At 64.9% G+C, this 56,954-nt stretch carries 50 protein-coding genes (2 of these 50 cut by a window edge); 17 read left to right on the forward strand and 33 right to left on the reverse strand.

Going from position 1 to position 56,954, the window contains the following annotated elements; all coding sequences use genetic code 11:
* From PQQ53_RS23745 to PQQ53_RS23755, 3 genes are all read right to left on the reverse strand, one after another.
* On the reverse strand, positions 1 to 149 hold the 5' portion of the coding sequence (locus PQQ53_RS23745) for a hypothetical protein (RefSeq protein WP_408326610.1). Its footprint begins 160 nt before the window's first position; only the first 149 of its 309 coding nucleotides appear in the window; the start codon lies at positions 147 to 149; its stop codon lies off the left edge, out of view.
* A gap of 256 nt (positions 150 to 405) precedes the next feature.
* Entirely contained in the window at positions 406 to 1,767 is a 1,362-nt protein-coding gene (locus tag PQQ53_RS23750) for a hypothetical protein (protein WP_408326613.1), read from the reverse strand.
* 134 nt (positions 1,768 to 1,901) lie between these two features.
* Positions 1,902 to 2,588 (reverse strand): MgtC/SapB family protein, encoded by a 687-nt coding sequence (locus PQQ53_RS23755; RefSeq protein ID WP_408141781.1) that lies wholly within the window; start codon positions 2,586 to 2,588, stop codon positions 1,902 to 1,904.
* A 274-nt stretch (positions 2,589 to 2,862) separates the two neighbouring features.
* Between PQQ53_RS23755 and PQQ53_RS23760 the strand changes: the two genes are divergently transcribed.
* Both PQQ53_RS23760 and PQQ53_RS23765 read left to right on the forward strand, forming a co-directional pair.
* Positions 2,863 to 3,972 carry an AGE family epimerase/isomerase gene (locus PQQ53_RS23760; RefSeq protein ID WP_408326707.1) on the forward strand — a complete coding sequence of 370 codons (1,110 nt, stop codon included), beginning with the start codon at positions 2,863 to 2,865 and terminating at the stop codon, positions 3,970 to 3,972.
* A 55-nt stretch (positions 3,973 to 4,027) separates the two neighbouring features.
* Positions 4,028 to 4,351 (forward strand): HNH endonuclease, encoded by a 324-nt coding sequence (locus PQQ53_RS23765; protein WP_408326615.1) that lies wholly within the window; start codon positions 4,028 to 4,030, stop codon positions 4,349 to 4,351.
* A 130-nt stretch (positions 4,352 to 4,481) separates the two neighbouring features.
* On the opposite strand, the gene PQQ53_RS23770 is transcribed toward PQQ53_RS23765, so the two are convergent.
* Positions 4,482 to 4,757 carry a hypothetical protein gene (locus PQQ53_RS23770; protein WP_408141783.1) on the reverse strand — a complete coding sequence of 92 codons (276 nt, stop codon included), beginning with the start codon at positions 4,755 to 4,757 and terminating at the stop codon, positions 4,482 to 4,484.
* Positions 4,758 to 4,977: 220 nt separating this feature from the next.
* Here PQQ53_RS23770 and PQQ53_RS23775 point away from each other — a divergent pair, with 220 nt between their 5' ends.
* Positions 4,978 to 5,181, forward strand: coding sequence for a cold-shock protein (locus tag PQQ53_RS23775; RefSeq protein ID WP_102632542.1), 204 nt, complete (start codon positions 4,978 to 4,980; stop codon positions 5,179 to 5,181).
* 112 nt (positions 5,182 to 5,293) lie between these two features.
* Here the strand turns inward: PQQ53_RS23775 and PQQ53_RS23780 are convergent, their stop codons facing one another.
* Complete coding sequence (locus PQQ53_RS23780) at positions 5,294 to 6,916, reverse strand: methyl-accepting chemotaxis protein (RefSeq protein ID WP_408141784.1); 1,623 nt, start codon at positions 6,914 to 6,916, stop codon at positions 5,294 to 5,296.
* 267 nt (positions 6,917 to 7,183) lie between these two features.
* On the opposite strand from PQQ53_RS23780, the gene PQQ53_RS23785 reads away from it, so the two are divergent.
* The gene (locus PQQ53_RS23785; RefSeq protein ID WP_121320099.1) at positions 7,184 to 7,618 is read left to right on the forward strand and encodes a PaaI family thioesterase; all 435 of its coding nucleotides are present in this window, start codon (positions 7,184 to 7,186) and stop codon (positions 7,616 to 7,618) included.
* Positions 7,619 to 7,836: 218 nt separating this feature from the next.
* Positions 7,837 to 9,189, forward strand: coding sequence for a pyridoxal phosphate-dependent decarboxylase family protein (locus PQQ53_RS23790; protein ID WP_408326619.1), 1,353 nt, complete (start codon positions 7,837 to 7,839; stop codon positions 9,187 to 9,189).
* Between the two features lie 96 nt (positions 9,190 to 9,285).
* On the opposite strand, the gene PQQ53_RS23795 is transcribed toward PQQ53_RS23790, so the two are convergent.
* From PQQ53_RS23795 to PQQ53_RS23835, 9 genes are all read right to left on the reverse strand, one after another.
* Complete coding sequence (locus PQQ53_RS23795; RefSeq protein ID WP_408326622.1) at positions 9,286 to 10,134, reverse strand: ureidoglycolate lyase; 849 nt, start codon at positions 10,132 to 10,134, stop codon at positions 9,286 to 9,288.
* Between the two features lie 53 nt (positions 10,135 to 10,187).
* The gene (locus PQQ53_RS23800; protein ID WP_408141787.1) at positions 10,188 to 10,931 is read right to left on the reverse strand and encodes an SDR family oxidoreductase; all 744 of its coding nucleotides are present in this window, start codon (positions 10,929 to 10,931) and stop codon (positions 10,188 to 10,190) included.
* Positions 10,932 to 11,005: 74 nt separating this feature from the next.
* Positions 11,006 to 11,836 carry an amidohydrolase family protein gene (locus tag PQQ53_RS23805; RefSeq protein ID WP_408141788.1) on the reverse strand — a complete coding sequence of 277 codons (831 nt, stop codon included), beginning with the start codon at positions 11,834 to 11,836 and terminating at the stop codon, positions 11,006 to 11,008.
* Between the two features lie 7 nt (positions 11,837 to 11,843).
* Positions 11,844 to 12,884 carry an aldo/keto reductase gene (locus PQQ53_RS23810; RefSeq protein WP_408326625.1) on the reverse strand — a complete coding sequence of 347 codons (1,041 nt, stop codon included), beginning with the start codon at positions 12,882 to 12,884 and terminating at the stop codon, positions 11,844 to 11,846.
* Positions 12,885 to 12,983: 99 nt separating this feature from the next.
* Positions 12,984 to 14,294, reverse strand: coding sequence for a UxaA family hydrolase (locus tag PQQ53_RS23815; RefSeq protein ID WP_408326628.1), 1,311 nt, complete (start codon positions 14,292 to 14,294; stop codon positions 12,984 to 12,986).
* Between the two features lie 42 nt (positions 14,295 to 14,336).
* A complete protein-coding gene (locus PQQ53_RS23820) occupies positions 14,337 to 14,663 on the reverse strand; it encodes a UxaA family hydrolase (RefSeq protein WP_408326630.1) in 327 nt (108 codons plus the stop codon).
* Between the two features lie 37 nt (positions 14,664 to 14,700).
* Positions 14,701 to 15,750 (reverse strand): ABC transporter permease, encoded by a 1,050-nt coding sequence (locus PQQ53_RS23825; protein WP_408141792.1) that lies wholly within the window; start codon positions 15,748 to 15,750, stop codon positions 14,701 to 14,703.
* A complete protein-coding gene (locus tag PQQ53_RS23830; RefSeq protein ID WP_408326633.1) occupies positions 15,740 to 17,260 on the reverse strand; it encodes a sugar ABC transporter ATP-binding protein in 1,521 nt (506 codons plus the stop codon). The genes PQQ53_RS23825 and PQQ53_RS23830 overlap by 11 nt, the downstream gene beginning before the upstream one ends.
* A 32-nt stretch (positions 17,261 to 17,292) precedes the next feature.
* Positions 17,293 to 18,345, reverse strand: a complete 1,053-nt coding sequence (locus tag PQQ53_RS23835) for a sugar ABC transporter substrate-binding protein (protein ID WP_408141794.1) — start codon at positions 18,343 to 18,345, stop codon at positions 17,293 to 17,295.
* Between the two features lie 277 nt (positions 18,346 to 18,622).
* On the opposite strand from PQQ53_RS23835, the gene PQQ53_RS23840 reads away from it, so the two are divergent.
* Positions 18,623 to 19,411, forward strand: a complete 789-nt coding sequence (locus PQQ53_RS23840; protein ID WP_408141795.1) for an IclR family transcriptional regulator — start codon at positions 18,623 to 18,625, stop codon at positions 19,409 to 19,411.
* Positions 19,412 to 19,610: 199 nt separating this feature from the next.
* Positions 19,611 to 20,156: a hypothetical protein gene (locus PQQ53_RS23845; RefSeq protein WP_408154536.1), complete on the forward strand. Its 546-nt coding sequence runs from the start codon at positions 19,611 to 19,613 to the stop codon at positions 20,154 to 20,156.
* Positions 20,157 to 20,391: 235 nt separating this feature from the next.
* Here PQQ53_RS23845 and PQQ53_RS23850 read toward each other — a convergent pair whose 3' ends face one another.
* From PQQ53_RS23850 to PQQ53_RS23880, 7 genes are all read right to left on the reverse strand, one after another.
* A complete protein-coding gene (locus PQQ53_RS23850) occupies positions 20,392 to 22,896 on the reverse strand; it encodes a bifunctional acetate--CoA ligase family protein/GNAT family N-acetyltransferase (RefSeq protein WP_408326636.1) in 2,505 nt (834 codons plus the stop codon).
* A gap of 185 nt (positions 22,897 to 23,081) precedes the next feature.
* Positions 23,082 to 24,683: a peptide chain release factor 3 gene (locus tag PQQ53_RS23855; protein WP_408141798.1), complete on the reverse strand. Its 1,602-nt coding sequence runs from the start codon at positions 24,681 to 24,683 to the stop codon at positions 23,082 to 23,084.
* A gap of 835 nt (positions 24,684 to 25,518) precedes the next feature.
* A complete protein-coding gene (locus PQQ53_RS23860; protein WP_408141799.1) occupies positions 25,519 to 25,815 on the reverse strand; it encodes an H-NS histone family protein in 297 nt (98 codons plus the stop codon).
* 158 nt (positions 25,816 to 25,973) lie between these two features.
* Positions 25,974 to 27,176, reverse strand: a complete 1,203-nt coding sequence (locus PQQ53_RS23865) for a serine hydrolase domain-containing protein (RefSeq protein WP_408154540.1) — start codon at positions 27,174 to 27,176, stop codon at positions 25,974 to 25,976.
* A 109-nt stretch (positions 27,177 to 27,285) separates the two neighbouring features.
* Entirely contained in the window at positions 27,286 to 27,489 is a 204-nt protein-coding gene (locus PQQ53_RS23870) for a hypothetical protein (protein ID WP_408141801.1), read from the reverse strand.
* A 526-nt stretch (positions 27,490 to 28,015) separates the two neighbouring features.
* Positions 28,016 to 28,276: a hypothetical protein gene (locus PQQ53_RS23875; protein ID WP_408141802.1), complete on the reverse strand. Its 261-nt coding sequence runs from the start codon at positions 28,274 to 28,276 to the stop codon at positions 28,016 to 28,018.
* 86 nt (positions 28,277 to 28,362) lie between these two features.
* On the reverse strand, positions 28,363 to 29,853 hold the full coding sequence (locus PQQ53_RS23880) for a sigma-54 interaction domain-containing protein (protein ID WP_408154542.1): 1,491 nt from the start codon (positions 29,851 to 29,853) through the stop codon (positions 28,363 to 28,365).
* Positions 29,854 to 30,166: 313 nt separating this feature from the next.
* On the opposite strand from PQQ53_RS23880, the gene PQQ53_RS23885 reads away from it, so the two are divergent.
* From PQQ53_RS23885 to PQQ53_RS23925, 9 genes are all read left to right on the forward strand, one after another.
* Complete coding sequence (locus tag PQQ53_RS23885) at positions 30,167 to 31,567, forward strand: GntP family permease (protein WP_408141804.1); 1,401 nt, start codon at positions 30,167 to 30,169, stop codon at positions 31,565 to 31,567.
* A gap of 125 nt (positions 31,568 to 31,692) precedes the next feature.
* A complete protein-coding gene (locus PQQ53_RS23890) occupies positions 31,693 to 32,094 on the forward strand; it encodes a RidA family protein (RefSeq protein WP_121320060.1) in 402 nt (133 codons plus the stop codon).
* Positions 32,095 to 32,473: 379 nt separating this feature from the next.
* On the forward strand, positions 32,474 to 34,183 hold the full coding sequence (locus PQQ53_RS23895; RefSeq protein ID WP_408326639.1) for a methyl-accepting chemotaxis protein: 1,710 nt from the start codon (positions 32,474 to 32,476) through the stop codon (positions 34,181 to 34,183).
* Positions 34,184 to 34,552: 369 nt separating this feature from the next.
* Complete coding sequence (locus PQQ53_RS23900) at positions 34,553 to 35,080, forward strand: DinB family protein (protein ID WP_408326710.1); 528 nt, start codon at positions 34,553 to 34,555, stop codon at positions 35,078 to 35,080.
* Between the two features lie 297 nt (positions 35,081 to 35,377).
* The gene (locus tag PQQ53_RS23905; RefSeq protein ID WP_121320058.1) at positions 35,378 to 35,629 is read left to right on the forward strand and encodes a hypothetical protein; all 252 of its coding nucleotides are present in this window, start codon (positions 35,378 to 35,380) and stop codon (positions 35,627 to 35,629) included.
* Between the two features lie 353 nt (positions 35,630 to 35,982).
* Positions 35,983 to 36,975 (forward strand): DedA family protein/thiosulfate sulfurtransferase GlpE, encoded by a 993-nt coding sequence (locus PQQ53_RS23910; protein WP_408141809.1) that lies wholly within the window; start codon positions 35,983 to 35,985, stop codon positions 36,973 to 36,975.
* 93 nt (positions 36,976 to 37,068) lie between these two features.
* Positions 37,069 to 38,799 (forward strand): FAD-dependent oxidoreductase, encoded by a 1,731-nt coding sequence (locus tag PQQ53_RS23915; protein ID WP_408154544.1) that lies wholly within the window; start codon positions 37,069 to 37,071, stop codon positions 38,797 to 38,799.
* 168 nt (positions 38,800 to 38,967) lie between these two features.
* Complete coding sequence (locus tag PQQ53_RS23920) at positions 38,968 to 39,243, forward strand: hypothetical protein (protein WP_408141813.1); 276 nt, start codon at positions 38,968 to 38,970, stop codon at positions 39,241 to 39,243.
* 128 nt (positions 39,244 to 39,371) lie between these two features.
* Positions 39,372 to 40,595 carry a winged helix-turn-helix domain-containing protein gene (locus PQQ53_RS23925; protein ID WP_408326642.1) on the forward strand — a complete coding sequence of 408 codons (1,224 nt, stop codon included), beginning with the start codon at positions 39,372 to 39,374 and terminating at the stop codon, positions 40,593 to 40,595.
* Positions 40,596 to 40,619: 24 nt separating this feature from the next.
* Here PQQ53_RS23925 and PQQ53_RS23930 read toward each other — a convergent pair whose 3' ends face one another.
* The 8 genes from PQQ53_RS23930 to PQQ53_RS23965 form a co-directional block, all read right to left on the reverse strand.
* On the reverse strand, positions 40,620 to 41,216 hold the full coding sequence (locus tag PQQ53_RS23930) for a LysE family translocator (RefSeq protein ID WP_408141817.1): 597 nt from the start codon (positions 41,214 to 41,216) through the stop codon (positions 40,620 to 40,622).
* 126 nt (positions 41,217 to 41,342) lie between these two features.
* Entirely contained in the window at positions 41,343 to 41,603 is a 261-nt protein-coding gene (locus tag PQQ53_RS23935) for a hypothetical protein (RefSeq protein ID WP_408141818.1), read from the reverse strand.
* A 124-nt stretch (positions 41,604 to 41,727) separates the two neighbouring features.
* Positions 41,728 to 43,887 (reverse strand): NHL repeat-containing protein, encoded by a 2,160-nt coding sequence (locus PQQ53_RS23940; RefSeq protein ID WP_408326712.1) that lies wholly within the window; start codon positions 43,885 to 43,887, stop codon positions 41,728 to 41,730.
* Between the two features lie 430 nt (positions 43,888 to 44,317).
* Positions 44,318 to 45,502, reverse strand: a complete 1,185-nt coding sequence (locus PQQ53_RS23945) for an osmoprotectant ABC transporter ATP-binding protein OsmV (protein WP_408141820.1) — start codon at positions 45,500 to 45,502, stop codon at positions 44,318 to 44,320.
* Positions 45,499 to 46,152: an ABC transporter permease gene (locus PQQ53_RS23950; protein WP_121320045.1), complete on the reverse strand. Its 654-nt coding sequence runs from the start codon at positions 46,150 to 46,152 to the stop codon at positions 45,499 to 45,501. The genes PQQ53_RS23945 and PQQ53_RS23950 overlap by 4 nt, the downstream gene beginning before the upstream one ends.
* Positions 46,153 to 46,165: 13 nt before the next feature.
* A complete protein-coding gene (locus PQQ53_RS23955; RefSeq protein ID WP_408326645.1) occupies positions 46,166 to 47,062 on the reverse strand; it encodes a glycine betaine ABC transporter substrate-binding protein in 897 nt (298 codons plus the stop codon).
* Entirely contained in the window at positions 47,059 to 47,775 is a 717-nt protein-coding gene (locus PQQ53_RS23960; protein ID WP_408326648.1) for an ABC transporter permease, read from the reverse strand. The genes PQQ53_RS23955 and PQQ53_RS23960 overlap by 4 nt, the downstream gene beginning before the upstream one ends.
* Positions 47,776 to 48,387: 612 nt before the next feature.
* Positions 48,388 to 49,290: a DMT family transporter gene (locus PQQ53_RS23965; RefSeq protein ID WP_408154548.1), complete on the reverse strand. Its 903-nt coding sequence runs from the start codon at positions 49,288 to 49,290 to the stop codon at positions 48,388 to 48,390.
* A gap of 163 nt (positions 49,291 to 49,453) precedes the next feature.
* Between PQQ53_RS23965 and PQQ53_RS23970 the strand changes: the two genes are divergently transcribed.
* Positions 49,454 to 50,371 (forward strand): helix-turn-helix domain-containing protein, encoded by a 918-nt coding sequence (locus PQQ53_RS23970; protein WP_408326651.1) that lies wholly within the window; start codon positions 49,454 to 49,456, stop codon positions 50,369 to 50,371.
* 14 nt (positions 50,372 to 50,385) lie between these two features.
* On the opposite strand, the gene PQQ53_RS23975 is transcribed toward PQQ53_RS23970, so the two are convergent.
* The 4 genes from PQQ53_RS23975 to PQQ53_RS23990 all read right to left on the reverse strand — a co-directional run.
* Positions 50,386 to 53,406, reverse strand: coding sequence for an FAD-binding and (Fe-S)-binding domain-containing protein (locus PQQ53_RS23975; protein WP_408326654.1), 3,021 nt, complete (start codon positions 53,404 to 53,406; stop codon positions 50,386 to 50,388).
* A 52-nt stretch (positions 53,407 to 53,458) separates the two neighbouring features.
* Positions 53,459 to 54,208, reverse strand: coding sequence for a 2-keto-4-pentenoate hydratase (locus PQQ53_RS23980; RefSeq protein WP_408141831.1), 750 nt, complete (start codon positions 54,206 to 54,208; stop codon positions 53,459 to 53,461).
* A gap of 39 nt (positions 54,209 to 54,247) precedes the next feature.
* On the reverse strand, positions 54,248 to 55,534 hold the full coding sequence (locus PQQ53_RS23985; protein ID WP_408326657.1) for an MFS transporter: 1,287 nt from the start codon (positions 55,532 to 55,534) through the stop codon (positions 54,248 to 54,250).
* Between the two features lie 245 nt (positions 55,535 to 55,779).
* Positions 55,780 to 56,954, reverse strand: the 3' portion of a protein-coding gene (locus tag PQQ53_RS23990) for a pyridoxal-phosphate-dependent aminotransferase family protein (RefSeq protein ID WP_408326660.1). It continues 46 nt past the right edge of the window; 1,175 of the gene's 1,221 nt are visible here — the last part of the coding sequence; the start codon falls outside the window, past its right edge; it ends in the stop codon at positions 55,780 to 55,782.

Consider the following 56,954-nt stretch of genomic DNA (forward strand, 5'->3'; position numbering starts at 1 on the left):
GTCCGCGCGGGATTGTCCTGCGGTTTGACGGACGCTCCCGTCGCCGTAAATTCGACGTTCAACGCCCAGTGGCCCTCGTGGATGCCCTGATCGCGCAACAGTGCGGCCAACAGCTCCTCGATTGAATATTTGTGCTCGCTAGTCGGCATGTTGGCTCCCGTCAGAAGATGCGCTGGCGTGCCCGGTCCGGCTTCGCAACAGCGAGGAGAGTGTAAAACGCAGAGGGGGAGCCGCGACGGGGCGGCGGGGACTGGGTGCCTTACCGCGCCTATCTGACGGGATGAGATTGGCGCGGCGGTAGATTCGAGGCGCTGGCGTGGAAACTGGCCGCCGCTGCCGCCGCTGCCGGCTATCGGCTATCGGCTATCGGCTATCGGCTTCGGCGGCAGCGGCGGTGACTGATATTCAGCCCGGGCTAACAGCCCTGGTCCTATACCCATGCAGGGTTCGCGCGGTGTGCTTGCCATGAGCCGTCGTCGCGCCGCCGGCTTGCTGAGGCGCGGCGGCTGGCGTCGCAACCGCCGCCGAAGCAGCATTGGCCGCCGCCGCGTTGGCCACCGCAATGTGCGAATCGAGCAAGCTGGCCATGGCCGCCTGCTGGTTCTGCATCATCTGTTCGATGCGGTGCTGCTGAGCGGTCGTTTCGCGCGTCAGGCGCATCAGAAGCAATGTTTGCGTGATGCCGATTGCAACCGTCGCCAGCAACGCGCCCACCACGATCGACAGCATCCATTTCATGCGGCGCGAATGATCGGTCGCGGCGCGGCGCTGATCGGCAATCACGCCGTAGAGCGCGTCGACGGTATCGGCAAAGGCGGTTGCCCGTGCGCGATCGAGTTCCGGCGCGGCGCGCAGCGCGGCTGCCGCCGCTTCCGCCCGCTGCGCCTCCCGCCACGGCGCGGCGAACGCGGCGGCGGCGTCCGCTGCGGACGCCGCCGTGTTGGCCGACGGCTTCACCTCCACATCGGGCCCGGCAGGCTCAGCCGATTCGGCGGATCTAGCAAACGCCTCGCCCACTCCCACCGTTACACCATCCCCGCCCTTGCTCACAGCGTCAACGTCAGCCACGGCCGCATCCCGCGAAGCCGTCGCTGCTTTCGCGAAAGTCGCAGCGAAGCGCTGCGGCGGCTTGCTGCCGCCCGACTTCGACGCGGCCGCCGGGTCACCCGCCGTGCGCGGTTCTTCCGCCTGGCGCAGCGCGGTCACGCTGCGCGCGACGGTCGCAGCCGCCATCGCGGACGTGAACGGCATCGCCAGATCGCGCCCCGCCACGGCCGGTTTCTCATCGGCGCTCGCTTGCGCCGCGGGTTTCGCGTCCGCCGGAGCCGTTTTTTCGCCGACGGGCAAAGCCGCCGGCGTCGACGGCTCGATTTCGAGTCCGCTCAATTGCGCGTTGACCGGCACCGGCTCGTCCGTCCTCGCGGCGCGAGGCGCGCGGCGCGCAGCCTTCGCGTCCAGCAACACGCCATCGCCGGCGTCGATCGCGCCCACCGCCGCCAGCACGACATCGGGTAGTTCGAAGCCATCCAGCGTGCCTTGCCGGATGTCGATATTCATCGCTTCCAGCGTCGCGCGGGTGGGATCGTCGGGGAACAGGTCGAGCGTGCTGTCGTCGCGGGACGCGCCGCTCAGTTGCGCGAGGCGTTGTGCCGAGCGCGCGGCGCGCGCCAGTTTGTTTTCGGTTTCGGTCGAGACGGTGGCCTGACGCCGCTTTTTCGAAGCGGCGCGCTGAGGCCGGGACTGCCTGGTTGCTACGGAATCTGCCATAGAGAAAAAGAGCGGTCGTCGCCGTAAAGCGGGCGCCGAGCACCGCTCGTCAATGCCACTGGAATTTTTCGAGCCCGCATTGTCGCATGGCCGCCCGCCCCCGCCGAAGCCATTCTCCGACGATTTTCGCCATTTCAGGATGACGCCTCGTCCTGCCGGAACTGCCTGACGCCATGCAGTTGACGCAAGCGCGCGCAGATCGCTTCATATTCCGTATTCGACACGCGATGGAGCGTGATCATCACCTCGTCGCACTCGGGCGTCTCGTCGCTTTGCTGCATCACGAATTGCTTGACGCGCGGGCTCGCCGCGCCGAGTTCGTCGTGCAGCGAGTGAAACGTCATCGCGCCGCGCTCGACGATCATCGTCAGCTGGCGCCGTTGCTTGACCGTGATGAAGCGGCGCTCGAGCGGCTTGATGCCGGCGAGGATGATCAGAATGATGATGGTCGCCGCGATCGACGCCGTGTACAGTCCGCCGCCGACCGCAAGGCCGATCGCCGCGACCGACCAGAGGCTCGCCGCCGTGGTCAGTCCGCGCACGATCTCGCCGCGCAGCAGGATCGAACCCGCGCCGAGAAAGCCGATGCCCGAGACCACCTGCGCGGCCATCCGCGACGGATCGAGCACGACGTGATCGCCGGTCAGCACCTCGGCGAAACCATACGCCGACACGATCATGATCAGCGCCGAGCCGACGCAGACCAGCATATGCGTGCGCAGGCCCGCCGCCCACGAGAGCCGCTCCCGCTCAAAGCCGATCACGCTGCCGAGCGCCGCGGCCAGCACCAGGCGGGAGATGAGTTCGAGATTCCCCAGCATTGTTTTTTCTCCTTATCAGAAATTATTCGAAGCGGTTTTCGCACCCGTGGCGGCGTGTTCAGCGCGACCCGTTTGCTTTATGCTAAGCCGCGTGCGGGTTGCGTCGATTTTGCGTCGGCGGAATGGCGCGTGATTGCCGAGGCAATGCTGCGCCGTCGGCGTGCAAACCGGGTAGCATCCGCACTCGCCGCCGACCGGAGCGGCCACCGCGCCGCCGCTCAGACCGGACCAGCTCCGTGGACGCTCCGGCATCCCCCGCTTGACCAACCTGACCATACCAAGCATGAACCCTCCCGCCGCCTCGACGATCGTCCTCGCCACCGCACTGCGCGATCACTTCACGAGCGTCGTGCTGCCCATGTGGCGCGGACCGGGATTCAACACCGCGCTCAAGCTGCCCTACGAATCCCTCAGCGCCGAGGATCACGCGCCCCTGCCCGCCGAACGCTATCGGGCGATGGCTTGCGCGCGGCAGCTGTTCGTATTCTCGCAAGCCGGCGACGCGGAGCATGCCCAGGTGCTGTTCGACTCGTTGAGGCATACCTTTCAGGACACGGTCCACGGCGGATGGTTCTACAGCGTGGACGCGCACGGCGCGCCGCTCGACACCGCCAAAGATCTGTACACGCATGCGTTCGTCGTGTTCGCGTGTGCGGAATACGGGCGGCGTTCGGGCAATCGCGACGCACTGGCGCTCGTGCACAGCACGTCGGCGCTGATCCAGTCGCAATTCGCCGCCGACGGCGATCTGTTCAACGCCACGCTGAGCGCGGACTTCGACAGCGTCACCGGTACGCCGATCCAGAATCCGCTGATGCACCTGACCGAAGCCTGGCTGGCCGCCTGCGAAGCCACGCGCGACAACGTCTTCGGCGCCGCCTTGCGCCGTCTGGCCGGCGCGGTGGCGCATCACTTCGTCCATGAGCCGACCGGCTGCGTCGCCGAATTGCCGATCGGCGCGAGCGATAACCGTCTCGAACCGGGCCACCAGTTCGAATGGTTCTGGCTGGTTCGGCAGGCGGGCGCGCAGTTCGCAGGGACCGGCCTCGACGAAGCGCTCACGCGCGCGTTCGCCTTCGCGCAGCAGCACGGCGTGGACCCGGCCACGGGCGGCGTGTGTGCATCGCTCGACGAAACCGGCGCGATCAAGGACGCCACCCAGCGAATCTGGGCGCAAACGGAATATCTGCGCGCGCTGGCTTGCCAGGATGATCCAGCTGCGCTCGCCGCGCTGCCACGGCAAATCGAACTGTTCGAGCAACGCTTTCTACATCCGCGAGGCTGGTCCGAGTGCAAGACGCCGGCCGGCGACGTGGTGCGCGCCGACATGCCGTCCACCACGCCCTATCACCTCGCCACTGCTTACGCCGGCTTGCCGGCCTGAGCGCGGCGGCCAACCGCCGCGCGGCGCGAGCCCGTCCACTACCTGTCTCGCGGCCATGGCCAGGAAACTCGCCGAACCCTGGTATCACGCGCCGCCGGCGGAGGAAATCTGCCCGCTTTGTGGCCGGCCGATCCCGCCGAGCCAGCGCGACCTGCATCATTGGGAGCCGAAAACGAAGGGCGGCAAGGAAGTGGCCGCGTTGCACCGCATCTGCCATCGGCAGCTCCACGCGCTGTTTTCGGAGACCGAACTGGCGCAGCGCTTTTCGACCGTCAATGCACTGCTTACCGACGAAGCGGTGCGCAACTTCGTGCGCTGGGTTCGTACCAAGCCAAATGATTTCTACGAGCGAAGCCGCCGCAGCGCGAGGAAAGGCTGAGGGCCTGAGCGGCAAAGAGCGCGTGAAACGGGGTGAAATGCGGATGAAGCGCGCCCCATCGCGAAGCCGGCTGAGCGCCGGCTGCGAACTCACAAACGGGGGCCGACGCTAGGGCCGACCACCCGGTCGATCAATATTCTTCGCGTTGCCAAGGTCCCCAATCGGCGCCGGAAGATTTAATACGCATATAAGTTGCGCTGTGGCCGGTGGGAATATCCGACGTGTCGCCGTGCGGCTTCTGATCGGTGATGTGAAGGGCAAAAGCCTGGCGGTCTTCGGTATCGACGGTGATTCGGCCGACCGGGTCCAAGGCGCCCTCTTGAGGAGATTTAGACTCCAATATCGCGAGATAGGGGGTCAAACGACTCCAGAACGACGTAAGTTCTTCCTGCAAATAATGTGTCAATGTTTTTCCTGGAAGAGTAATACACGCAGTTTACCCTACCGGGCGGAACACCCTTCCAAATGCTTTCCGGAGCCTCAAAAAGGCCGATGCGGGGGAATACCCGAATACGGGTTGATTGGCGTCCGTCATAAAGACGTGATACAACTCTCACTTCGCGCTCGATCTCGTGTTGAGAAAAAGCGGGTCGCGAATGCAACACACAACATTTACTGGATCAAAAATGGCAACAGGTACTGTGAAGTGGTTTAACGATGCAAAGGGCTTTGGCTTCATCACGCCGGACGACGGCGGCGAAGACCTGTTCGCACACTTTTCGGAAGTTCAAGGCAGCGGCTTCAAGTCCCTGCAGGAAAACCAGAAGGTGTCGTTCGAAGTTAAGCAAGGCCCGAAGGGCAAGCAGGCTGCAAACATCCAGCCGGCCTAAGTACCTTCAGGTACTTGAGGCACCCTTAGGCGCTTGCGTCTGATGCAAAATGGCCCGCGTTCGCGGGCCATTTTCTTTGCTGCCATGCCTTCTTTTTGAGCGCCTGCGTGGTTTAAATCGCGCGCATTCCGAATAGCCCGAATTCTGGAACCGGCCCGCGCATCCCATCGAGCTGTTGCGTGCGCAACACAGTTTCAGAAATTTCGAACACGGATACAGCCTGTTTCAATTGCTGCGTCTGTTGATGCAAGGATGCCGCCGCCGCCGCGGCCTGTTCGACGAGCGCCGCGTTCTGCTGCGTCATCTCGTCCATCTGCACCACCGCCTGATTCACCTGCTCGATGCCCGTGCTCTGTTCGAGCGACGACGCGCTGATTTCCGCCATCATCTGCGTGACGCGCGAAATCGACGCCGACACGTTGCTCATGGCCTCGCCGGCATGCTCGACCAGCGCCGAACCGCCCTGAATCTCCGCGACTGATTCGCTGATCAAAGTCTTGATCTCTTTCGCCGACTGCGCGCTGCGCTGCGCGAGACCGCGCACCTCGCCCGCCACCACCGCGAAGCCACGGCCCTGCTCGCCCGCGCGCGCCGCCTCGACGGCCGCGTTCAGCGCGAGGATATTGGTCTGGAACGCAATGCCGTCGATCACCGAAATGATCTCGGCAATCTTGTCCGAGCTTTGCGCGATGCCGCGCATCTTGTCGACCACCTCGTTGACCACTTCGCTGCCTCGCGACGTCGCTTCGAGCGCAGTCTCGGCGAGCGCATTGGCCTCGCGCGCGTGATCCGCGTTCTGGCGCACCGTGGCCGTCAGTTCCTCCATGCTCGACGCGGTCTCCTCGAGCGAAGCCGCCTGGTTTTCGGTGCGTGCCGACAGATCGGCGTTGCCGGTGGCGATTTCGTCGGCGCCGAGGTAGATCGAGTCGGCGGATTCGCGCACGGTCTGCACCGTGCGCGCCACGCTCGCCTGCATTTTTGCGAGGCCCGAGAACAGCCGGCCGATTTCGTTGGTGCCGCGCGCGGCGATCGGCTGGTCGAGGCGCCCTTGCGCGATGCGCTCGAAGTGCTGGCCCGCTTCCTCCAGCGGCGCCACCACGCCCCGGCGCAGCCCCGCATAGACCGCGAAGGTGCCCGCCACCAGCAATACCAGGATCACGATGCTGACGACGCGAAACGTCGCCATGCGGGCGTCGATCGAATCGAGCGATGCGCGGCTCGCCGCCTCGCCGAATTGCACGAAGTTGTGTGACTCGGCGAGATAGGCATCCTGGAACGACTGGGTCGGCTGATCGAGGAAGGCCTGAATGTTGTTCGAGTCGAGAAACTGCACGAGTTCGGCGAGGGCGTCGTGCAGCTTCTTGTAGCGCTCGGCGAGCGCCGTGGCGCGGGCGCTGTTTTCGTCGCTGGTCTTCTGCGCACTCATGAACGCGCCGAACGACTGGTCGGCTGCCGTGAGCTGCTCGCGCGCGTGCTGCACGATGTCGGTCGGCTCCGCGCCGCCGCGCACCATGCGCGTGCCGGCGCGCGACAGGTTGATGCGGGCGTCCATCAGGCGCTGGGTCGTCTCGTTGACCGCGTCCACCTGCTTCAATGCGATGTTCGACAGATCGCCGACGTCGTCATGAGTACGGGTGAGCGACCAGAAACCCAGCCCCACCGTGACGAGCTGGAATACGCAGAACGCGGCCAGAACACATAACAGGCCGGAGGCGACCTTGATCTTGCTGAACATCGTGAATCCTGAGGGCAAAGAATAACGGGAGCTACGTCAGGGTTAACGGCAGGGTCGCGTTCAGCTTGAGGCCAATTTCATTAAAAATCGGCTTACAACCCCTTTTCATCGGCCAACGTCATGATTGCGGCTGTTTCCCACAACAATACGCCGCACATTTTTCCGAATCACCTTGACGCGGTGCATTCACGCTTCCTAGAGTGGGTAGGGACTGCACGACGCAGGCCAGTGCAGATGCCACCACGGGCCTCGCCCGAAGGAATCACGATGACCGACCTCCTCGACCGGGCGCGCGGCGCACTGCATGCCCAGCCGTTCAGCATGTTGCTAGGCGCCGAGCTGATGCATACGGGCACCAGCGAACTCACCCTGAGTTTGCCGATCCGCGATGAGTTGCGGCAGCAGCATGGCTTCGTGCACGGCGGGGTCATCAGCTATCTCGCCGACAATGCGCTGACGTTCGCCGGCGCGCTGTCGCTCGGGCCGAAAGTCGTGACCGGCGAATACAAGATCAACTATCTGCGCCCGGTAGTGAACGGCACGTTGGTCGCGCGCGCGAAGGTCGTCTATGCGGGCCGGCATCAGGCCACCTGCCAATGCAACGTGTACGTGATGGACGGCAACCGCGAAAAGCTCGTCGCCGTCGCGCAAGGCACGGTCAACCGGATCGGTGAAAACGGCGAACACGAACCGGCGGGATAATCTGACGGGATTGTTTCGGCGCGGAACGGGTCTCGCGCGATCGCGCATCCTCGCTGATGCGGGATTCGTGCGCGCGCATCGAACCGGCCAATTCACCTATTACAAGCGCAATGACGCCGAGTTGCGAAAGCCCCGCCGCACCCTCGCCCCCATCTCTGAACGAACGCTCGATCCGCAGACTTGCGCGACACCCCTCTGTCACCCTTTTTAGGAACCCTATGGACGAATTCGCTCTCGCCGCCGACGCGGACCGGCGCGCACACGCTTATCTCGCGGGCATCGGCAAGCGCCGCGTGTTTCCGGACGCGGCCGCGCTCGCGCAGCTCGCCGCCTTCGACGAAGCGTTGCCCCTGCACGGCCACGCGCCCGCCGACGTGCTGCGCCTGCTCGACGAAAGCGGGTCGCCGGCCACGGTGGCGTCGAACGATCCGCGTTATTACGGCTTCGTGATCGGCGCGGTGCTGCCGGCGGCCGCGGCGGCCGAGCGCCTGATGGGCGCGTGGGACCAATGCGCCTCGACCTTCGACAACTCGCCGGCCGCCGCCACGATCGAGAAGATCGCGGCGCGCTGGGTGCTCGACGCGCTCGATCTGCCGCGCGAAGCGGCGATCGGCTTCGGCACCAGCGCGACGGCATGCACGCTCGTTTGCATTGCGGCCGCGCGGCGTGCGCTGCTCGCGCGCAAGGGTTGGGATTTCGATAACGATGGGCTCAACGGCGCGCCGCCGGTGCGCGTCGTCATCTCCGAGATGGCGCATATCACGGTGAAGAAGGCGTTGCGCGTGCTCGGCTTTGGCATGAAGCGCATGATCGCCGCACCGGTCGATGAGCATGGCCGCATCGATCCCGCCCGACTGCCGCCGCTCGACGATATGACGATCTTCTGCGTGCAGGCGGGCGAAGTGAACACCGGCGAATTCGACCCGTTCGCCGACCTGATACCGCGTGCCAAAGCGGCAGGCGCATGGGTCCACGTGGATGGCGCGTTCGGCTTGTGGGCGCGCGCGTCGTCACAGCGGGCGCTGACGGAGGGCATCGACGGCGCCGATAGCTGGACCACGGACGGCCACAAATGGCTCAACACGCCTTATGACGGCGCGATGGCGATCTGCCGCGATGCGCAGGCGATGTCCTCGGCGATGAACAGCGACGCGGTCTACCTGAGCGGCGCGCACGACGCGCAGAAGAATCTGACCTTGGAGTTCTCGCGCCGTCCGCGTGGCATACCCATCTGGGCGGCGCTGCGTTCGCTCGGGCGCAGCGGCGTGCAGCAGATGGTCGATCGGCATTGCGCGCAAGCGTCGCGCATCGCCGACGGCTTGCGTGCCGCGGGTTTCGACGTGCTGAATCGCGTCGTGCTGAATCAGGTGCTGGTGCGGGCAAAGACCGACGAAGAGACGGTCGCGATTCGTGAAGCGGCCCAGGCATCCGGCGAAACGTGGTTCGGCGGCACGCTCTGGCAAGGACGGCCCGCGTTTCGTATCAGCGTGTCGTCGTGGCGCACGCAAGACGAGCACATCGACCGCTTGGTCGAGTTGCTGGCGCGGCTGCTCGCGGCGCAGCGCGCCTGATCGCGGCGGCACGAACGACGCAAGCAAAAAGGCCGTTCCCGCCTCACGCGGGAACGGCCCTTCACATTGGCAACGCAGTTAAACCAGGCGCGCGAATCACTCCGCAGCGTAAGTCTTCTGCGTCTGCTCGCCGAGACCTTCGATACCCAGGCGGATCGTCTGACCCGGCTTCAGGAACACAGGATTCGGCTTCACGCCCATGCCGACGCCCGGGGGCGTGCCGGTCGAGATCACGTCGCCCGGCTGCAGGCTCATGCACTGCGACACGTACGACACCAGCTTCGCGACGCCGAACACCATCGTCTTCGTGCTGCCGTTCTGGTAACGGTGGCCGTCCACTTCGAGCCACAAGTTCAGGTTCTGCGGATCGGCGACTTCATCGCGCGTGACGACCCACGGGCCGATCGGGCCGAACGTGTCGAAGCCCTTGCCCTTGTCCCACGTGCCGCCGCGTTCGATCTGCCATTCGCGTTCCGACACGTCGTTGATCACGCAGTAGCCGGCAACATGGTCGAGCGCGTTGGCTTCGTCGACATATTTTGCCGGCTTGCCGATCACCACGCCCAGTTCGACTTCCCAGTCGGTCTTCTTCGAGCCGCGCGGAATCTCGACGTCGTCGTTCGGGCCGCAAATCGCGCTCGTCCACTTGTTGAAGATGACCGGTTCGGCCGGCACCGGCAGATTCGATTCGGCGGCGTGGTCCGCGTAATTCAGCCCGATGCAGATGAACTTGCCGATTCGCGCGACACAAGGCCCGAGGCGCGGATTGCCTTCGACCACCGGCAGCGAAGCCGGGTCGAGCGCGCGCAGCTTGGCGAGACCTTCATCGGTCAACGCGGCGCCGTCGAGATCGCCGATCACCTTGGACAGATCGCGAATCTTGCCTTGCGCATCGAGCAGGCCCGGCTTTTCCTGGCCTTTCGGCCCATAACGAAGCAGTTTCATCGTGGTACTTCCCTTTTACGTTCAGTGATATTCGGTTCGTCAATCAGTGCGCGTCAGTTCGACCAGCCGCCGTCGATCACATGCGCCTGACCCGTCGTAAATGACGACTCGTCGGACGCGAGATACAGCGCCAACGCCGCGATCTCGTCGGGCTTGCCGACGCGGCCCATCGGCTGACGCGCGACGAACGCCGCTTGCACGGCGTCCACCGTCGTCCCTTGCGCCTGAGCCTGCGCCGCGATCCGCTGTTCGAGCGACGGCGAAGACACCGTGCCCGGGCAGATCGCGTTACAGCGTACACCACGCGTGACGAAATCGGCGGCAACGGCCTTGGTCAGTCCGATCACCGCGGCCTTCGACGCGCCATAGGCAAAGCGGTTCGGCACGCCCTTCACGCTCGACGCCGCCGACGACATGTTGATGATCGAGCCGCCGCCTTTCTCCAGCATGCCCGGCAAAAATGCGCGGATCATACGGTACATCGCCTTCGCGTTCAGGTCGAACGCGAAGTCCCAATCCTCTTCGCTGCATTCGAGAATCGAGCCGGCGTGCACGAAGCCCGCGCAGTTGAACAGCACGTCGATTGGGCCGACCTCGGCGGCCAGCGCCTTGATCGCCGCGGCGTCGAGCACGTCGAGCTGACGCGCCTCGACCGGCTTGCCCGCCAGTCCGTCGATGCGGATGTCCGTGGCGATCACGCGCGCGCCTTCGCGTGCGAAGAGTTCCGCGGTGGCGAGACCAATGCCTTGTCCTGCCGCGGTGATCAGGGCCGTTTTGCCGGCCAGTCTTTGTGTCATCTACGACTCCGTGTGAATGGGCTGCTTATAGGCTGCTTGTGTCCTGCTGGTTGTCCTGTCTACGCTTCCAGAAATCAAAGCCGGTAAAACGCGGCGGCGTTCTCGCCGAACACCGCTGCACGCTCGGCGTCGCTCAACGACGCGAGCAAGGTGGTCGCGACCGAATGCCAGAGCAGATAGTCGCCGTTCAGATCGAGCACCGGCCAGTCGCTGCCCCACATCACACGCGCCGGGCCGAACGACGCGAGCAGATGGTCGACGTAAGGCCGCAGCGTGTCCTCGGTCCAGCCGGGCGACGCTTCGGTCGCGAGACCCGAGAGTTTGCAATGAACTTGCGGCAGGCTTGCAAGCCGCGTGATCGCGTCCTTCCACACCTGGAAGCCCGCCTGGCGATACCGGATCGGCGGCTTCGCGCCGTGATCGACGACGATGCGCAGCGTCGGAAAACGCTTCGCGAAAATTTCGATGTATTCGACGTGACGCGCGTAGATCAGCGCGTCGAACGCGAGGTCGTGCGCGATCAGCGCTTCGATCGCCGGCGCGAGATCGGGGTTCGCGATCCAGCCGTGGTCGGGCAGGTCCTGCAGCATCGGCCGCACACCCTTGAACTTGGGCTCGCGCGCGAGTGCTTCGATCAACGCAGGCGCATTCGGCAGCAGCAACGGCACCCAGCCGACCACGCCCGCGATCGACGGCTCGTTGCGCGCGAGGTCCAGCAGGTAGCGCGTTTCGTCGATGGTCGGCGCGGCCTGCACCACCACCGTCCGCTCGATACCCGCCCGCTCGCGCAAGGGCGTGAGATCCGCCGGGCCGAACGGCCGGTACAGAATTTTCAGCTCCGGCGTGAGCCACTCGTAGTCGCCCCGCGCGGGGTCCCAGTAGTGCTGGTGGGCGTCGATCAACATCGTCGAGTCAATCCTCTGGCGCGGGTGCGCGCGCGTCGAGCAAGCCTTCGTCGCGCAGCGCGGACCACAGGCCTGCGGGGATCGGCAGCCCGAACGACGCGACGTTCTCGCGCAATTCGTCGGCACTGCGCGCGCCGGTCAGCACGGTGGCGACCGCCGGATGCGCATACGGGAACTGCAACGCGGCGGCGGCAAGCGGCACGCCATACGCGCGGCACACCGCCTCCAGCCGCGCGACGCGCTCGATCACTTCGGGCGGCGCGTCGCCGTAGTTGAATTTCAGATCGCCCGCGACGCCGCGCGCCAGAATGCCCGAGTTGAACGCGCCGCCTAACAGGATGCTGACACCGCGCGCTTCACAGGCGGGCAGCAGGTCGTCGAGCGTGGTCTGTTCGAGGAGCGTATAACGGCCCGCAAGCAACGCGCAATCGATATCGAACTCGGCCATCGCGTCGAGGATGACCGCGCCTTCGTTGACGCCGAGCCCGACCGCCTTGATCGCGCCGGTCGAGCGCAACCGGTCCAGCGCGCGGAAACCGCCGCCTTCGGTCAGTTGCCGCCAATAATGGGGATGCTGGTCGCCGTGCGTGATGCGGCCGATGTCATGCACGAGCAGAATGTCGATCTCGACGATGCCCATGCGCTGCTGGCTGTCTTCGAACGAACGCATGATGCCGTCGTGCGTGTAGTCGTAGATCGCTTCGAAGGGCAACGGGTTTTGCCAGCCCTCGCGGTCGTCGAAGGGCGAGGTGCGCGGCACGAAGCGGCGGCCCACTTTGGTCGACAGCACGTAGTCGCCGCGCGGATAACGGCGCAACGCGTCGCCCAAGCGATGCTCGGCTTTGGTGTTGCCGTAATGCGGCGCAGTGTCGAAGTAGCGCACGCCGGCGTCCCACGCGGCGGTGATGGTCGCGTGGGCCTCCTCATCCGACAGATCGCGGTACAGGCCGCCGAGCGGCGCCGTGCCGAGACCCAAACCACTCACCTGCAATGTGCCGCGGCCAATGCGGCGCCGCTGGCCGATCTTCGATGCGATCGTTGCCGTCATTGAGCGCGTCTCCTTGTGTCGACCGGAGCGAGTGCTTCAGCACTGACTCCGGTCAATTTCTATTTTTACCATGCGCGGACAGGGTTTGCCCACTGCGTGTCAATGCGGCTCGATCGCGACGACCCGTTGCACCGGCGGCCCACTCGATGGCAAGCAGGCAGGCCCAACCGGCTCGAATGTCTTGTAAACCAGAATGAATTCCTGATGCCCGAGCATTTCCGATTTCGACGCCGCACCACGCGCCACCGCGACCGTTTGCTCGAACACTTCGCGGCCGACTTCATCGAGCGTGCCGCGCCCTTCGAGAATCCGGCCCGCATCCACGTCCATGTCGCCGGAAAGATTGCGATAGGTCGCCGGATTCGCGCACACCTTGATAACCGGCGAGATCGCCGAGCCGACCACCGAGCCGCGCCCGGTCGTGAACAGAATCACATGCGCGCCGCACGCGATCAGCTCGCCGATCTCCGCGTTGTCGCTGATGTTCGGAAAGCCGAAACGCGGCTCGCCGTCCGGCACCACGTCGAGCAGATAAAGGCCGCCTGTCGGCGGAATGTCGCCGGGTTTGATGATGCCGACAATCGGCGACGCGCCGCTTTTCGCATACGCGCCGAGCGATTTCTCTTCCTGCGTGGTGAGACCGCCGTCCGCGTTGCCGACCGCAAAGCTGCCGTGTCCGAGTATCGAGTAATAGCGCGCCGCCTTCGCGACGCACTCGACGATTTCATCGCCGAGTTCCGGCCGCGCCGCGCGCGTCTTCATGTGGAACTCGCAGCCCACCAGTTCGCCGGTTTCCTCGAAGATGCAGGCCGCGCCCGCGTCGATCAGATGATCGAACGCGCGGCCCACCGCCGGGTTCGCGGTGATGCCGCTCGTGCCATCCGAGCCGCCGCAAATCGTGCCGATCACCAGTTCGCTGAGCGCCATCGGCACCTTTTGTTGCGCGGCGAGTTGCGCGCGTGTGCCGCGAATCCAGTCGACGCCGTATTGAATCGTGCTGCGCGTGCCGCCCTTTTCCTGGATCGTCAGGACTTCGACGGGACGGCCGCTCGCGCGCACCACGTCCACCAGATAATGCTTGTTCATGCTCTCGCAACCGAGCGACACGAACAGCACCGCGCCCACGTTCGGATGCGTGGTGAGCCGCTCCAGCATCTTTTCCGCGTACCCGTTCGGATAGCAGCCGGGAAAGCCGATCAGATGCACGGGCGGCTCGCGTTCGGCCGACGGATCGTCGAACGCGTCGAGCGGCTCGCGAAACTGCGTGACGATCTCGCGCGCGACGTGATGCGCGCACTCGACCAGATACGCCACCGCGACCACGTTGCGGATGCCCTTGCGGCCGTCGCTGCGCAGATAGCCTTGCAGCATCGGTTGCTGCGCGGCGCTTGCTAAGGAGATGTCAGTCATGATGGTTCCAGCGGCACAACAGGCCGCGTGATGGTATGCGTGTCAGTGATGGACGAACTCGTGACCCGCGTTGTGCGTATAGGTCGGCAAGTAGTCGCTTTCGAGGTTGTGCGTGTGCAGATGCGCGCCGCGTGCCACCGTTTCGGTCACGTGGCCGATCACTGCGCCATAGCGCAGCACCTTGTCGTCTTTCGCTAGCTCATGGCGCGCGACCTTGTGGCCGAGATCGATGGTGCGGGTCAGCGTAACGCGCTCGCCTTCGATGTCGACCTGCGTGCCCGCGTCGAGCCGCGCCGCGGCGATCAGGCAGTTGTCGGCGGGACTGAGGAGGATCAGGCGCGGATCGGTTGGCAATGGACGGCTGGTCAAGTGAGATCTCCGGGTGCGTGCGTACGAAGCGTGCGCATTAGTTCTGGCCTTCGCCGCTGGCAAGGCGCGCCACCATCAGCGAGCCGAGAATGATGGCGCCATAGATCGCCTGAATCCAGAACGACGGCACCTGGGCAAGCGTCAGCAGGTTCTGAACGACGCCGAGCAGCAGCACGCCGGAGAGCGCGCCGAGCATCGTGCCCTTGCCGCCGTCGAGCGAAATACCGCCGATCACCGCCGCCGCGAACACCGTGAAGATCATGCCGTTGCCCTGGTTCGCGTTGATCGCGCCGACATAGCCGGTTACGATCAAGCCGCCGAGCGACGCCAGAATGCTGCCCAGCACGAACACGCCCCACGTGATGCGCTCGACGCGAATCCCCGCCGCGCGCGCCGCTTCCGGATTGCCGCCGATCGCGTACAACGCGCGGCCAAGGCGGTGATAGCGCAATACGAACGCTGCAATCGCGAACGCCGCCGCCGCGAGCCACACCGACAACGGCAAGCCGAACACGATGGTGGTGGCAAGCGTGAAGAACGACGGCGGCATGTCGAACAGCGTGCCGCCCTTGGTCGCGCCGACCAGCATGCCGCGCAGCACGATCAGCATGGCCAGCGTGACGATGAACGCGTTCAGCCGCAAGCGCACCACCAGAAAGCCGTTGATCAAACCGATCACCGCGCCCACCGCGACAATCGCGACGAGACCGACCGCCGTCGGCCATTGCGTGCCGAAGCCCGCGGACGCCGCCGGCATCACCAGCATCGCGCCCACGGCGGGCGCGATGCCGACGGTCGATTCGAGCGACAGATCGAACTTGCCGGTCAGCACGATCAGCGATTCCGCAAGCACGACGAGCGCGAGCGCCGCCGACGCGCCGAGCACGCTGATCAGATTCGCCTTCGTGAGAAAGCTCGGGCTGACGAACGCGCCGATCACGATCAGCAACGCGAGCGCGGGCAGCAACGCCAGTTCGCGCAGGCGCGCGAGTTCGGAGCGCGCGCGTTTGCCGCGCGAGCCCGCCGCGGCGGACTGCGCCGGCGCTTGCGCCGTGGCGAAGGCGGGGCTGGGCACACTATTCTTCATGGAGACTGACTCCTTCAACGGATGCGATCAGGTCGTGATCCTGCCAACCCGCGGGAAATTCGGCCGCGACACGGCCACGGAACATGACCAGCACACGGTCACAGGTACGCAGATCGTCGAGCTCGCCGGACACGACCAGCACGGCCTTGCCCTCTTCGCGCACGCGATCCACGACGGAGAGCAACGCTTCTTTCGATTTCACGTCGACGCCCGCAGTGGGGTCGATCAATACGAGCACGTTGGGGTCGGTGGCGAGCGCGCGCGCCATCACCACCTTTTGCTGATTGCCGCCCGACAGTCCCGACACGACATGGTCCGGACCTTGCGCGACGATGCCGAGCGCGTCGATCATCTTCTGGCCGAACGCGTGCTTCTTCGCGGGCGGCGCGATGCCGAACTTGCCGAGCACGCGCGCGATTGTCATCGATGCGTTTTCCGCGATCGATTGCGTGAGCACGAGGCCTTCGTGATGCCGGTCCTTCGGCACGCAGCCGATGCCGTGCGCCAACGCGGCAGGCACGTCGCCGGGCGGCAATGCCTTGCCGTCGACGCTGACCGTGCCGCCTTTGACTGTGCGCAAACCGGCGATCGCTTCGGCGACGCTCGTGCGGCCGCTGCTCGTCGCGCCGGTCAGGCCGACCACTTCGCCGCGCTTGACGGTGAACGACACGCCCTCGTAATCGGAGCCGGCCAGTTCGTCGACGCGCAGCGCGATCGCCGTATCGGCGGGCAACGCGGCGCGCGCCGCGGCGTCGGCGACGTTCAGCCCGCCGCGTTCGCCGGTCATCGCTTCGATCAGCTGCTCGCGCGGCAACGCGGACACCGGCGCGCTGACGATATGGCGCGCATCGCGCAACACCGTCACCGCCTGGCAAATCTCGTAGACCTCCTGAAGATGATGCGAGATGAAGAGGAAGGTTACGCCTTCGCGCTGCAACTCGCTGATGCGCCTGAACAGGCGCTTGATCTCGTCGCCGTCGAGTTGCGCGGTCGGTTCATCGAGGATGATGAAGCGCGCGCCATACGACAGCGCCCGCGCAATCTCAACCAACTGCCGCGCTTCCACGCTCAGGTCGCCCGCGCGCGCGTCTTCACGCACGTCGATCTTCCAATGATCGAGCAGCTCGCGCGCGTCGCGGCGCATCGCCTGCCAATCGATCATGCCGCCGCGCACCGGCTGGCGATTGATGAACAGATTTTCCGCGACGCTCAGATCGCGAATGATCGTCGAATGCTGATAGACGCACGCGACGCGCTCGCGCCACGCGTCGCGATCCGCGATCGACGGCGCACTCGCGCCGCCGAACCGCACCTCGCCGGTGTCGGGCTTGCGCAGGCCGGTGAGGATCGACACCAGCGTCGACTTGCCCGCGCCGTTGCGCCCGACGAGCGCATGCGACTCGCCGGGCATCACGCGGATGCTCACGTCTTTCAGCGCGGCCGTCGAGCCGAAGCGTTTGGTGACTTCAAACGCTTCGACGACCGGCACGGATGGCGTCGGTGCGCTCATTTGGCCGCTCATTTGGCCGCTCATTTGACCGCTCATTTGACCGTATTGCCCCACAACGCCTTGTCGTCGACATTCGACTTCGTCACGAGCGGCGCGGGCAACTGATCTTCGAGCACACCCGGCGCGAGCTGGATGATGTTGCTGCCGTGATCGGTCGGGCCCGGCTTGAAAGTTTGCCCCGCCAACGCGGCCTTGATGTAGAACAGGCCGTATTTCGCGTACGAATCGGCGGGCTGCGAGATGGTCGCATCGATATCGCCACGACGAATCGCTTCGAATTCCTGCGGAATGCCGTCGTTACTCACGATCACGACGTGCTTCGCATCGCCTGCGGGAAACAGCATCTGCTTGCGCCGCAAGGTTTGCAGCGTCGGCGACAGATAAACGCCGCCCGCCTGCATGTAGATCGCCTTCACGTCGGGATTGGCGGTCAGCAGACTGTCGAGCGCGGTGGCCGCGACGTCGCCCTTCCAGGCCGCCGGAATTTCCAGCAGCGACAAGGCCGGATAACCCTTCAGACACGCGCGGAACGCTTCCGAGCGGTCGCGCCCGTTGACCGACGCGAGGTCGCCCATGATCTGCACGACCTTGCCCGACTTCACGTGTTCGCCGATGTATTTGCACGCCTTCTCGCCGTACGCGTGATTGTCGGCGCGCACGACCATCGCGACCTTGCCCTGCGTCGGCGCGACGTCCACGGCGACCACCGGCACGTTGCGAGCGGCGGCGGCGTCGAGCGCGCGGCTGATCGCCGCCGAATCCAGCGGCCCAACCACGATGCCCTTCGAACCGAGGTTCAGCAGGTTGTTCATGTCGGTGATCTGCTGGGCCGGATCGCCGTTCGAATTGACCGGCGCGAGGATGTCGAGGCTCATCTCCTTCGCGTACTTGGGCAGATAGTTGTTGTACGACTGCCAGAACGGCGATGTGAGCAGCGGCAGGCCGAGGCCGATCTTGCCCGCGTCGGCGGCTTGCGCGGCGCCGCTCGCGGCGATACCGGCGGCGCATGCGGCCGCGGCGAGCGTGAAAAGTGAACGGCGGAACAGACGACGGGCCGCGAGCGGCCTCTGAACGGACGTGGACATGGGGTTGTCTCCTACGATGCGTTTGTTGAACTGCGTGAACCGGTCATGGATGCCGGCACTTCGTCCTGCGCTTTCTTATCGGATGTCTTATCGGGTATTGGCGTGCGCTCATTCACCAATGAACGTATTATTCATATACGGACTTTTCGAAGTCAAGGAATCTACGCTGGATCGGGCTCCGTACTTTCCCTGGACACGCGCCGCCTTGCTCAAGATTCGCCACGCACTTACATTCATGCGCCAGATAATGAGAACTGCACACGGAACCTCGCCGACGATGGACGCAGAAGACAAAGACGACGCCGACCGTTACCGGGCCCCCGCGCTCGACAAAGGCCTCGACATCCTCGAACTGCTCGCCGAGCAGAAAGAGGGGCTCACGCGCGCCGAAATCACCAAGCTGCTGGGGCGCAACGCGAGCGAGATGTACCGCATGCTCGAACGCCTCGTCGCGCGGCAGTACGTGGTGCGCTCGGCGGGAGGCGACCGCTATTCGCTGAGCCTGAAGCTGTATGCGCTCGCGCACCGTCATCCGCCGATGAACCGGCTGATCTCCGAAGCGCTGCCGCTGATGCAGCGCTTTGCCGATGCCGCCGAACAATCGTGTCACCTCGTGGTGTACGACCGCGGCAACCTGCTGGTGATCGCCCAGGTGGATGGGCCGGGCACGTGGGGCATGTCGGTGCGGCTCGGTTCTCGGGTCGGTTTGATCGATACCGGCTCGGGTCGTGTGATGCTCGCGTTTCAAAGCATCGAGCAGCGTCAGCAGATGCTGGCCGAGCACACCAAGGTGAAGGGCGAGGTAACGATCGACCGCGATGCGCTTGAGCTCGCGTGCGAGCGGATTCGCGCGGCGGGTTTTTCGCAGAAGGACAGCCAGCAGACGTTCGGCGTCACCGACCTGACGTTTCCGATCCAGGGGCCGTCCGGCCAGGCGATCGCGGTGCTGACCTGTCCTTACCTGCGGCGTATCGATGAATACGTCGCGCCGACGCTCGAAGCCGCGACCGTATTGCTGCGCGAGACGGTGCAGGCGCTCTCGATGTTCCACGAGCACGACGTTTGAGTTGCTTGGAGTTGCTTGGAGTTGCTTGGAGTTGCTTGGAGTTGCTTGGAGTTGCTTCGGACCGTGTCGGTCAGCGTGGCCGACGCGCGCAATCGTGCCCTGGTCCGTTGAAAACAGACCGCTCGCGCACATGGTTTAGAATGGCGACCCTCTCAAATTACGCCGCATGGGTTCGCCCATGCGCGCTCATCGATAAGCAATGGCGAAACTTCTGACCGATTCCGAATTCCAGCGTTTTTCCGAACTCCAGCAGAAGCAGTCGAGCTTCACGATCACGCCCGCGGAAGCCGACGAACTGCGCGACATCGTCGCTCATGCGCAAAAGCGTCGCGACGACCGTGCCGCGGCGATGCAAAGCATCGAGACGTTCATCCAGCAATTCGACATCAGCCCGGACGAGCTGTTTTCGCCGGAACAGATCGGTGAAGCCGCCCGCACTTACGGCCTGATTCCGGCCGCGAAGAAAGAACGCGTGCTGCCGCCGTCGTTCACGTTCAACGGCAAGCCGTACCAGTGGACCGCGCGCGCGCTGCCGGACGATATTCGCGTGCCGTTGTTCGATGCGTTCAAGGCGGGTCAATCGGTGAAGTCGTTCATCGCGACGCTGAAGGATGCGAACCGTTGCGCGGTGACGATCGCGCGTCTCGAGCGCGAAACCGGCGCGGTGTACGCGGATGCGTGGCTGGAAGAGTTGTCGGTGACGCGCACGCAAGTCGATGAAGCCGCGGCGAAGCTGCCGGCTTGAGCTTGTGGTTTCATTGATTTGCAGCGTGAGAGGCCGTTCCGGCTTCTTGCGGTGTGAGGGCGGTTTGGGTCTTCGAACGCGGCCGCTTGTCACTCGTCGCAGTTCGGCCAGCTTCGGAGGTTCGATAGCCTCCGAAGACTGGAAGCATGAGTTCGGGCAAAACGGTCCTCTGTACGGGTAGGGATGCGGCCGGTCGAACGTCGGAATGACCCGGAATCCAGACAGTTTCGCGCCCTTAGCCCTCCCTACCCGCCGTCTCCTCCAGCGCCATCCGAAACCCCACCACCCCCGGGTCTTCGGTCCGCGTGATCGTGAACCCGCAGCGTTTGGCCAGCGCGATCATCGCGCCGTTTTCGCGCAGCGCCTCTCCGACCAGCCAATGGACGCCGCGCACCCGCGCGTAGCTGATGATCCGCTCCATCAGCAATTGACCGAGGCGCCGGCCTTTCTGATCCGAGCGCACGGCGACCGCGAATTCGGCGGTCTCGTTGTCGGGATCGGAGACAGCGCGCACCACCCCCAAGGTCCGCACGAAACCCTCGTCGGACGTCACTGTCGCGATCAGCGCCATCTCGCGGTCGTAGTCGATCTGCGTCATGCGCGCGAGTTGCGAGTGGTCGAAGCTGCCCACTGCGCCGAAAAAGCGCAAACGCAGATCCTCGGGTGTCATCGCTTCGACGAAATCATGATGCGCTGCCTCGTCTTCCGGACGGATCGGCCGCACCGTCACGCGCAAGCCTTGCCAGTCGAGCGTCTCTTCGAAGCGGCGCGGGTAAGGCACGATCGCGAGGCGGCTTCGTTTGGCGGCGAGGCTCAGCACGGGATCGACCACGGTCACATGGTCGCTGTAGACCCTCAACGTCAGCGCCAGTGCGACGATCTCCTTGACGTCGCAAACCGCCTGCGAGAGCGCCGTCAGTGCCGTCAGCGCCGGCTCCGGCGCGACCAGCCGCGCGTAGCGCGAACGCGTGACAATGTCGCGCGCGAGCACGGGATTTAGTGGCGGCAGGCCGTAGACGCGCAGCGCCTCGGACACGCCGTCGGCCGAGGGCGCGGTGAAGCGGAACACCGGGCCGAAGTTGTCGTCGTCGTGAAGCTCGATAGCGATGTCGACCACCGGTTTTGCGGACGACCTGGCGCTGTCTTCAGCGCAGTCCGCCGTGGATGTGGCAGCAGATGCTTTGAGCGCTCGTGCCGCTCGTTGCGTGGGCGTCTGCGCAGCGGCGGCATTACCCGCGCTCTCCAACCCGCTCCCCGCTTCCGCGTCCGCGTCCGCTTCCACCTGCAACCCAAATCGTTCGAGAAACCGCGCCGCCGCTTCGCCCTTCCACTCATGTTCGCCCGCGTTCAGCGCGGCGCAAGCCTGCGCCTGAGCCGCGTCGATCGCGTCGGGAATCCGCGCGGGCAATCCCTCCGGTGTTTGCATCAGGAGTTCGCGCCCCAACCGGTAATCGACCAGACGGGCGAACGCGCGTGCGAGCCGCTGCGGCGTCGTATGAACCGGAATGCCCTGTGCGTGCAGCGCGTCGCGCGTGGCGGCGTCGAGGCCGCCGAAGAAGCAGGCAAGCAAGCCGCGATAGGCGAAGCGCTGATTCTCGATCAGCGCCTGCGCGACTTCACCGACCGGCGCGCCGTGCGTCGATGCGTGGACCACGAATGCAGTGCCGGTGCTGCGATGCTCCGCCAGCAGTTTGAGCGCGGCGCCGAAATGCTCGGGACGCGCGTCGTCGCCGAGTTGCAGCGGATTGCCGCCGACCGCGTGCGGCAGCGCCTGCTGCAACGCGTCCGAGGCTTCGTCTGGCCACGGCGCGAGCATGCCGCCTGCGGCGGCGAAGGCGTCGCAGGCAAGCGTCGCGAGGCCGCTGTCGCTGGTGATCAGCGTCGCCGCCCCGCCGGCCGCCACGCGTCCGACGCCGAGCGTCTCCACTTCGTCGAGCAGATCATCGAGCGCATCGACGCGCACCATGCCCGCGCGCCGGAACGCGGCGCTGTAGAGCGCATCGGCGGGATCGGTGCGGCCCGAGCGCAACGCGAGCACCGGCTTGTTGCGCGCCGCCGCCCGCGCCGCCGACATGAATTTGCGCGCTGCACGCACGGTATCGAGTTCGAGCAGGATCGCGCGCGTGCCTGGGTCGCTGGCCAGGTAGTCGAGCACGTCGCCAGCGTCCACATCGGCCTCATCGCCAAGCGCCACCGCATGCGAAAAACCGAGCCCGCGCGCTTGCGCCCAACCGAGCACCGCATTGGTCAGCGCGTTCGATTGCGACACCCACGCGACGCCACCCGCCTTGACCGTGCACGACGGCGCGCCGAGATGCGCGCGCAGCGCGGGCGACACCACCCCGAGACTGCCCGGCCCGACAATCCGCAGCAGATGCGGCCGCGCCGCCGACAACGCGTGCCGCAGCGCGAGCCGGTCGTCATCGCTGCGCGCTTCGCCGACGATGATCGCGGCCCGCGTACCCAGCCCACCGAGCTTGTGGATGATTGCCGGCCACGTGGCGGGCGGCGTGCAGATCAGCGCGACGCTCGGCGCTTGCGGCAGATCGCCGGCGTCGCCGAACACGGTATGGCCGCCCAGCGTCTCGTACTTCGGATTGACCGGCCACAGCGGCCCGCCGAAGCCGCCTTCCAGCACACGCGCCCACACCATCGCGCCGGTGCTGCCGGGCCGCTCGGAGGCGCCGATCACAGCGACGGATTTGGGTCGAAACAGGGCGTCGAGATTGCGTACGGTCACTGGCACTCCGCGAAAGTGAGGAGGACGCGCCGGCCCGGCGGCTCGGCGCGTGTCTCAGTCAGCATAGGCGAAGTCGCGCGCTTGCGCGGATGTTGGCGTCAAGACCCTGGCTCGCGCGTCGAACCAGGCTGGCAAAAAAAAGCCGCGTCGTCGACGCGGCTTCTTCATTCATGCGCAGCTGGCAATCACATCGACTTCCGGAACGGCGCACCCGAGTGTTCGCGCAGTTCGTTGAACACGATCTTCGGCCACGCCTTTTGCGCGACTTCGATTTCGGACACGTGCGAGGCCAGATACGTCGGCGCATCCGAAGCATCGAGCGCGATCCGCGCCGCGTACGAATCGGTGAAGCGGCGCAGTTCGGCGGCGTCGTCGCAGGTCACCCAGCGCGAGAGCCGGTAACGCGCCGGCGCCATCCGCACGTCGACCTTGTACTCGGTCGACAGACGATGCGACACCACCTCGAACTGCAGTTGCCCGACCGCGCCGAGAATCATCATGCCGCCCACTTCCGGACGGAACACCTGAATCGCACCCTCTTCGCCGAGCTGCTTCAGCGCTTCGCCGAGCTGCTTCGCGCGCATCGGATCCACCACTTCCACGGTCTGGAAAATTTCCGGCGCGAAGAACGGCAGGCCGACGAACTGCAACTGCTCGCCTTCGGTCAGCGTATCGCCGAGACTCAGCGTGCCGTGATTCGGAATACCGATGATGTCGCCCGGATACGCCTCGCTCACGGTCTCACGGCGCTGCGACAGGAACGTCACCACGTTGTTGGCGCGGAACGTCTTGTTCGAACGCGTGACCTTCACGGCCATGCCGCGCTCGAAACGCCCCGAGCACACGCGGATGAACGCCACGCGGTCGCGGTGCGCGAGGTCCATGTTCGCCTGCACCTTGAACACGACGCCGGTAAACTTCGGCTCGTCCGGCAGCACCGGACGCTGCACGGTCATGCGCATCGACGGCGGCGGCGCGAGATCGACCAGCGCGTCGAGAATTTCCTTCACGCCGAAGTTGTTGATCGCCGAGCCGAACAGCACCGGCGACTGCTGGCCGGCCAGGAACTGCTCGCGATCGAAGTCGGGCGTCGCACCGGTGATCAGGTCGATCTCTTCCTTGGCTTTCGTCCAGCTATGGCCGAAACGGCGCTCGCCTTCCTCGTCGCTCAAGCCCTGCAGCGTTTCCACCGCGCCGCCCGCCGTATCCTGCCCGGCACGGAACACACGAACCTGATCTCGCTGGATGTCGTAGACGCCCTGGAATTCCTTGCCCATGCCGATCGGCCACGTGAACGGCACGGCCGCCACGCCAAGATGCTGCTCGATCTCGTCGAGCAGTTCGAGCGGCTCGCGCACTTCGCGGTCGAGCTTGTTGATGAAGGTGACGATCGGCGTCTTGCGGCTGCGGCAGACTTCGAGCAGCTTCAGCGTTTGCGCTTCGACACCGTTCGCGCCGTCGATCACCATGACTGCGGCGTCGACCGCGGTCAGCACGCGGTAGGTATCTTCAGAGAAGTCTTCGTGGCCCGGCGTGTCGAGCAGATTGATGACGGCGTCGCCGTACTCGAACTGCATCACCGAGCTGGCGACCGAAATGCCGCGCTGCTTTTCGATCTCCATCCAGTCGGACGTCGCGTAGCGATTGCTCTTGCGGCCCTTCACGGTACCGGCGATCTGAATCGCGCCCGAGAACAGCAGCAGTTTTTCGGTAAGCGTGGTTTTACCCGCGTCCGGGTGGGAAATAACCGCGAACGTGCGGCGGCGTTTGAGTTCGGAGACTGACATCGGGTCTGGCGGTCACGGAAAGGGGGTTCGGGCGGTTCCCGGCAGCCTGTGGCGGCCGGTATGCCGCGCCTTGCGCGGCGGCGTCGGGCTGCGGGAGTTGGGCCGGAACCCGCATCGACTGGCAGACTTCGCCGCGTCGGAAACAGGTCACGAACAGACGTTCGACAATACGGGAATCGCCAGCGCAGAACAGCGCAGGGAACGAATGATACACGCCCGGGGCGGCGCGAGGGGAAACAGGGTCGCCCGTGCCGGTCGACGCGCGGCCATGCGGCGGGGTGAAGCAGCGACTATTCGGCATGCGCAAATGGATCGCGCGCCTCACCTATCTGGCGCGGAGGAGCGCGGCGACTCGCAAAGGTGAGAGTTTTCGGGACTGGCGATGGCGAGCATCGCGGCGCGTCGAAAGGTGAAGCTGGACAAGCGTGGTTCGCGCACCTCCGAGGCGAACCTCACAAGAACGCAACACGCGGCGGACCATCACGAAACATCCAGCAGAACGTGCGGGGGAATCTTTCGTATTACCTGGGAACGCCCGCCAGCAAGGGATGGCGCGGGTTTTGGAAGAATCCGGGCGAGCACGCGGGGCCGTTCGCGGCAGCCGCGCCGCGAGGTGCGTCACGCGACAAAACCTGGCTCACCGAAACAACCGGCCGTGAGGAATGTCGTGTTGAAAAGCGCAGTGCCCGAGCTCAGGTTGGTGTCAAAGGTGAGTGTTTTCGGGACTCGCGCAGCGGTGCGACTTTCGCCCCACGCTGCGTCACTTCAGACAACTCGCCACGTCATGCGCTGGCGCGTCACGCCCGGCGGGCAAGGCGCCGCGCGGTGGCACACGTCATAGATCGATGAGAAAACGCTCGCGATTCTTGCCCGCGAGCCAGGCCGGCGAGCGGCCGCGACCGCTCCATGTCTCGCCGGTTTTCGGGTTGCGATACTTGGCCACCGACACCCCGGCTGCTTTGCGCGCCGGCTTGGGCTGGCTGGTAAAGCCGAGCTCTTCGGCGGTCAGGTCGTATTCGGCAACCTTCTGCTTGATGTCGGCGATTGCCTGCGCAACTTCCTTTTCGCGGGCCGCTGCGACTTCCTTGTGGAGTTTTTCGAGCTGGGCAGTCAACTGTTTGTACGAGGCCATGGCGGTGCTCCCCCCATCTGTTTGAATGAATTGCTGTGCGGACGCCCCGGAGGAAGTCCTCGGGGGGCACACTATCAGACGAATAAAGTGCCGGATAGAGTGGGCCGCAGCCGCGCGCCGTTCCATACGGAACGACTCAGTGGCGGCGGCTTCTGCACTCAGTCGTCAATGGCATCGTACACGCGGCGTTCGAAGTCGAGCGCCATCGGGAAGGGTTCGATTGCGCGCCGCTGGATCAGCATGAGACCGATCAGATTTTCGACCGGATCGGCGAACCAGCTCGTGCCGAACGCGCCCGGCCAGCCGAACGAACCCATCGAGCGATAGCCGAGCGGCAGTTGCTGCGCCGGGTCATCGACGACGGACACGCCGAGGCCGAAGCCCTGCCCCGCCCACAACACGTGCCCGAAAGCCGGCAGGCGACGCTGGTCACGGGTCAGAAAGTTGGAGCGCATCAGATCGACCGAGCGATGCGACAGCAAACGCGTCGCACCGACGCGCCCGCGTGCGAGCAGCAGTTGCGCGAATTGCAGATAGTCCTGCGCCGTCGAAACGAGGCCGCCCCCGCCGCTCTGGAAGCGCGCGGGGTTCGCCCAGCGGCTCGTCGACGGATGATCCTCGACGACGCGCCGCCGCGTACCCGGCTCGACGCCATAGGCGGTGGCCAGCCGCGCCAACTGCGCGTCGGGCACCCAGAACGCGGTATCACGCATGCCGAGCGGTTCGAAGATGCGCGTGCGGAAGAACTCGCCGAGCGGCATGCCGCTCACGCGTTCGATCAGCACGCCGAGCACGTCGGTCGCGATGCCGTAGTGCCAACGCGAGCCTGGCTGGAACATCAGCGGCAATGCCGCGATGCGGGCGAGCCAGGCATCGCGGTCCGCATGAGCCTCGAAGCCGTTGAAAGCGGCCGCGTACGCTTCGGCCAACGGCCCGGTCGCGGTGAAGTGATACGCGAAGCCCGCGCGATGCGTCAGCAAATCGAGCACGGTGAGCGGCGCTCTGACCGGGTCGGTTTCGTCGAGCGGCCCGGCGGGATCGCGCAGCACGCGCGGCGCGGCCAGTTCGGGCAGCCACAGCGAAATCGGCGTGTCGAGTGCGAGCCGGTCTTCTTCGATCAGCATCAGGATCGCGGCGCTGGTCACCGGCTTGGTCATCGAGGCGATGCGAAACAGCGTGTCGCGCTCCATCGGCAGCTGCGCGGCTTCGTCCCGCCAACCGAGCGGCTCGAAATAACCGATCTCGCCGCGCCGCCATACCATCGACACCACGCCCGCCACTTCGCCGCGTTCCACATAGCCTTGCAGCGCGTGGGTCAAGGCCGTCAGCCGGGTCGCGGATAATCCTGCTGGTGGTTGCATGCTGCTCCTGGGTGAATGGCGCGAAGTGCCGAGCCGCGACGTTCCCTTGCTCCCGCAGTAATCGTTACGGGCTTCAAGGCGACACGACGGCTACGCATTGTCGCCGGTATTAATTTTTTTGCCGCTCTTCCAATGCCGACAGCGCATCATTCAGCCGCTTGATTCGACTGGCTTGCGCCGGCACACGGACCGCGTCCGAAACCGAGTCGATCCGGTTGCGCCAATAGGACAGCGGGATGCGGTCTTCAGCGGAAATATGCGAAATAACGTGTTCCAGATGCTGGATATCTTTTTCAAGTTGATGATGATTCATTGCTTCCCCGTATTCTATTGAATTAGTTTCAAAGCATGAATGAAAGCAGGGAACGTGCCGCCGTCAAGCCCCACGGGCATGTTCGCAAAACGGAAAATCCTTCCTGACTGTCTGCCACGTCAGAAAAATCCGGAAAAATATGCTTGTTGGTTAAATTCCGAACCATAGGAAAATAATACTGCCGACAAGCCTCATGTTCCGTTAGGTTCCGCACCGACCTCGTCCGAAGATCCAATCGGACATTAAGTCATATTCGCATTGACGCTAACGGAAACAATTCCCGGATGGACTGCCAAATCGTCGTTAAAACTTGATACGCATAATAACCCGCAATCGGATTCACATTAAACACAGCTGTTTATGACGGCCATGTGCATTTCGCGATGAACATGGCGCAAAGAGGTGAATGCTTCCGGTAGGTTTGGAGCATGTGGCGCCCGCGCTCGTTGCCGGGTCGCGGGCCGAAGTCGGGAATGTGGGTCAGGCCAACGTCGCCAGCTGTACGCCGGCATCGTGCGAATGCGCGTTACTTCGCTCGGCAGGCGTAGATCAGATTGAGCGTGCCGCTCTGGGTGGACTGGCGGACCACGTCGAACGCGCCGCCGCAACTGGCACTGGCTTGCTGCGAGCAGGAATCGGAGCCGGCCGGGCATTGCACCAGCGTGGTGGCGCGGCCATCCGGCAGAAACAGCGGCGCGCTGCTGCTGCAACCGCTCAGCACGGCCATACCGCCGAGCGCCAGCGTGGCGCAGGCCCGGCGCGCGAAGGAGGAGAGATTGCGTTTCATTTGAAACCCCGGTCACGTCTTGTTTTTCGATCCCGCGATTGTGCCACGCGGCAATTACGCTGCGTCACCCGGCAACGCGGGACTTTTCAAACTTCGATGCCGTACGCCGCGATCTTCTTATAGAGCGTCGCGCGGCCCATGCCGATCTGGTTCGCGGTGTCGATCACGCGGCCGCCGTTGGCGCGCAAAGCGTCGCTCAGGAAGCGCTTTTCGAATGCGGCCATCGCGTCGCTCCACGAGGCCGGCGCGGGCGCGCCGGCCTCGGCATCCGGCGCCTGTGGCTGCGTCGGCGCGAGCACGCGGGAGACCGCGTCGGGCTCGTTGGAACGCTGCCCCCCGGCCTGGGCCGAACCGATGAACGGCGCCAGCGTCCGTGCGTCGATCCGCTCGCTGTCGGACAGCATCACGGCCCGCTCCAGCGTGTTGCGCAACTCGCGCACGTTACCCGGCCATTCATACGAACACAGCAAGCGCAACGCATCGTCCTGCAATTCGAAGTGGCCGCCGCTGCGTGTCTGCGTCGACAGATCCTCGAGCATCGTGTAAGCCAGCGCTTCGATGTCGGACGCCCGCTCGCGCAACGGCGGCGCATGGATCGTCAGCACGTTCAGCCGATAGAACAGGTCCGCGCGAAAACGTCCCGCCGCGACCAGCGCGGGCAGATCGGCCGAGGTGGCGGCGATGATCCGCACGTCGGCGCGCACGATCCGGTTCGAGCCGAGCGGCTCGAATTCCTTGTCCTGCAGCACCCGTAGCAGCTTGCCCTGCAGCGGCAACGGCATATCGCCGATTTCGTCGAGAAACAGCGTGCCGCCGTTCGAGAGTTCGAATTTGCCGACGCGCCCCTTGCGGTCCACGCCGGTATACGCGCCGGGCGCGGCGCCGAAAAATTCAACTTCGAGCAAGGTGTCGGGGATCGCCGCGACGTTGACCGTCACGAGCGGCTGATTCGCGCGTGCCGAGCCGCCGTGAATCGCATGCGCGAGGAGTTCCTTGCCCGTGCCGGTTTCGCCGAGCAGCAGCACCGGCGATTCGAGCTGCGCCGCGCGGCGCGCCCGGCGCTTCACTTCGAGACACGCCGCGCTGGTGCCGACGAAACTGCCGAATGTATAGCGCGCACGGCGCGCCTGCGCGAGCGATTTGCGCGTCGCGATCAGTTCTTCCTGGACGCGTGAGTAGTGGGAAAAGAGCGGCGTGAGCGCCTTCAGTTCATCGAACAACGCGAAGCCGACCGCGCCGACCGTTGCGCCCGCGTCGTCCTTGAGCGGCAAGCGCGTCACGACGAGCGGTTCGCGGTCCGTCTCCATGATGTCGAGCAGGATCGGCTTGCCCGTGTGGACGACCTCGCGCATCAGGCTGTTGGGGATCACCGCTTCGCAGTCGCGGCCGATCGCCTGCTGCGGGTCCGAGAAACCGAAGCGCGCCGCATAACGCTTGTTGATCCAGACGACGCGCGCGTCGGCGTCGACGATGAACGTGCCTTCGCTGAAGTTTTCGAACGTGCGAAAGAGCGACTCCATTGCCCGGCGCAGAACGTCGCCGTAGGTCGCAGGCAGGCCCGCCCAGTCATTCATCATGTTGTCGCTGTCTCCGGCTATCGTTTTAATTGTGGTTGTCTCAATTTGGAGACAAGCTTATCTCATCGAAGAGATCACCAGCAAGCCTGATTCATAAGGGTTTAACCTCAGTTCGACTGATCTTCAGCGGATTTGCGTCCCGTTTTGTAGACGTTTGGGTACAATCGGCGCGACCATGCTTTCCGCATCGGCCTGCGAAACCGACGCATCGGCCGGGGCCGTAGGTGTGGCACGGAACCTGCATTTTGCGGGCGCCGTGCCGACACACCGTCAGGATGGCTTATAGGTAGAACAACCAAGCTTTGGAGACTCAATGTCCTTTGTCATCGTCCTCGCCGCGCTGGCGTTTCTGATGTTTGCCGCGTATCGCGGCTACAGCGTCATTCTGTTCGCGCCAATCGCCGCGCTCGCCGCCGTTCTGGCGACCGAGCCCGCCGCCGTCGCGCCGGTTTTCACCGGCATCTTCATGGACAAGATGGTCGGCTTCGTGAAGCTGTACTTCCCGGTGTTCCTGCTCGGCGCCGTGTTCGGTAAGGTCATCGAACTGTCCGGTTTCTCGGAGTCGATCGTCGCGGCGGCCATCCGCTATATCGGCCGCTCGCGTGCCAATGCGGTGATCGTCGCGGTGTGCGCGCTGCTCACGTACGGCGGCGTGTCGCTGTTCGTGGTGGTGTTCGCGGTCTATCCGTTCGCGGCGGAGCTGTATCGCCAGAGCAATATTCCGAAGCGTCTGATGCCCGGCGCCATCGCACTCGGTGCGTTCTCGTTCACGATGGATTCGCTGCCGGGCACGCCGCAGATCCAGAACATCATCCCGACCACCTTCTTCAAGACCACTTCGTGGGCCGCGCCCACGCTCGGCGTGATCGGCTCTCTGTTCATCATCGTGGTCGGTCTCACGTATCTGGAATGGCGCCGCCGCGCCGCGATGGCGACGGGCGAAGGTTATGGCACGGAACTCGTCAATGAGCCGGAACGCGTCGAATCGAAGGAACTGCCGCATCCGTTGCTCGCCGTCGCGCCGCTGGTGGTGGTGGGCGTGGCGAACTTCCTGCTGACCCGCTGGATTCCCACCTGGTACGGCCCGACCTTCACGATCACGCCGGAGATCCTGCCGGGCCTTCATGCGCCGGTCGAAACCACGGTCAAGAGCCTGGTCGGCATCTGGGCCGTGCAGGGCGCGCTGCTGCTGGGCATCGTGATGGTCGTGGCCACGGCGTTCGGCCGCGTGAGCTCGCGCTTCGCAGTCGGCACCAAGGCCGCGGTGGCGGGCGCGTTGCTGGCGTCGTTGAACACCGCGTCGGAATACGGCTTCGGCGGCGTGATCGCGGCGTTGCCTGGCTTCCTCGTGGTGAGCGACGCCTTGAAGAGCATCCCCAATCCGCTCGTCAACGCGGCGGTTTCGGTAAGCACGCTCGCGGGTATCACGGGCTCGGCGTCGGGTGGCATGAGCATCGCGCTCGCAGCCATGTCCGACGTGTTCATCAAGGGCGCCGAAGCCGCGCATATTCCGCTGGAAGTGCTGCACCGCGTGGTCGCGATGGCGAGCGGCGGCATGGACACGCTGCCGCACAACGGCGCGGTGATCACGCTGCTGGCGGTCACGGGATTGACGCACCGCCAGTCGTATCGCGACATCTTCGCGGTCACGGTGATCAAGACGTTGGCCGTATTCTTCGTGATCGCGGTTTATTACGCGACCGGACTGGTTTGACGTCATGCGTCGCGCGGCGGCTGCCTGAGCCCATCGCTCAGCCACCCACGCGGCGCGCCACGGGGAGTTTTGGTCGGTTAGCGTAGCGTTTCGACAATCATCGATGCGCTACGCCGACCCTTCCCATGACCTCGAGCCCCACCTTCTGGATGATCCCGCAGGCCCCGACGCCCGTCGGGCCTTTCTCCCACGCCACCGAAGCCGACGGCTGGGTGTTCGTCACCGGCCAGATGCCGACCTCGCCCACCGACGACGATGCGCCCTTGCCGGACGGCGTCGTCGCGCAAACGCGGCGGGTGATGGACAACCTCGTGCTGGTGCTGCAAGGCCTCGACCTCGGCTTGCAGCACGTGGTCGCCGCGCGCATCTTTCTGACCGAGTTCAAGCGCGACTACGCGTCGATGAACGCGATCTACCGCGCCTACTTTCCTGCGGATGCGCTGCCCGCGCGGACTTGCATCGGCGTCACCGCGCTCGCGCGCGATGCGCTAGTTGAGATCGACTTCGTCGCGAAGCGGCCGGGCTGAGCTCGATGTGCGGCGGCCGGGTATGTCCGGGAGCGGTCGGCGACAACGCCGCCGCCCGTGAGCCGCACCCGGCGCGACACCCACTTCGCGTCCTGCCCCGCGAAGCCGCACTCGCGCTGGCCGTCGTTGCGCTGCTCGTTCGCGCCAGCGCTGGAAGCCGTCTCGGGCGAAGCGCGCGCCGATCCCGCCACGCCCCTTTCGCCGCCATTGTCGACAGCGACTTCGCCCCCCATCAAATTAACCCTGCATTAACGGCTTCAGGCTCCATAAACCTGAGTGGTTTAGTGGGAGACCCTCAAGCTCGCGGGGTTAATTGCCGTTACTCCTTGCACTCATGTCAGCACCGCGCCCACGCGCGTCAGCATCAGCAAGGAAAGCCATGCGCAACAATCAGCCTGTCACCGGGCACGAGTACGAATTCCCCTCATCCCACATGCTTGTGTCGGCGACCGATCTGGGCGGCCGCATCCAGTACTGCAATCCCGCTTTCATCGCCGTGTCCGGCTTTACGCGCGACGAGCTGATCGGCGAGCCGCACAATCTGATCCGCCATCCGGATATGCCGCGCGAAGCCTTCGCCGACATGTGGACGACGATCCGCGAAGGCCGTCCGTGGACCGCTCTCGTCAAGAACCGCCGCAAGAACGGCGATCACTACTGGGTTCGCGCCAACGTCACGCCGGTGGTCGAAAACGGCGCGGTGGTCGGCTACCTCAGCGTGCGCGTGAAGCCGGAGCGTGAAGCGGTGCGCGCCGCCGACACGTTGTATGCACGCATGCGCGCGGGCGAGGCACGCGGCGTGGCGTTGCGCCGGGGCGTGGTGGTGCGCACCGGCCTCGCCGGACGTTTGCAGGCGCTGATGCGTCTGCCGGTGGCGACACGCGCGGCGGCCGGCTACGCGCTCACACCGCTGGCATTGCTGCTGACCGGTCTCGCCGCATGGCAAGGCACGCCGCCCGCGCCCTTCTGGATCGCGTTCGGCGTCGCCACGGCGATCAGCGTCCTGTCGTGGCGCGTGCTGACACGCCAGCTCGCCGCGCCGATCGACGACATGTCGGGCTTCGCGACCCGCCTCGCCGCAGGCGACCTGACCGCCGATCTGCAGATCGCGCGTCACGACGATCTCGGCGACGTCCTGCAGGCGTTGAACCAACTGAAGGCGAATCTCGCGGCGATCGTCTACGACGTGCGCGCGCAGATCACCGGCATGCTCGACAATGCGCGTGAAATCTCCAGCGGCAACGTCGACCTCGCGCGCCGCACCGAGTTGCAGGCGGCGTCGCTCGAAGAGACCGCCGCCACCATGGACGAGTTGACCACCACCGTGCAAGCCAACGCCGACGCCAGCGGACGCGCGCTCGACCTGGCGCGCGACGCCCAGGCGGCGGCGGCCGAAGGCGGCAGGATCGCAGGCCAGGTCGAGCAGACCATGGCCGGCATCACCGAGGCGTCGCGGCGCATCGCGGACATCACCGGCGTGATCGACGGCATCGCGTTCCAGACCAACATCCTCGCGCTGAACGCCGCCGTCGAAGCGGCGCGTGCGGGCGAAGCGGGCCGCTCGTTCGCGGTCGTCGCGGGCGAAGTGCGGATGCTGGCGCAACGGTGCGCGGCGTCGTCGAAGGAAATCAAGTCGGTGGTCGAGGCGAGCGCGAGCGAAGTGGCCGCGGGCACGGAACTGGTCGCGCGCACCACCTCGCAGATGCGCGCGATCGACGAGGCGGTGGGCCGCGTGTCGTCGATCATCGTCGAAGTCGCCAACGCGAGCAGCGAACAGGCCGAGGGGATTCGCCAGGTCAATCAGGCGGTCTCGCATCTGGACGGCGCCACCCAGCAGAACGCGGCGCTCGTCGAGCAGGCGGCGGCTACCGCGCAACGTCTCGCGGAACAGGCCGACGTGCTCGATGAAGCGGTGCGTCTGTTCACGGTCGCCGAGGCCGCGTCCACGCCGCGCGCCGCGAGCGCGACACGCCGGGGCGATGCGGCCGACGCTGCGAGCCGCGTGGCGTCGGGCGTCACGCGCCACGCCATGCCTGGCACTCAGGCAAACGCGCTCGACGTCGAGCGCGAAGAAGCGGCATTGGTCTGATAGATCGGCGTTACTCCCACCTCGACAGCCTACTATTGGCGCGTGAGGATGACATCGTCAGCACCCATCGTTGCAAGGGCAGGCTGACCCGAGTAACAACGGCGTTTAGTGGCCCGCCCCATTCCGGACGGGCTATTTTTTTGCGCGCCGGTTGGGTCGTCGAGGCGTGTTGAAGTGCCCGCGATGCGCCGTCACCCGCTCGACGCGGCGACTGAACGGTGAGGAAATACGGGAGTCGCGCGGGACTTGCCACGCGCCGATGCTCCGCTCACACTGGAGTTCGCCCTACGACGATTTCCATCACAGGAGACCGACGTGACTTCTTCCGACCCGGCACACGCCAATCCGCTCGCCGCGCATTTTGCCGCGATGGCGCGCAACAACGCGTGGTCGAATCTGCGCCTCTACCGCGCCTGCCGCAGCTTGACCGACGAAGCGTTCGCCGAGCGCAGGGTGAGCTTTTTCCCGTCGCTGCAACTCACGCTGAATCACATTCTGCTGGTGGACCGGTATTACTTCGACGCCTTGATCGACGGCGGCGAAGGGCTCACCATTTTCGACAACGAATTGCCCTATCCGCGCGCAGCCGACCTGTTCGATGCACAAGCGCGGAGCGATCAGCGGCTGCTCGTCTTCTGCGAGTCGCTCGTCGATGACGATCTGCAACGCAACGTGCGGATCGACCGCGGCCCATCGGTGGGCATCCAGCATGAGACCATCGGGGGCGTGCTGCCGCATCTGTTTGTCCATCAGATCCATCATCGCGGGCAAGTGCATGCGATGCTGAGCGGCACCCCGGCCGCACCGCCGCAACTCGACGAGTTTTTTCTCGCCGCCGACGCCCCGCTGCGCGCCGCCGAGCTGGACGAACTGCAGCGGCTGCGCGGGCCGCGCTAGCCTGCCCGGCTTTAACCGGCTCGTGCGTCAGCAGCATGACAGTCAGGGAGAAGGATCGCACCGCCACGGGGCATGAAAAATGCATCCGTCGTGGCGGTGAGTCGCGTTAAACTGAACACCACGCTTGGCTGTCACGGCATGCGCTGTCCGGCGAACCGCGCCAGGCAACACGCTGCGGCATCCCGGCGATGCAGGCAGGCGCGCGAGCCGCCACGCAAGCGTGACCATCGCGCGACAGACGGCGCGCCACCCTGCCCGTACAATGGCTCGATCAACAACGGAACAAGGACAACCTCGATGCGCATCACCGGGTCCTCCGGGTCAATGGCCCTGCTCACCGAATACGACGACGCAACGGCTCGCGAACTCCGCTCGCTGCGCCTCGAATCGACAGAAGACGGCAAAGGCATTCTTCTGGTCGAGGTCGACGAGCGCAAGCCGGGCATACACCGCGAAGTGCGCTACGAAATCACGCCGGCCGAGCTGATTGCCGCGATCCGCGCCCATGGCGCCGAATTGCCGGGCGAACAGCACAACCATCGTCAATGAACTGATGTGCGCGGCATGGCGCTCGTTCGCGCGTGCCGCGTGTTGCCTGTTGTTGTAGCCGGTTCACCAGCCGGGAATAAATGCGGGTGTGTCCGGAGTCGAGGCTCGCCCACGTTCGGCGACATTGATCCGCGCCTTGGCTCGAAAGCGAGCCTCGCTCTTTTCTCATTGTTCTGCTCGCGCCGCTAATCCGCGCGCTAAACCATCGGCACGCCGCCGGGGCGCAATCCATACCCGGATATCGGGCAAATTTTCAAGCCGTTTGCACGTCTTGAAAATGCGTCCATAATCCTTGCATTCAGCTTTGCTTTCCTTTACTGCGCCGCGCCCGCAAGGGTCGCGGATGTAAGTCGATGCTACATGATCTCGTCGAGCAATATGGGCCGGCGCTCGTCTTCGCCAACGTGCTGGCCGCCTCTATTGGGCTGCCGGTGCCGGCGATGCCGTCGCTCGTGCTGTTCGGCGCGATGGCGGCGATGCATCCGGGCTCGGTGGGTACGCAAATACTGCCGGTGCTGATTCTGTCGATATTCGCTACGCTGATCGGCGACAGCGCGTGGTATCTCGCCGGCCGCATCTACGGCGGCAACACGCTGAAGACCATCTGCCGCCTGTCGCTCTCGCGTGACACCTGCGTGAAGAAGACCGAGCGCTTTTTCGGCCGCTGGGGCGTGCGCGTGCTGGCCGTGGCCAAGTTCGTGCCGGGCCTGTCGATCGTGTCGATTCCGATGGCCGGCGCAATGGGCACGCGCTACCGCACCTTTCTCACTTACGACAGCATCGGCGCCGCCTTGTGGTCCGGCACGGGGCTGATCATCGGCGCGTTATTCGCGCGGCAGATCGACATGCTCTTCGTGATCGCCGGGCGGCTCGGGCGCACGGCGGCGCTCGTCGCCGTCGTGCTGCTGCTGACGTACGCGGCTTACCGGTGGATCCGGCGCCGTCAGCTGATTTCAAAGCTCGCGTCCGCGCGCATCGAAGTCGACGAACTCGCCAAACTGTTCGCGGCGGGCAAGATGCCGGTGCTGTTCGACATCCGTTCGCATGAGAAGCGCAAGCTCGACCCGTTTGTCATTCCCGGCTCGAAATTCGCGGATGAGCGGCAACTCGACGAGATCGTCGCGACCTATCCGCACGACCAGAAACTGGTGATCTACTGTTCCTGCCCGAACGAGATTTCCGCGGCATGGATGGCCAAGCAACTCAACGAGGCCGGCTTCTCGGATGTGCTGCCGCTGCGCGGCGGCATGGAAGCCTGGCGCGATTCGGGCAAGCCGGTCGAAGCGCTGCGCGACATGCCGCCACCCGAAGTGGCGATCGACGACATCGAACCGAAGGCCGTCTAGCCCGGTTCGACAGCGAGCGCCCCCGCCTTGGCGCGGCGGCGCACCGCGGCGCCTCCCGTTCGCTCTATCAATGAACACCGAAGGAGCGGTTCAATGCTTTCGATTCAGGAAGTTCCGACTCAAGACGTTGAAGGACAACAAGCGGTAGTCGCCGATGCGCCGTTTTCGTCGCTCTCGACGCGCATGCACCAGATGTTCCCCCAACTCACCTGCGCGGAAATCGACCGCCTGCGCCGGTTCGGCGAGATCGGCCACTGGAGGGCCGGCGAACTGATGTTCGAGACCGGCCACACCGGCCCCGGCATGTTCGTCCTGCTCGAAGGACGCGTGAAGGTCTATCAGCGCGACGGCATCGGGCGCGAAGTGGTGATCGGCGAACATGGTCCGGGGCATTTTCTTGCCGAGGTCGGTCAGTTGTCGGGACGGCCCGCACTGGTGAACGGCCTCGCACTCGTTTGCGTCGAAGCGTTGCTGATTCCGCCTCAGGGGCTGCGTGCGCTGCTCGTCGCCGAGGCCGAACTCGGCGAGCGCATCATGCGCGCGCTGATCCTGCGGCGCGTGTCGCTGATCGAAAAGGGCGCGGGCGGGCCGATCCTGATCGGCAACAGCAGCGACGCGCGGCTCGTGATGCTGCAAGGTTTTCTGTCGCGCAACGGTCATCCGCATTCGGTGATCGACGAACGCGACGAAGACGCGTTGCGCCTGATCGAGCAATTCGCCGCGCAGCGGGAAGACATGCCCCTCGTGATCTGTCCGGACGGCTCGGTGCTGCGTCATCCGAGCATGCCGGAACTCGCCACTTGCCTCGGCCTGCTGCCCGACCTCGACGACTCGCATGTCTACGACGTCGCGATCGTCGGCGCCGGGCCGGCGGGTTTGGCGACCGCGGTGTATGCGGCGTCGGAAGGCCTGTCGGTGATCGTGCTGGACAGCCGCGCGCCCGGCGGCCAAGCCGGCGCCAGCTCGCGGATCGAAAACTACCTGGGCTTTCCGACCGGCATCTCCGGGCAGGCGCTCGCGGGCCGCGCGTTCGTGCAGGCGCAGAAGTTCGGCGCGCATGTCGCGATTCCGGTCCACGTGAAGGCGCTCGATTGCGCCCAGTCGCCGTATCGGCTGGAACTGAAGTGCGGCGGGCATATCACCGCGCGCACGATCGTGATCGCGAGCGGCGCGGTTTACCGGCGGCCGGCGCTCGATGGTCTCGACCGCTTCGACGGCCGCGGCGTCTACTACTGGGCGTCACCGGTCGAAGCCAAGCTCTGCAAGCGCCAGGAAGTCGTGCTCGTGGGCGGCGGCAATTCGGCCGGCCAGGCGATCGTCTATCTGGCGACGCACGCGGCCAAGGTCCACGTGCTGATCCGCCGAAGCGGTTTTGAAGCCACCATGTCGCGCTATCTGATCGATCGCATCCGCTCGCTGCCGAATGTGTTCGTGCATCCGAATTCGGAGATCGGCCGGCTCGAAGCGGACGAAAGCGGGCTGGCCTCGGTCGGCCTGAAGAAGCCGCTGCCCGACGGTGTCGATCACTTCGACACCCGGCATCTGTTCCTCTTCACCGGCGCCGATCCGAACACCGACTGGCTGCGCACCTGCGGCGTGCAACTCGACACCAAGGGCTTCGTGCTGACCGGCACCGGCGCGGATGGAGCGGCGACGAGCTGCGATCTCGGGACGACGGTCGAAGGCGTGTACGCGATCGGCGACGCGCGCGCCGGCTCGACCAAGCGGGTCGCGGCGGCGGTCGGGGAAGGCGCGGCCGTGGTCGCGCAAATCCATCAGCTGCTGGCGGTGTCCGCCGCTGAAGCGGTCGCGCTGGGCGCCTGAGCCGAGCAACCCGCCGGGCCTTCACGCCGTCAGGCGTGCGAGGCTGCGGCGGGTAACCTGCTGTTACACACGTGTTCAACTCGTTGCACCTGTGCCTCTCCCCATTTCGTAAGATGGATGTCAGCCGTTCGACAGAGAATGGCCGGCTCTTTCGATATGGAGATTCGCATGATCAAACGCGCGATCGTATTCGCCGCCTTCGGCCTGACCGCCGCCTGCGCATCGACTGCCGCGCTGGCGCGGGTGGACGTCGGCGTGTTCGTCAATACGCCTGGCCCGGTGTATGCCGCGCCGCCCGTCATGTATGCACCGCCGCCGGTCGTCTACGCGCCGCAGCCGGTCTACGGGTACGGCTACCGGGACGATTACTATCGCGGCCGCGGCTGGCATCACGACCACGGCCGCCATCGCGGCTGGGAGCGGCATCACGGGCACGGCTGGTAAGGTCGGCAGGCGCTGCGCGGTTCGCGCCCGCTCCGATTCATCCTCAGTATTCACGCTACAGTAGCGGCTGCTGATCCAGGCCGGGCCGCCCGCCCGCTCCCTTCGCAGTCACACTGACCAACGCCCGCGTGAAGACTCTGCCGCTCTCCGCAGCCCGCACCCTCCATCTGGCCGCGCAAGGTTTGCTGACGCCACCGCGTCGCAAGGCCGTCAAGGCCGATGTGCTCGACACGATCCGCCGCATGGCGCAATTGCAGATCGACACGATTCACGTGGTCGCGCGCAGCCCCTATCTCGTGCTGTTCAGCCGGCTCGGCGCGTATCCGCCGCAATGGCTCGACGAACATCTCGCCGAAGGCAAACTGTTCGAGTACTGGTCGCACGAGGCCTGTTTCGTGCCGATCGAAGATTACGGGCTGCTGCGTCATCGCATGCTCGATCCGAGCGGCATGGGCTGGAAATACGCCGCCGAGTGGCACGAGCAGCATCGGGGGGACATCGAGACGCTGCTCGCGCAGATCCGCGCGACGGGTCCGGTGCGCTCGGCGGATTTCGTCCGCGAGACGGGAACGAGTAACGGCTGGTGGGACTGGAAGCCGGAGAAGCGTCATCTGGAAGTGCTGTTCGCGATCGGCCAGCTGATGGTCGCGGAGCGCCGCAATTTCCATCGCGTCTACGACCTGACCGAGCGCGTGTTGCCGGGTTGGGATGACGCCCGCGATCTGCCGCCGGCCCACAGCGTCACCACCGAAGTGCTGCGCCGTACCTGCCGCGCGCTCGGCGTCGCGCGTGCCGATTGGGTTGCCGATTACTACCGGCTGCCGCGCCGTCCCTATCGTGACGAGTTGCATGCGCTCGCCGACGCGGGCGAACTGATCCCAGTGCAAGTGGAAGGCTGGAAACAGGACACGTTCGTCCATCGTGACTTCGCGCCGCTGCTCGACGACGCGGCGAGCGGCAAGCTCGCATCGACGGTCACGACGGCGCTGTCACCGTTCGATCCGGTGGTGTGGGATCGTAAGCGCGCCGCCGCGCTGTTCGATTTCGACTATGTGATCGAATGCTATACGCCCGCCGCGAAACGCAAATACGGCTACTTCGTGTTGCCGCTGCTGAGCCGGGGCCGTCTGGTCGGTCGCGTGGATGCAAAGGCGCATCGGGCTCAGGGCATCTTCGAACTGAAGTCGCTGCATATCGAACCGGGCGTGCGTCTGAGCGCCCGTCTTGCGGGCGATCTGCGCCGCGCGCTGCAACGTTGCGCGGAGTGGCACGGCACCCCGCAACTTGCTATCACCTCGGCGCCGCCGGATTGGCTCGAAGCATTGAGCGCCGACAGCGATGCAAAAGCGTGACCCCACCGCGGCGCGAACGCACGCTCAATGCAGCGCCGCCCACGCGAGCGACAGCGAAAACACGCCCAGCACGATCGACGCGCCGCGCTGCATCTTCACCGGATCGAGCCACAGCTTGCCGCTGCCGAGCGCCGCGCCGAACGCGATCCACGCGAGCGCGATCGGCACCGCGAGGCACACGAACGTCAGCATCGCGAGAACATAGGCAGGCATCTGCGTGAAGGCGATGGGCGGAAAGATCGTGCCCGCGAACAGCAGGGCTTTCGGATTGAGCAACGTCGCCACGAACAGCATGCGCATGCCGCTCGTGCGTTGCGGCGACTCGGGCAACGCAACTGCCGCACGCCACATATCGACGGCGAGGTAGGCGATGTAGAGGCCAGCCGCCACACGCAGCAGCGACGGCAACCACGGCAGCGCATGCGACGCGTGCGCGAGAAAGCGTCCCCATGCGGAAATCGACACGAGATAGCCCGCGAGTTCGCCGGCAATCAGCGGCAAGGAGGGTCGCACGCCGTGACGCAAACCGGCCGCGGCCAGTAGCGTGTTGGTGGGCCCCGGCGTGATCAGGACGACGATGATACCGACGGCCAGCAGCGCGAATGCAGTCGCAGGGAACATGGGAGAGGCGCAATGGCGGAAACAGCGCACCTTTTTATCACAGAAGACAGGATCGCTGGGGAGCGGTGCAACGCGTGGACATGCCGCCGTCCGCGATCATCGCGTGCCACGGCGGCGCCCTCTGCTTCAGCGATCCAGCTTCGCGCGCAATTCGCGAGCGGCTTCCAGCAGCCCTTCGTAACCCGAACGCGCGTGCTCCGGCAGATCGGGATCGCCCACCAACGTGCCGAGCGTTTCGATCAGGCTGTACAGAATGCCTCTCGCCGCGCCCGAGGCAATGCCGCCGGACGATACCTGCTGATCCACGTGACTGAGCGCTGCATCGAGGCTGTCGAGGTCGGGCCGGTTGCCAGTGGGCGGCGGCTCAGGCGAAGCGTCTTGAGTCATGATGGAACATCGCTCCAGTTGATGCGTCGGTGAAGATACGTCGGTGAACACGCCATCCTTTCAAGTCGTTATATACCGATCGCGCGCCGCCGTCTATTCGTGATCGGGCCGAGCGCGATCCACGTCAAGGCGTCCATCGATACATCAGGATTTTCGCGCGGGCGTCGTCTTCCAGCAGGACCACGTACTCGCCGTTCTCGCGCTGCGCCGCGCTGATGCCGAGATAGACGTCCACCCAGCCGCTCGTGTTGCCGACGCTCGCGCCCGGCGTCATGTAGCCGACCACCTGGCCCGTGCGTGCGTCGTACACATCGACCTTCGCCGTGTACAGCTCCGCGACGAAGATGTAATTGCCCGCCACCGCGACGCCGACCGTGGTCGTCTGCGGATTGCTTTGGGTATTCCACGGCAGCGAGATCGCGTACTGTTGCGTCGGCGTGCCGGAACTCCAGTTGTCGTAGCGCGCGAGCACCGGGCCCGCTTCCTTCCAATGTGTCGCGTCCCACGGAATCGCGCTCGTGAAACCGGACAGGTACATCGTGTCGGTTTCCGCGACATACACGAGCCGCGCAAGCCGCGTGAACGGCTGCGGCATCGCGAACATCTTCGAACTCGCGTAGGTGTAGACCGGATTGCCGGCGGCGTCGAAGCCTTGCAACGGCATCTCGCGGATGCCGCTCAACGGCGTGGCGAGCCAGACGTTGCCTGGTGTGTCGACCCACCAGAAGCCATTGCCGACCGTGCTGCCGGTCGATGGATTGCTGCTGATCTCGCTGGTATCGACAGTGCCGTTGCCATTGCTGTCGCGCCACAGCCATTCGCCGTAAGTCGGCTGCCCGGCGGGCCACGCGCCCGGCTGCGGATTCTGCGCGAGCAGGCCGGATGGGATCGCCATTTCGCCATGCGCCGCATCGAAGCGATAGACGTTCAGGTAATGCGCGCCAGGATCGAGCGTGTAGAGAAACGGCTTGCCGTTGATCCGGCGCACCATCGGCTCGCCGCGCACCCCGCGCGGCTGGTGGAATGCGGGGTCGCCGGGATAGTCGAAGCGGTCGAGCGTAAAGGCCGCGTACGACCATTCGCGGCCGGTGGGCTGGTGGTAGTCGAGCGTGAAGCGCTTCGAGCCCGTATAGACGGAGTTCGGCGTGGCCGGATCGAACGCGGCGCTATCGACGAACGTCAGCCCGTAGAGCCGCCAGTTGAACACACGCGAGTTGAACACGTAGCTTTCGAGCACCGCGCCTTGTCCAACCGACGTCGAGCCAATCGCGCGCGGCCCCTCGCCGTTCTGCGCGACGTAGAGATTGCCCGCCGGATCGACACCGATACCCGTGATGCCGTTGAAACGCATGTTGCCCGGCACGCCCTTCACGGCGTGAAACAGACCGTTGCGCGTGCCGATCGCCGCGCCGGCTTGCGGCTGACCGTTGGCGTCCTTGTTGAAGACGAGAATCTGCTGCAACGGCCCGTTGTCGGCGACGAGAATCTGTCCTGACGGCGTCACCGTGATGTCGGTCGGCACCGTCCCTGCCGGCAGCGTCAACGCGCTGGCGAGCGCGGCGCCATTGGCCGTGTAGTGGACGATAGTTAGGTTTCCGGAGGAAACACCGCTCAGCACCCATAACGTCGAATCGGTGTCCACGGCGATGCGTCCCGGCGAGGGCACGCTCCACGAGCGCAAAGGCTGCATCGACGCCGCGTCGTACACCACGATCCGGTTGCCGTAGGTGTCGGCCACGTACAGTTCGGTGTCGGTGGCGGCGAGGCCGCGGATGCTCGCGTCGGTGCCCGTTGTCACCGTTTGCACCGGTAGGAAACTGTTCTTCGTCGCATTCGCGCTATTGCCGATGCCGCCGCTGAACGGCGTGCCGGTCGCCAGATTCGCAAGCGTGCGGCGCGTGATGCCATACCAGGTCTGATTGGCCGGCGGATAGTCCGCGCCGACGAGCGTGTTGCTCTGGTTGCCGATCGACATCGCCGCATACAGGTACGTGTGGTTCACCGCGACCGCGTCGCCGCCGGCCGCGCCCCAGCCGTGCGTCGAACCGGCCACCGCAAGTTTGTCGCCCGCGCGGTAGGCGGCGATTTCGCTGCCGCTCTCATCCCAGAGGGAATTGGTATAAACGGTGCCGTCGGCGCCGACGCTAATGGCCTGAATATCCTGCTGCATCCATTTGCCATCGCCAAAACCAAAGCTATTGCCGATCCATGAAGTGGTGTAGTTCAGTTGCGATTGCGCGGACGCGTTCACGGGAATAAGGCTATGGAATAAGACCACGACCATGCCCAGGCAAGAGAGGAGTTTCACGACGGTATTTCCTTGCGAGACACGAAACGCGCACGGCAGGCACAAAAGACGCGGTTTCGCAGATATACGCAGCGGCCGGCCAATGCGCATATGTCAATAATGACGTTTTATATTCGCATATAAAAAGCGCAAATAAATTCTAAAAAATATTTATAGACCTTTATTCACCCCAATTAATACGATACGCATAGGATTACGTCGTAATAACTTGCTATATATAACTTTCGCGTGCAAATGCAATCGCCGCATCGACCGCAGATGCGGCGGCAATTACATAGTGGTGTGCTAAGGAGTCGCCTCGATGGCCTGGACGAGCGCGGCGGCTCTTGAGGAATGAGCGGGCCTTCGCTTCTTCGACCAAGCAAAGGCCCGCGTGCAACGTTACTGCGTTACTGCTCGAGTTGCGTTACGAATGTGCGGCAGCCGCTTCCGCTGCGGCGACGGCAGGCGAGACGATCGCCGGTTGTCCCGTCTGGCGACGCGACCGTCCGGAGCTCAGATAGTCCGCGATCGAATCCTGCGTGACTTCGCCGACATAGCGGCCGTCACCATCCAGAACCGGCATCCACGACGAATTGAACTGATACATCTTCGACAGCACGATGCGCAAATGCTCATCGGCACTGACCGTCGCCTTGAACGGCGTGAGATGATCGCCGCACACGCCTTGCCCCGCGCGCGCCGCGCGGCGCGTCACGTAGCCGAGCGCCTGCCGGTTATCGTCGACGATGGTCAGATAGCGGTTGTCGCTGTCATCCATCATCTGGAAGGCGCGTGCCACCGGCATGTCGGCGCGAGCCGTTTCCGGCTGCGTGGCGGCGTCGCCGGCCTTCACCAGCAACAGGCGCTTCAATGTGCTGTCCTGTCCGACGAACGCGCCGACGAACTCATCATGCGGATGCGCGAGCAGCGTATCCGGATGATCGTACTGCACCAGCTGCCCCCGGCGGAACACCGCGACACGATCGCCGAGCTTGATCGCCTCGTCGATGTCGTGGCTCACCATGATCACCGTCTTTTTCAGTTGACGCTGCATCTGGAAGAACTCGTTCTGAATCGACTCGCGATTGATCGGGTCGACCGCGCCGAACGGTTCGTCCATCAGCAGCACCGGCGGATCGGCGGCCAGCGCGCGGATCACGCCGATGCGCTGCTGCTGCCCACCCGACAATTCGCGCGGATAGCGCTTCAGGTACTGCTTCGGATCGAGCGCGACCATCGACATCAGTTCCACGGCCCGCTCGCGGCAGCGCTTCTTGTCCCAGCCGAGCAGACGCGGCACGACCGTGATGTTCTCCTCGATCGTCATGTTCGGGAACAGGCCGATCTGCTGGATCACATAGCCGATGTGGCGGCGCAATTCGACCTCGTTCAGACCGGAAGTGTCTTCGCCGTTGATCAGCACGCGGCCCGAAGTCGGCGCGATCAGACGGTTGATCATTTTCAGGGTCGTGGTCTTGCCGCAACCCGACGGGCCGAGAAACACGCAGATTTCCCCTTCGCCGACCGTCAGGCTCACCGAGTCGACAGCCTTGACCTGCTGGCCGTCCTTCTGCGTAAACGTCTTTGTCAGTTTGTCGAGTTCGATCATGTCTTTTGCACTCCCTTCGGTGTCAGCAGGCGTTGCAGCGCTTGCAGCAGCAGGTCGGCGACGATCGCGAGCAAGCTCACGAGCACCGCGCCCACCAACAGTTTCATCATGTTGCTCTGGCCGATCGCGCGGATGATCAGCGTGCCGAGGCCGCCCGCGCCGATCACCGCGGCAATCGTCATCACGCCGATGTTCATCACCACGGCCGTCCTCACGCCGCCGAGAATCACCGGCACCGCGAGCGGCAGATCGACAAGGCGCAACCGTTGCCACACGGTCATGCCGATACCGATGCCGGCCTCCTTGATGCCCGCGTCGACGTTGCGCAGCGCGAGGTAGGTATTGCGCATGATCGGCAGCAGTGAATAGAGGAACACGGCGGTGATCGCCGGCACGGCGCCGATGCCCTGGCCGAAGCGCGAAAACACCGGAATCATCAAACCGAACAGTGCGATCGACGGCAAGGTCAGCACCACGGTGGCAATGCTCAGCAACGGCGCGGCAAGCCACTCGTGCCGGTTGATCAGGATCCCCAACGGAACCCCGACGACGATCGCGCAGCCCACCGCGATCCCCACCAGCCACACGTGTTGCGCGGTCAGTTGCAGCAGTTCAGGCCAATTGGCCGATAGATAGTCGAATACAGTCATAAAAGGTCTCCGCTCAGGGCAGCTTGTGCGTGCGCAGGAATTCCGCCGCGACTTCACGCACCGGCTTGCCGTCGATGTCGACCTGCTTGTTCATCTCGAGCATGACGTCGTTGTTCAGCGCGTTGGACAGCGCGTTCAACTGCGTCGCGAGTTGCGGGTTCTGGTCGAGGATCGCTTTGCGCACCACCGGCGTGGCGTTGTACGCGGGGAAGTAGTGGCGATCGTCTTCGAGCGGCATGATGTTGAAGCCCTTCACGCGGCCGTCTGTCGTGTAGATCAGACCGATCGGCACCTGGTTGTTATGCAGCGCGGTGTAGACGAGGCCCGGGTCCATCTGGCGCGTTTCCGCGCGGCTGAACGCCATGCCGTAGGCCGCTTCGAGCGGCTTCAGCCCATCCGGACGGTTGGCGAACTCCGCGTCCATCGCGAACACGTGCTTCTTCTTCGGCTCCGCCGCGAGCTTCGCGGCAAGCTGCGAAATCGTGCGGATGCCGGTTTGCTGCGCCAGTTCCTGCGGCAGGCCGAGCGCATACGTGTTGTTCAGCGGCGAAGCATCGAGCCAGATCAGGCCGCGTTTCGCGTCGAGCTCTTTCACGCGCTCGTACATCGTCTTCGGATCGAGCTTCTCGGTGATCTTGTTGTAGACGATGGCCGCCGTGCCGGTGTATTCCCACACCACGTCGACCTGCCCGTTTTCCTGCGCGCTGCGCAACAGCGTGCTGCCAAGGCCGGTGCGCGCATCGATCGTGTAGCCCTTCGATTGCAGGTATTGCGAGGTGATCTCGGTAAGAACGTACTGCTCAGTGAAATTTTTTCCACCGATCACGAGCGTCGCCGCGCTCGCCTGAAGGCTCGCGACGAGCAGTGCGCCCGCTGCGATCCAGCGGCTGCGTGTGAACAGATTGATCATGCCGCCACCCCACGTCGCGCGAGCAAATAGCGGCTGCCGGCCGACACGATGCCGTCCAGTACCAGCGCGAGAATCGCGGTCGCCGCGGCGCCGAGCAAAAGCTGCTGCTGATTGTTCAGATAAATGCCGGGGAAAATCAGCGTGCCGAGACTGTCCGCGCCGATCAGATACGCGAGCGGCGCGCTGCCCACGTTGATCGCGAGCGCCGTGCGCACACCGCCGATGATGATGGGCATCGCATTCGGCAACTCGACGCGCACGAGCGACTGCCAACCCGTCATGCCGATGCCGCGCGCCGCCTCGCGCAACGCGGGCGAAACGTTCTTCATGCCTTCATACGCATTGCGCGTGATCGGCAGCAAGGAGGCGAGGAACAGCGCGACGAGCGCCGGAATATCGCCGATACCGAAGATGCCGAGCGCGATGGCCAGCACCGCCAACGACGGAATCGTGTTGCCGATGTTGAAGATCTGCATGAAGCGCTCAGCGTGACGCGCGAACGACGGACGGCTCAACAAGATGCCGGCAGGTATGCCGACGAGCAATGCGAGGGCCATCGAGTAGCCGACCAGCAGCAGGTGCCGTTTCGTGTAGTAGACGAGATCGGGCGCGTACTGGTGCAGGGCGCTGGGGTCGATCGCACGGCACAGCAACGCGACGACAATGCCGATGGCTACGAGACTGCCGATCAGTCTGGCAGGACGATGAATCATGAAGATGCGCCTCCTTGTTCGGGCGACGCGCGCAAATAGCCGCGCCGCACAGGCGCCGTGACGACGCTGCGAATGGGAAGTTCGGGACGCGGCAGGTGCCGCGAATTGAACCGAGTGGTGCCGGGCGTGGGTTGGTTGCCCGGCGCGAGGGTGTTGGGCGGTGAACTGCTTAGTGACCTCGGTGGCTAGCCAGTAGCAAAACTGGCGCCAGATCCATCGATGAGGTGGACGGCGGCGCTGAGCCGCTTGTCCGAAGGGGTGTGAGCCCTCTTTGGAAGACCGGTTTTTCACCGGTGATGGGATGGATGCAATGTACCGCTAGTTTGCATTCAACCCCTTCTAACTTAAGCTATCTAGCTGCAATTTCGCGGTTAGGGTGCGGCGATTATACGGCGGTTAGAGGGGTTCGTCTACCCATGTGATTAATTCATGGGCAGCCCGGCGGTTTGCCGGGCAGAAAATGGGCTCCCGAAAAGGCTCACCAGCAAGCTCTTCAAGCGCCTTTTTGCCTCCCGAAAATACTCACCTGAAACTCGCCTTGAAGGGCCGCCGGAGCGGCCGTTCACGTGGGTTCGCCATCGCCTCCGGCTACGTTCACGGCGACACGCTACATCACGATCTCGCCGCCGTTCGCCGCACAAATATCCGCCGCGTCAGATCGAACGCCACCAGATTGCCGGCGACCACCAGCAACAGCCCGACCACGGCCAACGGCGACCACCGATACCCCTCGAACACCGTCGATGCCGCCAGCGCCACGATCGGAAACAGCACCGTGCAGTACGCGGCCCGCTCGGGGCCCATGCGCCCGACCAGCATCAGGTACGCGGTAAACCCGATCACCGAGCCGAACACCGCGAGATACGCGAGCGCGCCGAGATAACGCACGGACGGCTCGACGGCGAACGAAAAGCCTGCCAGCCAACTCCCCATCGTGAGGATGCTGGCGCCGATCAGCATCGCCCAGCTATTGGTGGCGAACGGGTGCAAGCCCATCGACTGCATCCGGCTCGACAACAGGCTGCCAGTCGAGAAACACAAGGTGCCGAGAAATGCGATCCCAAGTCCGATCAACTCGGCGCGATTGCCGAGGTGTCCGGCCATCTGCTGGACGAACAGGCACAGAATGCCGACGAGCCCCAGCAATGCACCGGCGATCGCCGTGGGTTGCAGCGGCCGGCCCATGAAGAGACGGCCGTTGATCGAGTTTAGCAACGGCGCGATGGAAAACACCACCGCTACCAGGCCGCTCGGCACGACCTGCTCGGCGTAATAAAAGCACAGAAAATTCAGGCAGAAGAGCGTGAAACCCTGCGCGAACAGAAAGCGCCACGCGGCGCGCGGCGGCCAGATCGGCCGGCGCATGATGCGCAGCAGCGCGAATAACAGCAACGCCGCGATCCAGAAGCGCCACGCAATCGATACCGGCGGCGGCACCGAACCGAGTTGCCATTTGATCGCGAGCCACGTGGTGCCCCAGATCAGAACCGTGACGACGTAAAGCAGAAGATTCATAGTCGAGCCTGCAACAGCGAAGTCGGAAGGAAGCTCGACTATGCTGCCGCGCGGCCGCCCGCACTTGTCCAGGATTGCGCATTTTTCGGCGTCGATGAGCGGCTGCACGGGGCTCGCCGTATACTCGCTCATCCAGCCCTCGAATGCCGTCCGCCCGTTTGCCGTGAACGCCACTCCGCCCGTCCCCGTGATGCCCGCCACCGATACGCCGTTCGGCCTTCAGTCGGTCTGTCACACGCTGAGCAGCGCGGACGCCCATCTGGACCGCTTCGCGTGGCTCGGCGACCGGCTCGCCATCGCCGTCTGGACGCGCGACACAAAGGAATCCGAAACTGTCTACGAACGGCCCGGCCATCACACGCTGTCGTGCTATCTGGATGGCGGCTATCGCACCGAGCGGCAGAAAATGCCCGGCCACTACGGCGCGCCGTCGCGCTTGTGCGCGCTGCCCGGCGAACACGAATCGCGCTGGTGGGTGCGCGGGCACATGCACTTCATGCATCTGTACTTCCTGCCCGAGCACTTCACGCAGCGCGCCGTTCAGGAACTCGACCGCGAGCCGCGCGAACTGACGCTCGCCGACCGCACCTATTTCGAAGACGCCCGTATCGCCGGCCTGTGCCAATCGCTCGTCAACGAAGACTGGCAGAACCCCGACGGGCTGCTGCGCACCAACGAGACCGCGCACGAAGTGCTGAGTCTGCTGCTGCGTTCGCAAGGCGTGCGCCGCAGCGACGCGTCGCTCAAAGGCGGGTTGTCGGTGGCGGCGCGGCGGCGGTTGCGCGACTACATCGAAAGCCATCTCGCGCAGACACTCACGCTCGGCGAACTCGCCGGCGTCGCGGCGTTGTCGGAGTTTCATCTCGCGCGCATGTTCCGCGCTTCGTTCGGACTGCCACCTGCCGCATGGATCGCACAGCAGCGTGTCGAACGCGCCCGCACACTGCTGCGCACGACGACGCTGCCGCTCGCGCAGGTTGCCGAACAATGCGGCTATGCGAACGCCAGCCATTTCAGCCACCGCTTTCGCGACAGCGTCGGCGTGGCGCCTACTGTGTTCCGGCAGGCTGTCGGCGTTTGAGCAAGGAGCCGGCGTTACTGCAACGCCATCGCCAGCACGCGCGCCACGTGGATCGCATCGACGCCCGCGCCATCGTGAATCTGATGCCGGCAGCTCGTGCCGTCCGCGACCATCACCGTATCGCCGTCGATCTTGCGCACCGCCGGCAGCAGCGACAATTCCGCCATCGCCTGCGAAGTCGCGTAGTGCTCGGCTTCGTAGCCGAAGCTGCCGGCCATGCCGCAGCACGACGACTCCACCGTCGACACCTTCAACTGCGGAATCCACTTGAGCACGGTCTGCACGGGCGTGAACGCATCGAAGGCCTTCTGATGGCAATGACCATGCACCAGCGCCTGCTGCGCGGCCAACGGCTTCAAGGCAAGCTGCAAACGGCCAGCCTTTTCCTCGCGCACGAGAAACTCTTCGAATAGAAACGCCTGCTGCGAAAGCCGCTGCGCTTCCACGCCGAAACCGTAGTGCAGAAACTCGTCGCGCAACGAAAGCAGGCACGACGGTTCCAACCCGACGATCGGCACGCCCCGCTCCACGAACGGCCTGAACAGATCGAGCATGCGCCGCGCTTCCTGCTTCGCTTCATCGACCAGACCCGCCGCCAGGAACGTGCGGCCGCAGCACACCGGCCGCTCGCCCTGGCGCGTGTTGAAATGCACCGTATAGCCGGCGGCCTCCAGCACTTGCTGCGCGGCGCGCGCGTTGTCCGGCTCCATGTTGTTGTTGAACGTGTCGACGAACAGCAGCACCTCTTTCAGGCCGCCGCTTCGAGCCGCTTTGCCTGGCACGGCATTCGACAGAAACGGCTTCCTGAAGCGCGGCAAACTGCGTTCAGGCGCGAAGCCCACGGAACGCTTGAACCACGCCGACAACACCGGCACGTTATCGGCCAGCGCCATCAGACCCGGCATGCGGCTCGCGGTGGCCGCATAGCGCGGCATGAAAGCAACCAGCCTGTCACGCAGACGCAGCCCATGCCGCTTGACGCGCGCCGCCCGCGCCTCGATCTTGAACTTCGCCATGTCGACGCCGGTCGGGCAATCGCGTTTGCAGCCCTTGCACGACACGCACAGGTCGAGCGTCTCCTTGACGTCGTCGCTCGCGAGACCCGCTTCGCCGAGTTGCCCCGAGATCGCGAGGCGCAACGTATTCGCGCGTCCGCGCGTGACGTGCTGCTCGTCCTTCGTCACGCGATAGCTCGGACACATCGTGCCCGCGTCGAACTTGCGGCAGTGGCCGTTGTTGTTGCACATCTCGACGGCCTTCGCGAGACCGCCTGACAGATCGTTACCGCTGCCGGGCAAGGTCTCCGCGCCCGTCAGCGGATCGCGTTCGACGTTCCACGCCGACCAGTCGAGCGCCGTGTCGATGCGCTGTTCCTTGTAGCCCGGCGCGAAGCGAAAATGGCGCGCGTCGTCCATCTTCGGCGGACGCACGATCTTGTCGGGATTGAAGCGGTTGTCCGGATCGAACAGCGTCTTGATCGCGCTGAACGCCTGATTCAGCCGCGGCCCGTACTGCCATGCGACCCATTCGCCACGGCACAAACCATCGCCGTGTTCGCCCGAATAGGCGCCTTTGTATTCGCGCACGAGTGCGGCCGCTTCGTCGGCAATCGCGCGCATCTTCCCCGCGCCGTCGCGCCGCATGTCGAGAATCGGCCGCACGTGCAGCGTGCCGACGCTCGCGTGCGCGTACCAGGTGCCTTCCGTGCCGTGCCGATGAAACACCTCGGTCAGACGGCTCGTGTAGTCGGCCAGATGTTCGAGCGGCACTGCGCAGTCTTCGATGAAGGAGACCGGCTTGCCGTCGCCCTTCATGCTCATCATGATGTTGAGCCCGGCCTTGCGGACTTCCCACAACGCTTTCTGTTCGTTCGCGTCCGGCATCTCGACGACCGAGCCGGGCAGGCCCAGATCGGCCATCAGCTCCGCGAGCTGCCTGAGCGATGCGAGTTGCGCATCGCGGTCCTCGCCCGCGAACTCCACGAGCAGGATCGCCTGCGGCTCGTCGACGAGCGCCTTGCTGATCACCGGACGAAACGCAGGATTGCTCATCGCCAGATCAATCATCGTGCGATCGACCAGCTCCACCGCCACCGGCTTCAGCTTGACGATGTGCTGCGTCAACTCCATCGACTGCCGGAACGTCGGAAAGTTGACCACGCCCAGCGTTTTATGCGCGGGCAGCGGCGCGAGCTTCAGCGTCAATTGCCGGCTGAACGCGAGCGTGCCTTCCGAGCCGACCAGCAGATGCGCGAGATTCGCGAAGCCGTCATCGGTATAGGCGCGCGGGTTCTGGCAATCGAACAGGTCGATGTTGTAGCCCGCCACGCGCCGCAACACCTTCGGCACACGCGCGACGATTTCGTCGCGCTCGCGCTGGGCGATGCGCGTCACGCCGTCGAGAATCTGCTGCAAACGCGCGCCTTGCGGTGTCTCGCGCAGCGACGCGAAACGCGCTTCGCTGCCGTCGGCGAGAATCGCGTCGATCGCCTCGACGTTGTGCACCATGTTGCCGTATTCGATCGAGCGCGAGCCGCACGAGTTGTTGCCGGCCATCCCGCCGATCGTGCATTGCGCGGCCGTCGACACGTCCACCGGAAACCACAGCCCGTGCGGCTTGAGCCACGCGTTCAGATGATCGAGCACGACGCCGGGCTCGACGGTGACGGTGCGCGCCTGCGCATCGAAGGCGACGATGTTGTTCAGCCACTTGCTCGTGTCGATCACCAACGCTTCGCCGACCGTCTGGCCGCATTGGCTCGTGCCCGCGCCGCGCGCGAGCAGCGGCACTTTCTCGCTGCGGGCGATCTCCAGCGCGACGCGCAAATCGTCCTGATTGCGCGGCACCACCACGCCGACCGGCGTGATCTGATAGATCGACGCATCGGTCGCATAACGGCCGCGACTCGCCGCATCGAACAGCACGTCGCCACGCAGCGACTTGCGCAGAAGCTGCGCGAGCGGACTCGTCAGGCGCGCGGCGGAGGGAACCAGATGAATCGGCTTGACGAGTAAAGCGGAGGTGGGGTTCGTCATATCGTCGGCTCGTGGAAATGCAGGAGACTGGGAAAACGGGCGAAGCCGCCGCCTAGTACAACGTCACGCTGACCGGCGCGAGCCCTTCGATGCGCCCGCTCGCCGTGCCCGCGTGGCGCGCAAAGAACATGCCGGTGTACGAACCGGCGGTGATGACCATCTCCGGCGTCACCGCGATGCCGCGCGAACTCGCGTGATTGACGAGCCACGTCAACAAACGCCGCGGGTCGCCGGCCGGATTCGCGGGCGCCGTCTCGACCACATCGTGTCCGTCGAAACTGAAACGCAGCGACGGCGCGACGAACGGAAAGTCCTCGCGATACGGCGTGAACTCGCCGACGATCAACGCACCGTGATTCTGCAAATCCGCGAGTTGCGCGAGCTTGTCGACGTCGGGCCACGCGGCATAGCGGCTCGCGACGATTTCGATAGTCGCGCCGATCGAACCGATGCCCGCCATCACTTCGTCTTCGCTATAAGGCGTGGTGGCAGGCTCGAAGCGGCGGCCAAAGCGAAACGCGACTTCCAGTTCGAGCCCGAGCGGCGCAAAGCCTTCGCGCGCGAGACGCGCGCCGTCGGCATGCAGATCGGCAGCGGGCAGCGGTGCGCCCTGGATCGGACCGCTCGCAGACTTCGCGCCGATTTTCCAGCCGCCGATCCGCGCGCCATGGATGCCCAGAATGTCGTGCTGGATCGCGTACGCGGCATGAGCGTCGGCGGGTATCTGCTGTGGCGCCAACGTGTCGAGCGTGAGCCGATCGCGGCGTGCCTCGGCAAGACGCCGGCTGAGTGAGGTGGTCATGTCTTTCATCGCGAACTGAGTGGGGACGGCGTGTTGCGCTTACGCGCCGATGTGGGTCGGGACATGCGAGTTGTCCGCCTGGTCGAGTGCGAATTTGCTTTCCGGCTGCATGCGGAACGCGAGCACGACACCCAGGCCCATCAACAGCATGCTGCCGACGAACGGCAAATTCCAGTTGCCGAAGTAGTCGATCAGAAAACCGCCGACCACCGGCGAGATGATCGCGGCGAGTGCCGAGCCCGTGTTCATCATGCCGCTCGCGGTGCCCGCGAATTCCGGCGCAATGTCCATCGGAATCGCCCACATCGGGCCGATCGTCATTTCGGCGAAGAAGAAGCCCGACGCAAGACACGCGATCGACAGCGCCAGGTTGTGCGTGAACATCAAGGGAATCAGCGAGAGCAGGCAGAACAGCATGCAGACCGACACCATCCAGCTACGCGCGCGCTTGAGACTGCCGGTGCGCTTGAAGATCCAGTCGGTCACGAGGCCGCCGAGCGTATCGCCGAGCACGCCGGCGAAGAACACCACCGAAGCGAAGATCGCCGACTTCTGCAATTCCAGATGATGATTACGCAGGAAGTAGAGCGGAATCCAGCTGAGGAACAGCCACAGCGTCCAGCCGTAGCAGAAGTACACGATCGTGACCGGCGCCATGCGGCGAAACAGCTTGCTCCACGGCACGCCGGCCGCTTTCGGCTTCGGCGCGGGCAGCACCGCGAGTTCTTCGGACGTGATGCGCGGATGATCCTTCGGATGTTCGGTGAAGGTGACCGCCCACACGACGACCCACAGCAGGCTAAGCGCGCCGCAGATGTAGAACGATTCGCGCCAGCCCCAGGTCGCCATCACCAGCACGATCAGCGCGGGCGCCACCGCATTGCCGACGCGCGACGCGGCATGCGTGATGCCCTGCGCGAAGCCGCGCTTGTCCTTCGCGACCCAGCGCGACATCGCCGAGGTCGCGGCGGGAAACGTGGCGCCCTCGCCGAAACCGAGCAGCACGCGCGCGGCCAGCAATGAGGCCAGGCCGCCGGCGAAGCCGGTCAGCAAGGTGGCGACGCCCCAGATCGCGCCGCAGAACAGCAGCGTGCGTTTCGCGCCGAAGCGGTCGCTCACCCAGCCGCCGATCACCTGAAACAGCAGATACGGATACGCGAAGGCCGAGAACACGAGGCCGACCTGCGTATGCGAAAGCTGAAATTCCTTGCCGAAACCCGCCGCCGCGGTGCTGACGTTCACGCGGTCGAGGTAAGTGATGAAGTACATGATGCATAGCATCACTAGAACGATACTGGTCGCACTGGTCACACGAAACCGCTTCATCGTCTCTCTCCATGGCATGTGTCGACGGCGCGCCTGAGTGGCGCGCCACGTCGTTGACCGTCAGCCGCTCGCGCTGCCGCGGACGCATTGCATGTTGTTCGGGCCGCGTTCTATGCACGGCTGCTCGAGTCCTCAAAGGGAGGGCTCCCTGCCCTCCCTTGCTGCCTTTCTTGTTGTTCTCTTTTAGGCGGATGGTGCGGCATCTACTGCCGGTGCCGGTGCTGGGCAACGGCGCCCGGCCCAATTCAGGCCGCCGCTTTCAAACCCGCGGACTTGGCCGGCTGGCTCAACCACTCCATAGCGGCAGGCAGACCGCTTTCCTTGAGGGGCACACCCGCGAGCCGCAGGCCCATTTCGCAGCCGGCCAGCGTGGCGAGCAGCATCAGGTCGTTGCAATCGCCGAGGTGGCCGATGCGGAACATGCGCCCTTTCATCTTGCCGAGCCCCGTGCCGAGCGACATGTCGAAGCGTTCGTAGATGAGCTTGCGCACCACGTCGGCATCGATCCCGTCGGGCATCATCACGCCGGTCAGCACCGGGCTATACACGGCCGGGTCCGCGCACTGGATCTCCAGGCCCCACGCGCGCACCGCGCGGCGGGTCGCTTCGGCGAGACGCTCGTGACGCGCGAACACGTTGTCGAGCCCTTCGCCGAGAATCATCTCCAGCGCTTCATGCAGGCCGTAGAGCAGATTCGTGTTCGGCGTGTACGGCCAGTAGCCGGTTTCGTTCATCTCGACGATTTCGCTCCAGTCCCAGAAGCTGCGCGGCAGTTTCGCGTGCTTGCTGGCGGCCAGTGCTTTCGGCGAGATCGCGTTGAAGCTGATGCCCGGCGGCAGCATCAAGCCCTTTTGCGAGCCCGACACGGTGACGTCGACGCCCCACTCGTCGTGGCGATAGTCGGCGCAGGCGAGGCCCGAGATCGTGTCGACGAGCAGCAGCGCCGGATGGCCCGCCGCATCGATCGCGCGGCGCACGGCGGCGATGTCGGACGTGACGCCGGTGGAAGTTTCGTTATGCACGACGCACACCGCCTTGATCGTGCGTTGCGTGTCGGTGCGCAGACGCTCCTCGATCATCTGCGGCTGAACCCCGCGCCGCCAGCCTTCGATGCCCGGCAAGCCGAGGAACTCGGGCTTGAGCCCAAGCTTGTCCGCCATCTTTTTCCATAGCGTCGCGAAGTGGCCCGTCTCGAACATCAGCACGTGGTCGCCGGGACTCAGCGTGTTGGACAGCGCCGCTTCCCATGCGCCCGTACCGGAGGCCGGATAGATCACCACGGGCTGCTGCGTCTTGAAGATCTTCTTGATGCCGTCGAGCACCTTCAGACCGAGTTCGCCGAACTCGGGACCGCGATGGTCGATGGTCGGGTAGCTCATCGCCCGGAGGATGCGGTCGGGCACCGGGCTCGGACCCGGAA

Origin of the sequence: Paraburkholderia strydomiana (assembly GCF_046030495.1) — a bacterium.
In the GTDB taxonomy this organism is placed as follows: domain Bacteria; phylum Pseudomonadota; class Gammaproteobacteria; order Burkholderiales; family Burkholderiaceae; genus Paraburkholderia; species Paraburkholderia strydomiana_A.

What these genes read in the sequence shown, in the direction of transcription:
- PQQ53_RS23750 (WP_408326613.1), bottom strand. Translation starts at nt 1,767, where the DNA reads ATGGCAGATTCCGTAGCAACCAGGCAGTCCCGGCCTCAGCGCGCCGCT.
- PQQ53_RS23755 (WP_408141781.1), bottom strand. Translation starts at nt 2,588, where the DNA reads ATGCTGGGGAATCTCGAACTCATCTCCCGCCTGGTGCTGGCCGCGGCG.
- PQQ53_RS23765 (WP_408326615.1), top strand. Translation starts at nt 4,028, where the DNA reads ATGGCCAGGAAACTCGCCGAACCCTGGTATCACGCGCCGCCGGCGGAG.
- PQQ53_RS23775 (WP_102632542.1), top strand. Translation starts at nt 4,978, where the DNA reads ATGGCAACAGGTACTGTGAAGTGGTTTAACGATGCAAAGGGCTTTGGC.
- PQQ53_RS23780 (WP_408141784.1), bottom strand. Translation starts at nt 6,916, where the DNA reads ATGTTCAGCAAGATCAAGGTCGCCTCCGGCCTGTTATGTGTTCTGGCC.
- PQQ53_RS23785 (WP_121320099.1), top strand. Translation starts at nt 7,184, where the DNA reads ATGACCGACCTCCTCGACCGGGCGCGCGGCGCACTGCATGCCCAGCCG.
- PQQ53_RS23790 (WP_408326619.1), top strand. Translation starts at nt 7,837, where the DNA reads ATGGACGAATTCGCTCTCGCCGCCGACGCGGACCGGCGCGCACACGCT.
- PQQ53_RS23795 (WP_408326622.1), bottom strand. Translation starts at nt 10,134, where the DNA reads ATGAAACTGCTTCGTTATGGGCCGAAAGGCCAGGAAAAGCCGGGCCTG.
- PQQ53_RS23800 (WP_408141787.1), bottom strand. Translation starts at nt 10,931, where the DNA reads ATGACACAAAGACTGGCCGGCAAAACGGCCCTGATCACCGCGGCAGGA.
- PQQ53_RS23805 (WP_408141788.1), bottom strand. Translation starts at nt 11,836, where the DNA reads ATGTTGATCGACGCCCACCAGCACTACTGGGACCCCGCGCGGGGCGAC.
- PQQ53_RS23810 (WP_408326625.1), bottom strand. Translation starts at nt 12,884, where the DNA reads ATGACGGCAACGATCGCATCGAAGATCGGCCAGCGGCGCCGCATTGGC.
- PQQ53_RS23815 (WP_408326628.1), bottom strand. Translation starts at nt 14,294, where the DNA reads ATGACTGACATCTCCTTAGCAAGCGCCGCGCAGCAACCGATGCTGCAA.
- PQQ53_RS23825 (WP_408141792.1), bottom strand. Translation starts at nt 15,750, where the DNA reads ATGAAGAATAGTGTGCCCAGCCCCGCCTTCGCCACGGCGCAAGCGCCG.
- PQQ53_RS23830 (WP_408326633.1), bottom strand. Translation starts at nt 17,260, where the DNA reads ATGAGCGCACCGACGCCATCCGTGCCGGTCGTCGAAGCGTTTGAAGTC.
- PQQ53_RS23835 (WP_408141794.1), bottom strand. Translation starts at nt 18,345, where the DNA reads ATGTCCACGTCCGTTCAGAGGCCGCTCGCGGCCCGTCGTCTGTTCCGC.
- PQQ53_RS23840 (WP_408141795.1), top strand. Translation starts at nt 18,623, where the DNA reads ATGGACGCAGAAGACAAAGACGACGCCGACCGTTACCGGGCCCCCGCG.
- PQQ53_RS23845 (WP_408154536.1), top strand. Translation starts at nt 19,611, where the DNA reads ATGGCGAAACTTCTGACCGATTCCGAATTCCAGCGTTTTTCCGAACTC.
- PQQ53_RS23855 (WP_408141798.1), bottom strand. Translation starts at nt 24,683, where the DNA reads ATGTCAGTCTCCGAACTCAAACGCCGCCGCACGTTCGCGGTTATTTCC.
- PQQ53_RS23860 (WP_408141799.1), bottom strand. Translation starts at nt 25,815, where the DNA reads ATGGCCTCGTACAAACAGTTGACTGCCCAGCTCGAAAAACTCCACAAG.
- PQQ53_RS23865 (WP_408154540.1), bottom strand. Translation starts at nt 27,176, where the DNA reads ATGCAACCACCAGCAGGATTATCCGCGACCCGGCTGACGGCCTTGACC.
- PQQ53_RS23870 (WP_408141801.1), bottom strand. Translation starts at nt 27,489, where the DNA reads ATGAATCATCATCAACTTGAAAAAGATATCCAGCATCTGGAACACGTT.
- PQQ53_RS23875 (WP_408141802.1), bottom strand. Translation starts at nt 28,276, where the DNA reads ATGAAACGCAATCTCTCCTCCTTCGCGCGCCGGGCCTGCGCCACGCTG.
- PQQ53_RS23880 (WP_408154542.1), bottom strand. Translation starts at nt 29,853, where the DNA reads ATGATGAATGACTGGGCGGGCCTGCCTGCGACCTACGGCGACGTTCTG.
- PQQ53_RS23885 (WP_408141804.1), top strand. Translation starts at nt 30,167, where the DNA reads ATGTCCTTTGTCATCGTCCTCGCCGCGCTGGCGTTTCTGATGTTTGCC.
- PQQ53_RS23890 (WP_121320060.1), top strand. Translation starts at nt 31,693, where the DNA reads ATGACCTCGAGCCCCACCTTCTGGATGATCCCGCAGGCCCCGACGCCC.
- PQQ53_RS23895 (WP_408326639.1), top strand. Translation starts at nt 32,474, where the DNA reads ATGCGCAACAATCAGCCTGTCACCGGGCACGAGTACGAATTCCCCTCA.
- PQQ53_RS23900 (WP_408326710.1), top strand. Translation starts at nt 34,553, where the DNA reads ATGGCGCGCAACAACGCGTGGTCGAATCTGCGCCTCTACCGCGCCTGC.
- PQQ53_RS23905 (WP_121320058.1), top strand. Translation starts at nt 35,378, where the DNA reads ATGCGCATCACCGGGTCCTCCGGGTCAATGGCCCTGCTCACCGAATAC.
- PQQ53_RS23910 (WP_408141809.1), top strand. Translation starts at nt 35,983, where the DNA reads ATGCTACATGATCTCGTCGAGCAATATGGGCCGGCGCTCGTCTTCGCC.
- PQQ53_RS23915 (WP_408154544.1), top strand. Translation starts at nt 37,069, where the DNA reads ATGCTTTCGATTCAGGAAGTTCCGACTCAAGACGTTGAAGGACAACAA.
- PQQ53_RS23920 (WP_408141813.1), top strand. Translation starts at nt 38,968, where the DNA reads ATGATCAAACGCGCGATCGTATTCGCCGCCTTCGGCCTGACCGCCGCC.
- PQQ53_RS23930 (WP_408141817.1), bottom strand. Translation starts at nt 41,216, where the DNA reads ATGTTCCCTGCGACTGCATTCGCGCTGCTGGCCGTCGGTATCATCGTC.
- PQQ53_RS23935 (WP_408141818.1), bottom strand. Translation starts at nt 41,603, where the DNA reads ATGACTCAAGACGCTTCGCCTGAGCCGCCGCCCACTGGCAACCGGCCC.
- PQQ53_RS23940 (WP_408326712.1), bottom strand. Translation starts at nt 43,887, where the DNA reads ATGGTCGTGGTCTTATTCCATAGCCTTATTCCCGTGAACGCGTCCGCG.
- PQQ53_RS23945 (WP_408141820.1), bottom strand. Translation starts at nt 45,502, where the DNA reads ATGATCGAACTCGACAAACTGACAAAGACGTTTACGCAGAAGGACGGC.
- PQQ53_RS23950 (WP_121320045.1), bottom strand. Translation starts at nt 46,152, where the DNA reads ATGACTGTATTCGACTATCTATCGGCCAATTGGCCTGAACTGCTGCAA.
- PQQ53_RS23955 (WP_408326645.1), bottom strand. Translation starts at nt 47,062, where the DNA reads ATGATCAATCTGTTCACACGCAGCCGCTGGATCGCAGCGGGCGCACTG.
- PQQ53_RS23960 (WP_408326648.1), bottom strand. Translation starts at nt 47,775, where the DNA reads ATGATTCATCGTCCTGCCAGACTGATCGGCAGTCTCGTAGCCATCGGC.
- PQQ53_RS23965 (WP_408154548.1), bottom strand. Translation starts at nt 49,290, where the DNA reads ATGAATCTTCTGCTTTACGTCGTCACGGTTCTGATCTGGGGCACCACG.
- PQQ53_RS23975 (WP_408326654.1), bottom strand. Translation starts at nt 53,406, where the DNA reads ATGACGAACCCCACCTCCGCTTTACTCGTCAAGCCGATTCATCTGGTT.
- PQQ53_RS23980 (WP_408141831.1), bottom strand. Translation starts at nt 54,208, where the DNA reads ATGACCACCTCACTCAGCCGGCGTCTTGCCGAGGCACGCCGCGATCGG.
- PQQ53_RS23985 (WP_408326657.1), bottom strand. Translation starts at nt 55,534, where the DNA reads ATGAAGCGGTTTCGTGTGACCAGTGCGACCAGTATCGTTCTAGTGATG.